The organism is Rhodoferax sp. GW822-FHT02A01 (assembly GCF_038784515.1).
GTDB lineage: Bacteria > Pseudomonadota > Gammaproteobacteria > Burkholderiales > Burkholderiaceae_C > Allorhodoferax.
The window spans coordinates 1,935,505-1,993,175 of sequence record NZ_CP152376.1 but is presented as its reverse complement, the minus strand read 5'-3'; the positions used below and the strand labels follow the sequence as shown (position 1 = coordinate 1,993,175).

Sequence of the window (57,671 nt, the reverse complement as noted above, 5' to 3'; positions counted from 1 at the left end):
GCGCCAGGCAAACTGCACCTGTGTCACCTGGTTGTTGTGATCCAGAGTGAACCACGAACCCAGCTGCAACTCCGCCGCCCAGGCCAGCATGGCTGCCGTGGGCTTGGCGCCACCGCCGGACACCACCTCTATCGCGGCGGCCTCTATCCCCAGCATCATCTCCAGACTCTCGGAATCCAGCGGCAGGTCGCCCATGACGTCATCGCTGACAAAGTCCTCGAGATTGCTCAGGCGCTGTGCCATGGCATCGATTTTGGCTTGCGGAATGGCTTGCGTCTTGGACAAGAAGGCATCTGCCAACGTGTCGCTGATCTTCTTGACATGCCGCTCCTGCTCACTCGGCGCCATCGCCAGCAAAGTCATGCCGGCACGCAAGCGCAGCAGCAGATTGGGCAACTCCTGAATCACCTTGGCACGATCCGTCCGGTTGGGCTTGGCACTGGCCGCCCACACCAACTCGGACGCGCATTTCTTGAGGGTCTGCGTATCCGCATGCTTGGCGCCCTTGCGGATGGCAGACACGGCCAGCACTTCGGACCAGACCTTGAACAGGAAATCGCGAATTTCATCGCGCACCGGCAAATCCTTGAGCATGTCCCGGATTTCAATGGTGTACTGGATTGCCAACGTTTCCTTTTGCTCCACCTGCTGCGCGACACTGACCACTTTTTGGGTGGTGCCCTTTTCGGTCAGGAACTTGGAGAGGAACTTCTGAAACTCTTCGTAGACGATCTGGTAAACCTTTTTGCCAGTCTCCGGATATTGCTCGATGACCTGAACGATGCGCTTGACCTCGGTTTCCATAGCAGCAGTTTGCACACCTGTGCCGTCAAAGCCCATGACGCAGGAACCCATGCGGTCGATCAACAGGCGCGCCGGATGATCCGTGGTGCTGAGGAATTCAGAATCCTCCAGAGCCACCCGCAAGACCGGCATCTGCAGACGCGCAAACCAGACTCGGACTCCCGGTGGAATACGCTCTTCCGCCAGTATGGCCTGGAACATCAGGGCCACGATTTCAATGGTGGCTTTTTCGCTCTTGGTTTCAGCCTTTTGCTTGAGCTCGGCCGTCTTTTCCCGCAAGTCCACGGCCACGCGGGCCACACCCGCCGGGCTAAAGTCTTCGTACAGGGTGCCGCCTGCGGCATAACGCGCGGCAACCACCTGTGGTGAGATGGCCTCGGTCAGCGCGTGGGATGGCCGGTGCAGCTCGGTGGTGGCAAAGTCATCCACTGCGTGGCTGACAAAGATACGTTTCAGCTGACTCAGAACACCTTGGGCACGGACTCTGGCACGCGCCAATGGAGTGCCGGCAGACAATATGCGCGCTTCTTCAGTTGCGGAATATCCTGCATCGGATCCCATAGGTTCCGTGGGCGCGGATTGCTTCCAGAACGGCGTACTACCAGAAAAGAATCCACCGGCACCCGAACTGCGGGGAGTCGCTCCGCCCTCGTGTCCACTGGCGGCATCACCATAACGTGGCACAACGGAATCCGAGCCGGTCACCGGCGACTGTGGCTGCGGTGGCCCTGGCGCACGGAAAGCCGGACGTTGAACACCACCACGCAGGGCACGTGGCGCCTTGACCCGGTCCTTGAGTTCAATTACTGGCAATACGCCCCTGCTGACCAACTCGTCATTGACCGCCTTGTAGGCTGCTTTCATGGCCGTTATCAGGCCACGCTGCACCACTTCGCTGACCATGCCCCAGTTATCGGATGACATCCCCGACTTGGGCCATTGCTCGACCAGCAGCAATACCAGAACTTCCGGCCTGAACAGATCGCGGTCAGCCAAGTCCTCAATATCTTCTAGGTATTTGATACGTACCCGCAAGTCGTCCAGTTCGGAGATCACCTTGTCGTTGACTGCCAGCACCAGGCGCGAAGCCACGATCTTGTTTTCCACCTCGTCGGTGCCCACCAAGGTCATGGCGGAAGTGTCCAAGCGCGTCGAATCCTTCTTGGTCTTGACCGGTTCCAGGCAGGACTTCCACTCCGCAATGGTCCGATCAACCCAAACCTGGCGCGCATCCTTGTAGGCCATCCAGGCATCGCGGCGGGGCTGCACTTCCTTGGGTGCACAGGGCTCATCCACCAACTCGGTGAGTCGCACCTGCACGGCTGCTGCAATTTCCTCCATTGCCCCGCTGACATCAGCCAGAAAGCGCTCTCGCAAGCTCCTGGCGAACTGCAAACGGGATGCTGACTTGGGTGTGGTTGCCATATCTGGCTAGATATTAAACCGTGGCACCTGCGTTGGGGTCATTCGGGTCTTCATCTTTTTTGACCGTGCCCTTGATTAGGTCTTCGCGCTTGATGCCAAGCCACATGGCAATGGCTGCCGCCACAAACACCGAGGAATAGATGCCGAACAAAATGCCGATGGTCAAGGCCAGTGCAAAGTAATGCAAAGTGGCCCCACCAAACAACAGCATGGACAGCACCATCAGCTGGGTACAGCCGTGGGTGATGATGGTGCGGCTGATGGTGGAGGTAATGGCGTTGTCGATGATCTCGACCGTGTTCATCTTGCGGTAGCGCCGGAAGTTCTCACGAATCCGGTCAAAGATCACCACCGACTCGTTCACCGAGTAACCCAGCACAGCCAGCACCGCCGCCAGAACGGGCAGCGAGAACTCCCACTGGAAGAAGGCGAAAAAGCCCAGAATGATGACCACGTCATGCAAGTTGGCGATGATGGCCGCAACCGCAAACTTCCACTCAAAGCGGATGGCCAGATAAATCATGATGCCGGCCACCACGCAGGCCAGGGCCTTGAGACCATCTGCCGCCAGTTCGTCGCCTACCTGGGGTCCGACAAACTCGGTTCGGCGCAGGGTCGCGCTGGCATCGCCCGCCTTGAGCGCGGTCAGGACCTTCTCACTTTGCTGTGCCGAGTTGCTGCCCTTTTGCACCGGCATGCGGATCAGCACGTCCTGCGCGGTACCGAAGTTTTGCACCTGCACGTCCTGGATGCCCAGCGCGTCGACGGCGGAGCGGATGGCATTCAGGTCAGCGGGCTGGGAGTAGCTCACCTCCATCAGCGTGCCACCGGTGAACTCCACCGACAGATGCAGACCGCGGGAGAACAGGAAGAAGACAGCCGCCACAAAAGTCAGGGCCGAAATCGCGTTGAACAGCAGTGCATTCCGCATGAAGGGAATGTCACGGCGGATTTTGAAAAATTCCATGTCAGTACTTCCCGTTTAGCTCTTGATGATCTGGTCGCCCGCCGTGGGCTTCCACACCGTGCCAATGGACACGGTCTTGAGCTTCTTCTGGCGGCCATACCAAACGTTGACCACGCCGCGTGAGAAGAACACGCCCGAGAACATGCTCGTCAGGATACCCAGGCAGTGCACCACGGCAAAACCACGCACCGGCCCGGAGCCGAAAGCCAGCAAGGCCAAACCCGCGATCAGGGTGGTGACGTTGGAGTCGATGATGGTGGCCCAGGCTCGGTCGTAACCGGCGTGGATGGCAGCCTGCGGCGAAGAACCGTTGCGCAGCTCTTCACGCACGCGCTCGTTGATCAGCACATTGGAGTCAATCGCCATACCCAGCACCAACGCCATGGCCGCCATGCCGGGCAGCGTCAGCGTGGCCTGCAGCATGGACAGCACCGCCACCAGCAGCAACAGATTGACCGCCAGCGCCAAGCTGGAAATCATGCCAAACAGCATGTAGTAGATACACATGAAGACGGCCACGGCACAAAAGCCCCAGGTCACGCTGTTGAAGCCCTTGGCAATGTTCTCGGCACCCAGCGACGGACCGATGGTGCGCTCTTCGATGATTTCCATGGGCGCAGCCAGGGAACCGGCGCGCAGCAGCAAGGCCGTGTCAGCGGCTTCCGTGGTCGTCATGCGACCGGAAATCTGCACCCGACCGCCGCCGATTTCGGAGCGGATCACCGGTGCGGTGACTACTTCACCCTTGCCTTTTTCAAACAGCAGGATGGCCATACGCTTGCCAATGCTCTCGCGCGTCACGTCGCGGAAGATGCGTGCGCCCTTGGCGTCCAGCGTCAGGTGGACCGCAGCCTCTTGCGTCTGGCTGTCAAAGCCGGGCTGGGCATCGGTCAGGTTGTCGCCGGTCAAGATGACCTGCTTCTTGACGATCACCGGTGCGCCACTGCGTTCCAGGTAGCGCTCGGTTCCAAAGGGTACCGGGCCGGTGCCGGCCTCGGCAGCGCGGGCTTCCGCGCTCTCTTCCACCATGCGGATTTCCAGCGTGGCAGTGCGACCCAGGATGTCCTTGGCCTTGGCGGTGTCCTGCACGCCCGGCAGTTGCACCACGATGCGGTCCAGACCCTGCTGCTGGATCACCGGCTCGGCCACGCCCAGCTCATTGATCCGGTTGTGCAGGGTGGTGATGTTCTGCTTGAGCGCCTGCTCCTGGATCTTGCGACCCGCCACCGGGTTGATGGAGGCCACCAGCTTGAATCCGGTGCCATCGGGCGACTCGGTGCTGGTCAGCTCATTGAACTGGTCCTGGATGATGCCCTTGGCCGTATCCATGGTCTGGCTATCCTGGAACTTGACTTCGATGGTCTGGCCATTGCGGTTGATACCGCTGTGGCGCACATTCTTTTCACGCAGCACCGTACGAATATCGCCGGCCAGCGATTCGGCACGCTTGCTCAAAGCGGCCTGCATGTCCACCTGCAGCATGAAGTGCACGCCGCCGCGCAAATCCAGGCCCAGGTACATGGGAGACGCATGCAGCGCACTCAGCCAGGCTGGCGAACGGCTCAGCAGGTTGAGCGCCACCACATAGGCGGGATCTGCCGGATCCGGGTTCAGCGCCTTCTGGATCGCATCCTTGGCCTTGAGCTGCGCATCGGTATTGGAAAAGCGCGCGCGGATGGAAGTTCCATCCAAAGCCACCGCGTCGGGTGCAATCCCTGCGGCCTTCAGCGCATCTTCCACCAGACCCAGCGACGCGGAATCCAGCCGCATCCCGGTCTTACCCACGGATACCTGTACCGCCGGGGCTTCACCAAAAAAATTGGGCAGGGCATAGAGCCCGCCCACCAACAGCGCGATCAGGATGATCGCGTACTTCCATACCGGGTAACGGTTCATGTTCGCGCCAGGGTTGTTTGGGGGAAATTACTTGATGGAGCCCTTGGGCAGCACTTGCACCACAGCATTGCGCTGAATCTGCACTTCCACGCCGTTGGCCACTTCCAGGCCCAGGGCGTTGTCGCTGATCTTGGTGATCTTGCCCAGAATACCGCCCACGGTGACCACTTCGTCACCCTTGGCCAGCGCATCGATCATGGCCTTGGTTTCCTTTTGCTTCTTCATCTGGGGGCGGATCATGACGAAGTACAGCACCACAAACATCAGCACCAAAGGCAGCATGCTCATCAGCGAAGACTGCATGTCTCCACCAGCGGCGGCAGGAGCGGTTTGGGCGTAGGCAGAAGAAATGAACACAGGCAAACTCCACAAAAGGGGATTAAAGACGGCTCACGCACACCGCCCGCCCCTTGTTACATGGAGTCAGGTCTGCGTGCGAGGCAACCCTGCATTGTAATTGGGCGGGGATGACGGCGTTTCAGGATGCCCAGGATTTGCAAGGGAATGCGCCAGCAGCCATGTAAAGCTGCACGGGAAGCGCTGACTGTGCTACCCGGCAAAGGTTTTTTGGAGGTGCGCGACCATCAAGCGCAGGCGCGGTGGCTGGAATCCGTGCGGGTGGTAGAGCAGGTGCAGCGGTGCCGCCTCTGTGAAGCAGCCGTCCAGCACGGTGATCAGCCGCCCGGCTTGCAGATCGTCGGACACATCCAGCAGCGACTTGTACACAAACCCCAGTCCGTTGACGGCCCAGCGCCGGAGCACCTCCCCGTCATTGCTCTCATGCTGTGGGTTTACCTTGACCGTGCGCCGGGCGCCGTTGCTGCGGTAGACCCATTCGTTCATGAGCCCGCCGGAGGTCACCAGCGCCAGGGTGGGCAGGCCGGCCAGATCCGCAGGCGCCTGCGGCACGCCCACACGGGCCAGCAAACCGGGCGACGCACACACCACCCGGCGGCTTTGTGCAAGCAGGCGGGCCACCATGCGGCTGTCCGGTGGCTGCCCGTAGCGGATGGCCAGATCGATTTCATCGCCCACCAGGTTGACCGGCGTGTCGTCCAGGGACAGCACCACACGGACATGCGGGTGCTGGGCCTGAAAACTGCCCAGGTGGGTCAGCAGGGCATTGCGCCCCAGGTCGGACGGAGCCGAGATGCGCAAGGTGCCCCGCACCTCGGTCTGCCCGGCCAGCAGCAGCTGTTCGGCCTCTGCCAACGCGTCAAGCGCCTGTTGGCCGTAATGCCGATACGCCTCGCCTTCTTCGGTCAGGCGCAGGCGCCGGGTGGTGCGCTCAAACAGCTTGACCCCCAGGGCCGCTTCCAGCCGCTGGATGCAGGCACTGGATGCAGCGGCCGACAAGCCCTGCTTGCGGCCTGCGGCAGAAAAACTGCCCAGTGCCGCAGCGTCCACAAACAGGCGCAAATCGTTGAGTCGATCCATGCCTGCAGTATCCACCAAGCGCATGTCTCCGGTGGCGCGGCCTGCACTATCGCTCGGGCACTCCCGGCATGGTGAGCGCCCATTCGGCAATGCGGTCCTTGCGCAGGAACACCACGCCCGGATGGCCCAGGGCATAGCGCAGGAAGTCACCCAGCACCTTGATGCGCGCAGGCGTGCCACCAATGCGGTCATGCAGCGAGACTGACATCATGCGCCGGCGTAGCGCGGCCTCGGCATACAGCTGGTCAAACTCATCGCGCAACTCCTGGCCGAAGGCCGCCGCGGTCAGTGGCCCCTCCGCCCCGTAGCGGGCAATGTCGTTGTTGCGCAGCGTGTAGGGCACGATGGCAAAGGGCTGGCCATTGACCGTGGTACGCAGCGGCTCGTCCGCCGACAAATCGTCGATGTGGTACCGAAAACCCAGGGACTGCAAAACCGACAAGGTGTGCGGCGTGCCACGCAGCCAGAAGGCATTGAAGCCGGTGGGCCGGGTGCCGGTGGCGCGCTCGATGGCTGCCACATTGGCCACGTAGGATGCGCGCTCTTCTTCGGGGCTGAGCGTCCAGTGCGGCGTCCAGGTGTGTCCATGGGCGGCGGCTTCGTGGCCCCGTTCCACAATCTCGCGGGCCAAAGCGGGTGTAGCCTCCACCGCACGGCCCACCATATGCGATGTCACCGGCACGCGGTAGCGGTCCCACAGGTCCAGCATGCGGGGAATGCCCTCGCGCACGCCGTAGTCAAACCAGGTGGCTGCTGGCAGATCGGGCACGGCCTCGCGCAGGGGAGGAAAAGGCGCGCCGTTGTCGCGCTCGCCTTGCGCCCCCGCTTCGAATTGCATGGACAGCGAAACAACCAGGCGTATGCCCTCGGGCCAGTGGTTTTTCATAGCAGGCCTCCGCCATCCACGTCGATGACCGCGCCGGTCATGAATCCGTTGGCCATGGCCAGCACATAGGCCTGCGCCAGCTCGTGGGGGAGACCGACACGCCCGACGGGCAGACCGGCGCCTATGCGCGCCAGCGTTGCCTCACGCGTGGAGCCGCTCCAGAGCTCGGTATCGACGACACCGGGACTCACCACATTGACGCGCCGGGGTGCCAGCTCCTTGGCCAGCTGGCGCGCCGCCGCTTCGATGGCTGCATTGACGCTGCCTTTGAGCAAGCCGCCTGCACTGGGCTTGCGCGACAGCAATCCGGAGGTCAGGGTGACCGACGCCTGCGGCGCCAGCTTTGGCAAGGCGAAACGAATGGCGCGCAAAGCGCCAAACAGCTTGACCTCGTAGGTTAACGCCAGTTCGGCGTCGGTCAGCTGCGCCAGGCTGGGCGAGCCCACGCGTGCACCAGCAGTGATCACCAGATGGTCCACCGGTCCCAGTCGTGCAAAGGCCTGGTTCACGCTGTCCGGGTCGGTCACATCGCAGGCAATCCCGCTGCCACGCCCCAGCGCTGTGACCTTGGCGCCTGCGGTCTGCGCAGCACGGACCACTGCGCGGCCAATGCCGGATGTACCGCCCACAACGACCACATGCTGGCCTTGCAAGGAAGAAGAGAAGTTCATGGTGTATTCCTTTTCTGTGGCCGGCATCAGCGGGCAACCACACCCAGTTGCTGCAGCAGGGTCAGGTTATCTTCCAGATGCCAGTTCTCGGCAATACGGCCCGCCTCCACGCGGTAGAGGTCGAACGCCCGGAAGTCGACGGCCTGGCCCTGGCCCTGCACGCCGCCGAACTGACCACTGAAGTGCCCCTGGAAATGCAGGCGCACGCTGACACGGTCACCGGCCACCACCATGTCATCGATTTCAGCCCGCAGATCGGGCACGGCCGCGCGAAAGGCCTGCGACGCTGCCAACGGACCTTGGGGGCCCTGCGGGCGGCCGGCGGGCAAGGTGCGGTCCATGAAGCTGGTGGCCAGTGCCGCTTCGGCAAAGGCGGGTAGGCCGGTATTCCAGAAGGCGGCATAGCGGCGCGCGGCCAGTGCGGCGTCCTGACCATCGGGCGCTGCAACCAGGTGATGCGGCCGCGGCAGATCGTCGGCAGGCGAGGTAGCTGCAGCAAACGTGGCAGCCGGCAAGACCACCAACAGGGCAGAAAACAGGGGCAAACGAAGCATGACGATAAGTTCCTCAAAACAGTTGTGCGCGGAATGTGCGCATGGAGGAATTCTTGGACTTTCAGCCCCGTTTGAGAATGCGTTTGCGCCTTGAAGGACTTTATTGCCGGGCTTGAGAATCAGCCCGGCATCAGGCCGCGGAGTGGGTGGTTGGTAAGCTCAGCCCACCTATGCAAGCCTTACTCGACACCATCGCCACGATGGAACCCTGCTCCGATGCCACGCGCCTCTTCCATGGCCGTGGCGGCCTCTTTCCCGGTTGTGAACACCTGGCGCTGGACAGCTACACACCGGTCTTTGTGCTGACCAGTTTTCTGCCGCTGGATGACGCCGCACTGTCCCAGGTCCACACGGCGCTGACCGCACGCTGGCAGCACATCGCTAGCGACCAGCCGCTCAACTGGGTGTACCAGTGCCGCGCGCAAGGGCACCTCGAGACGCGGCTGATGGCTGGCACCGTGCCGGACCCACATGTGGTGCAGGAAGGTGGGGCGCGTTTTCGCGTACATGTGAACAGAGGCCAGAACCATGGTCTGTTTCTGGACATGGCAGAGGGGCGGCGCTGGGTACATGACTACGTGGCAAGCCAGCCGCGATGCAAGGTGCTCAACCTGTTTGCCTATACCTGCGCTTTCTCCGTGGTGGCACTGCAGGCCGGTGCGCGGCAGGTGGTGAATGTGGACATGAGCCACGGCGCCATGCGCGACGGCCAGCACAACCACCAGCTCAACGGCATCACGGCGGGGGCCAGCTTTCTGGCGCATGACATCTTCTCAACCTGGGGAAAGATCACGCGCAGCGGCCCGTATGACCTGGTCATCATGGACCCACCCAGCTACCAGAAGGGCAGCTTTGTCGCCGCCAAGGACTATGCCCGCCTGATACGCCGCCTGCCAGACCTGCTGGATGCAGGCGGGCATGCACTGCTGTGCCTGAATGCGCCCGAGCTGGGCAGCGACTTCCTGCAGCAGCAGATGCAGGAGCTGGCGCCCGAACTGCAATATGTGCAACGCGTTGCCAACCCAACTGCGTTTGCAGACGTGTCACCCGAGCGTGCGCTCAAAGTGCTGGTCTACCGGGCAGCAGATTAGGCGGCGCGCAAGCTGCGCTCGCCATCCGGTTTGCCGGCCTGCATGCAGCGATGAATCAGCGTCGATGTCTCCTCCAGGCATTCGATATTGCGCAGGAAGGCTTCGAATTGCTCCGTCGGCATGGGACGTCCAAAGTAGTAGCCCTGGTAGACGATGCAGCCCGATTCCAGCAGGAAGTCCCGCTGCTCCTGCGTCTCCACGCCTTCGGCAATCACGGTCAGGCCCATGGTCTGGCCCAGGGCAACAATCATCTTGGCAATGGCCGCATCGTTCGCATCCGATAGCACCGTGCGGACAAAGGACTGATCGATCTTGAGCTGGTCCAGCGGCAGGCGCTTGAGGTACGAGAGCGACGAATAGCCGATGCCGAAGTCATCCAACGCAAAGCTCACGCCGTGCGAACGTAGCGTGGTCATCTTGGTGATGGTGTCTTCCACGTTGTCCAGCAGCAGGCTTTCGGTCAGCTCCAGCTTCAACCTCTTGGGGTTCGCACCAGTGCGCTGCAGGGTGGCGAGCACCTGCTCCACAAACTCGCTCTGGTGAAACTGGCGGGCACTGACGTTGACCGACAGCACGAAGTCACACAGCGTGCAACTGCGCGCCCACTGCACCAGCTGTTCGCAGGCGATTTCCAGCACCTGCAGGCCCAGTGGCACCACCATGCCCGACTCTTCTGCAACGCCAATGAATTCGCCTGGCGACAACAGCCCGCGCTGCGGATGCTGCCAACGCACCAGGGCTTCTGCACCGACGAGTTTGCCCTCGGCATTGATCTGCGGCTGGTAGTGCAGCACGAACTCGCGGCGCTGCAGGGCCTGGCGCAAGGCGGCTTCCAGATCGGCGCGCACCTTGATGGCGGTCTGCATGGCCGGGTCAAAAAATCGCAAGCCATTGCGCCCGCCAGCCTTGGCCTGGTACATCGCCAGATCGGCGTGGCGCAGCAGTTCCTGCACGGTCTCATTCGACTTGCAGAACATCACCACGCCAATGCTGGGACTGCTCAGATGGACCTGCCCGGCGAGCTCATAAGGCATATTGAGCGTCTCCAGAATGCGCTCGCCCACCTGGCGGGCCAGGTGCATGGCGGGCTCGAGCTGTGCATTCAGGTCGGTGAGGATGACCACAAATTCGTCACCCCCCAATCGGGCCACCGTATCGCCATCGCGTATGCAGGTTCCCAGCCGCTTGGCCACTTGCTGCAGCAGCAGGTCGCCCACTTCGTGCCCGGCCGTGTCATTGAGCGTCTTGAAATTGTCCAGATCGATGAAGAACAGCGCGCCGCGGTTGCCACTGCGGCGAATGCCTGTCAGCGCCTGCTGCAACCTATCCATCAGCAAGCGGCGGTTGCCCAGCTTGGTGAGCGGGTCGTAGAACACCAGCTCGCCAATCTCCTTCTCGGCCTTCTTCTGGCGGGTGATGTCGGTAGAGGTGGTCACGTAGTTGGTAATGGCTCCATTGCTTCCTCTGACACCTGTCATGGTGTACCAGACCGGGAAGAGCTCACCGTTCTTGCGCCGGGTCACCATCTCGCCACGCCAATACCCTTTTTGATCCACTTCACGCCAGAGCTCTTCATAGAACGCTGGCCCATGGCAATGGGAGCGAAACAACTGTGGCGTCTTGCCGATCACCTCTTCCGGTGTGTAGCCGCTGGACTCGGCAAATGCCCGGTTGACGCGCAGGATGACCTTGTCGGCATCGGTGATCATCATGCCCTCATGCGCCTCGAAGGCGGTGGCTGCAATGCGCAGCTCCCGTTCGATGCGTTTGCGCTCGGCCGTGCGCATGCTGCTGCCGGCATGGCGCGTGTTCTGGTGGCGACGGCTGGCTGGCAAGGCTTCGTTCATTGCGGTGGTCATCATCTGTTCAATCCTTCGCAGTTGTGCTGCACTTTTGCTGCTGAATCCCGGAGAGTCGGCCTGGTAAATCCTGAGTTTGAGGACATGCACCAGGGCTCTGCGCACCATTTCGTTGAAGCGGACATTGCTCATGACAAGTTGAATCGTTGACGGGTATTGCAGGCCCCTGCGCCGGGTGGATTGCCTGGGCCTCTCTCTGGTGGGGTCGCCAGAAAGAACGGTGTGACTGCAGGTCTGCAAGTCAGCTGATACGTACTATTGCGTCGGCCCGGTACAAATAAAAGGAGCAGATACGGCTCATTTCGCCATAGCAGATGACCGCAGCAACCCGCGCCAGACCGGATTTGCGCATTGACAGCCCTGCCGCTGCAGCGTTCAATCCCATACCATTTGTTGCAGGTCCCAGGGAAGGAATGTTGCCGATGAAGCGCTACGAAGTACTCGCCAAGGAAATCGAGGGCTCCATCCTTGCCGGCGTTTTGCGCAACGGTGACAGGCTACCCTCGGTACGCAGTACCAGCACCAGCCGTGGCCTGAGCGCTTCCACCGTGTTCCAGGCCTACTACCTGCTGGAAGCGCGCGGCATCATCCGCGCCCGGCAACGTTCGGGTTACTTCGTCAACTGGAGCTCGCGCAAGGCGCCACCCACGGTGGATGCCCCCTCGCAACCCGCCAATACGCCCATCTCCGTCGATGTGTGCGCCCGGGTATTCGCCATTCTGGAGTCCACCCGATCGCGCAACGTGGTGCCCTTTGGTTCTGCCTTTCCCAGCCCGCTGCTCTTTCCACTGGCGCGACTAGGCCGCTCCATGGCTCAAAGTGCCAAGAACTTTGAACCCTGGGATACGGTGGACTATCTGACACCGGGAAGCCCCGATCTGCGGCGCCAGATCGCGCTGCGTTATCTGGCCGACGGCATGCAGGTGCACATGGATGAGATCGTCATCACCAACGGAGCGCTGGAGGCACTCAACCTGTGCCTGCAAGCGGTCGCACGCCCGGGTGATGCTGTCATTGTGGAATGCCCGACCTTCTACGGCGCGCTGCAGGCGCTGGAAAACCATGGGCTGCGTGCCATCCAGGTACCCACCTGCCCCAAAGGCGGAATCGACCTGCCCAGCCTGGAGAAAACCATACAGCTGCACCAACCGGCTGCTTGCTGGCTGATGCCCAATTTCCAGAATCCGCTGGGCACGCTGATGGCCGAGGACAAGAAGAAGGCGCTGGTCGAGTTGCTGACACGGCATGATGTTCCCCTGATCGAGGACGACGTGTACGCCGAGCTGTACTTCGGCGACAAGCGGCCGCTACCGGCAAAGGCCTATGACACGACGGGCATCGTGATGCATTGCTCCTCGTTTTCCAAGTGCCTGGCGCCGGGCTACCGCATCGGCTGGTCCGCACCTGGCCGCTATGCGCGGCGAGTGGCGCAGAAGAAATTGATCACCACGCTGACCACTTCAGCACCGGCGCAAGGAGGTCTTGCCAACTATCTGGAACAGGGCGGCTACGACAAGCATTTGCGCAAACTGCGTCAGACCCTGGCCGAGCAGCAACGCATTTTTTCGCAGGCGGTAGGTCACTACTTTCCCGCCGGCACACGCGCCACCCGACCGGAAGGCGGCTATTTCCTGTGGGTCGAACTGCCCGAAGGGGTGGACGCCATGCATGTGCACGAGCGTGCACTTGCGATGGATATCAGCGTGGCACCGGGCCCGATTTTTTCGGCGTCACATGCCTTCAAGAACTGCATCCGCCTGAATTTTGGTCACGCCTGGAACGACGCCAGCGAACGGGCCATGGCGGCGCTGGGCAAGATTGTTGCCAGCAGCGCACCCATCACCGTAGGAGCTGTTGCGCGTTAGGCGCGCTTGGCCTCTGGCGCGTGGGCCTTCTGCAGCAGCGTGTCCCATTGCAGGCGTGCCGCCTGCAGATGCCGCTCCTTCACATGGCCAAAGCCGCGTATCTGCTCGGGCACACGGGCAAAGGCGGCAGCAGCGTCGCGGTTGCCCAGGGTGAGCGTGGGCAGCAAGCCTTCCATGGCGCTGCGGTACTCGGCAATGAGTGCACGCTCGGTGCGGCGCTCTTCGCTGCGCCCGAAGACATCCAGCGCCGTACCGCGCAGGAACTTCATGCCCGCCAGCAGCTTCATGGCCGTTCCCATCCAGGCGCCAAAGCGCATCTTCTGCAGTTCACCCTTGTCGTTCCTGCGCGCAAACAGGGGCGGAGCGAGGTGGTAGTTGAGCTGGTAGTCGCCTTCAAACTGGGCCTGGACCTTGGCCGCAAACGCCGCCTCGCTGTGCAGGCGTGCCACTTCGTACTCGTCCTTGTAGGCCATGAGCTTGAACAGGTAGCGCGCCACTGCCTCGGTCAAGGGCATGGCGTCTGACGTGCCAAGCGCCGACTCGGCTGCGCGCACCCGCTCCACAAAGGCGCGGTACTGCTCGGCATAGGCAGCATTCTGGTAGCCGGTGAGATATTCCACACGGAACTGGATGGCCGCATCCAGGCCGTCTTTGCCGGTCTTGCGGCGCGGCGTGAAGGCGATGACCTGTGCGGGCTGCAGCATGCGCTGCACCGCAGCCGGGTCCACCGCCGCGCGGCGGCCCCACTCGAAGGCGGTACGGTTGTTTTCCACCGCTACAGCATTGAGTTCAATGGCGCGCATCAGGGACTCCAGGCGCAGCGGGATCCAGCCCTTTTGCCAAGCGTAGCCCAGCATCATGGGGTTGGTGTAGATGCTGTCACCCAGCACCTGCACCGCCAGCGCGTCAGCGTCGAACGTAGACAGGCGCTCGCCCACGATGCGACCGATATCGGCAATGCACTGCTCGCCCGGATTGATCCAGTTGGCATTGGTCACAAACCCTGCGGTGGGCGTGCTGTTGCTGTTGAGGGCCACATGGGTGCGGCCCGGTCGCATGCGCACCAGCGTCTCCTTGCCGGCCACCACAATGGGGTCGCAACCGATGATGAGGTCGGCCGAGGCCGTGCCCACGCGGGTGGTTCGGATGTCATCCTGCGTGGCGCCAATGAGCACATGGCTCCAGGTCGCGCCGCCCTTTTGCGCCAGGCCACCGGCGTCCTGGGTGACGATGCCTTTGCCCTCCAGGTGTGCGGCCATGCCCAGCAACTGGCCTATGGTGATCACGCCGGTGCCGCCCACGCCCGCCACCACGATGCCCCAGACCGCGCCGGGCGTGCCTTGCAGATCGGGGACGTTCGGCAACGGCAGCGCGGGCAGTGCCTGGGCCTTGTCCACCGCGGGCTTGGGTTTCTTGAGCTTGCCGCCTTCGATGGTGACGAAACTGGGGCAGAAGCCCTTGAGGCAGGACATGTCCTTGTTGCAGGTGCTCTGGTTGATCTGGCGTTTGCGGCCCAGCTCGGTTTCCAGCGGCTCCACGCTGATGCAGTTGCTCTGCACGCTGCAGTCGCCGCAGCCCTCGCACACGGCTTCGTTGATGACCACGCGGCGGGCCGGGTCCACCAGCGTGCCGCGCTTGCGGCGGCGGCGCTTTTCGGTAGCGCAGGTCTGGTCGTAGATGATGACGGTGGTGCCTTTGATTTCACGGAACTCGCGCTGCACCGCATCCAGCGTATCGCGGTGCTGGATGGCAATGCCCGCGGGCAGGCCCTGCACGCTGTCGTATTTTTCAGGCTCGTCGGTGACGATAGTGATCTTCACCGCGCCTTCTGCGCGCATGCTCTGCGCGATCTGCACCACGCTGTGCCCCTCGGGGCGCTCACCCACCTGCTGGCCGCCGGTCATGGCTACGGCGTCGTTGTACAGAATCTTGTAAGTGATGTTCACACCCGCCGCGATGCTCTGGCGCACCGCCAACAGGCCGCTATGGAAGTACGTGCCATCGCCCAGGTTGGCAAACATGTGCTGGTCTTTGCTGAAGGGCTGCTGGCCAACCCAGGGCACGCCCTCACCGCCCATCTGGGTGAAGCCCACGGTGTCGCGGTCCATCCAGATGGTCATGAAGTGGCAGCCAATACCGGCCATGGCGCGTGAACCCTCGGGCACGCGCGTGGAGGTGTTGTGCGGACAACCCGAGCAGAACCAGGGCTGGCGTTGCGGGCCCTGGCCGCTGGAGAGCTCGATGGCATGCATGGCTTGCTCCTTGGCCTGCAGGATGGCGAGCTGCGCGTCGATGCGCGCGGCGGTGTCTGCATCCAGCCCCAGTTTCTTGATGCGCTGGGCAATGGCACGGGCGATCAGTGCGGGATTGAGATCGGCATTGGCCCGCAGCAAGGTGTTGGCCGTGGGATTGGGCATGGACCATTCGCCGCCTGCGCCATAGTGGTCCGGCGTTTCCACTTCATTGAACTTGCCCAGCACCGTGGGGCGCACGTCGGCACGCCAGTTGTACAGCTCTTCCTTGAGCTGGTATTCGATGACCTGGCGCTTCTCTTCCACCACCAGGATCTCCTGCAGGCCGGTGGCGAATTCACGCGTGAGCTGGGCTTCCAGCGGCCACACCACGCCCACCTTGTGCAGGCGTATGCCCAGACGCTGGCAGGTGGCGTTGTCCAGCCCCAAGTCCAGCAGCGCCTGGCGCGTGTCGTTGAAAGCCTTGCCGCTGGCGATGATGCCGAAGCGGTCATTCGGCCCCTCAATCACGTTGTAGTTGAGCCGGTTGGCGCGGATGTAGGCCAAGGCCGCGTACCACTTGTAGTCAAACAGACGCGCCTCCTGCTCCAGCGCGTGGTCGGGCCAGCGGATGTGCAGGCCGCCTGGGGGCAGTACGAAGTCGGTGGGTGTCTGGATCTGCACCCGGTTGGGGTCCACCATCACGGTGGCGCTGGACTCGACGATTTCCTGAATGGTTTTCAGACCCGCCCACACGCCGGAGAAGCGGCTCATGGCAAAGGCATGCAGCCCCAAGTCCAGGATCTCCTGCACATTGGCCGGGAAGAACACCGGAAAACCGCAGGCCTTGAAGATGTGGTCGCTCTGGTGGGCGGCGGTGCTGCTCTTGGAAATGTGGTCGTCACCGGCCACTGCGATCACACCGCCCCAGGGGGTGGTACCAGCCATATTGGCGTGCTTGAACACATCGGAGCAGCGGTCTACGCCGGGGCCCTTGCCGTACCAGATGCCGAACACGCCGTCGAACTTGTTGGTGCCGGGCGGTGCAAAGCCCAGTTGCTGCGTTCCCCATAGTGCGGTGGCGGCCAGTTCCTCGTTCACGCCGGGCTGGAACACGATGTGGTTCGCCGCCAGATGCTTTTGCGCCTTGACCAGCGCCTGGTCATAACCGCCCAGCGGCGAGCCGCGGTAACCGCTGATGAAACCCGCGGTGTTCTTGCCCAGCTGTGCATCGCGCACACGCTGCAACATGGGCAGGCGAACCAAGGCCTGCACGCCGCTCATGAAGGCCGGGCCATGGTCAATAGCGTATTTGTCGTCCAGGGTGACCGTTTCCAGTGCCTTGCGGATGTGCTCTGGCAGGTCGCGATTGAGGGGTGCGTTCATGGCTTTGTCTCCGGCGTTTTGTGCGGAAAGTGTATGCCTGCAAGCCAGATAAGTGTTTGCTTTGTTTGCTTGAATTTAGAATAATGTGGCAATAGTCTTTCTTATATTGGCATATTTTGGAAACACTTGATCAGTTCGACGTAGCCATCCTGAATGAGCTGCAAAACGATGGCCGCCTGACCAATGCCGAACTGGCCCAGCGCGTCGGCCTGAGCGCGGCGCCGTGCTGGCGGCGCGTGAAGGCGCTGGAGGAAAGCGGCTACATCAGCGGTTACCGCGCCGAGATCAATCGTCACAAGATCGGGCTGGGTGTGTTGGCCTTTGTGCGGCTGGATGCGGACCGCAACAGCGGGGATGTGCTGCAGGCGCTGGAGGAAGGCATACGCTCCATTCCCGAGATCATCAGCTGCCACTACATCAGCGGCACCGGCACCTTCGAGCTGCAGGTAGTGAGTCGCGACCTGGAGAGTTTCAGCCAGTTTGCCCGCAATGTGCTGATCAATCTGCCCAACGTCAAGGACGTGCACACCAGCTTTTCCCTGGGCGAGATCAAGGCCAGCAGCGCCTTGCCGCTCAGCCACCTGCGACGCAATCAGAAGCAGGTGTGAATGGCGCCGCAAACGCGGTAGTCGTCTTCCACCACCGCCATCCAGCGCCACTTGTCAAAGGTGGTGCAGGGATGCGAAATGCCCAGCACCACGCGGTCACCCACGGCGGGTGCATTGCCAGCCGGATCAAACTGCAAATAGGCGTGCTGGTCGTTGAGTGCGGTAATGCGCCAGTCGGGCGGCGTGGGCTGCATGCCATCCACCGAACGCACACCGGCACGGGCCACACGCTGCGGCATGGGCAGCTCAATGTCATGGGAAATATCGCGCCGCCCACAGCTCAGAAAGGCCTGGCCGGGCTCGGGCACCGATTGCACCAGCGCCCACACTTCCAGCGCCGGTTGCAGGGATTCCTGCAAGCCTTCGCGTTGCTCCATCAGGTGCAGGTAGCGGGTGTAATGTCCGTGGTCGTGGGTGATGTAGCAGCCTGAGCGCAGCACGCCGTCCACGGGCCGTGACAAGTCGCCGGTGGTGAGCAGCGGCAGCACCAGGTCGAACACCGCCGAGCCGCCGGCGCTGAGCAGGATGCGTTCATCGGCGAAAAGCCCTTGTGCATCACAGGCCCGCACCACCTGCACCACGCGGCGCACCAGGTCCGAGACGGCGCGCACATCGTGATCGTTGTCGCATTGTGCGGCGATGCCTTCGTAGCACTCCACGCCGCACAGGCGCACTGCGGGCGAGGAAGCGAGTGCCTGCGCCAGCTCCCATGCTTCCTCCTGCGTGCGGCAACCGGTGCGCTTGCCCGCAACGCCCATTTCCAGCAGCACGTCAAAGGGCTGGTAGACGGCTTGCGCGACCGCCCATTGCTCGATCAGCCGCAGTTGCGCCAGCGAGTCCACCAAAAACCAGACCCGCAGATCGGCATGCGTCTGCAGCAGGCTGCGCAATCCCGCCAGGTCAGCTGCGGCCAACACCTGGTTGGCAATGATGGCGCGGCGCACGCCAGCATGTACCCCCACAGCCAGCTGAAACACGGTGGCAAAGGTCAGGCCCCAGGCGCCAGCATCCAGCTGCATGCGAAACAGCTCGGGCGACATGGTGGTCTTGCCGTGCGGCGCCAGATGCACGCCCTTGCGCGCGGCATAGGCCTGCATCCAGGCCAGGTTGTGGTTCAGCGCGGAGCGCTTGAGCACGGCCAGCGGATAAGCCAAGTCATCGGCCAGCAGATTCCACTGAAGTGCGGCAAGTTCCTCTGACTCCAGACTTCCAGCAGCCAGAGGGAAACTCTTGCAGGCCGCGTCCAGCAACAAATCAGCGCTCCAGCACCTTGCGGATGGTTGCACCCAGTTCTTCGGCCACAAACTTGGCCACATAGGCGTCTGCGCCCACGCTCTTGACGTGGCTCTCGTTGGTGGTCCCTGTGAGAGAAGAGTGGATGACCACCGGGATGCCGGAAAAACGCGAATCCTGCTTGATGTTGCGGGTGAGCGTGAAGCCATCCATCTCCGGCATTTCCAGGTCGGTCAGCACCAGCGCGACCAGGTCCTTGATGGACTTGCCCTGTCGAGCGGCGTCGGCCTGCATGGAGCCCAGCTTTTCCCAGGCTTCCTTGCCGGTCTTGGTCATGATGTAGGGGATGTTCATGGCCTTGAGGCCCTGCTCGATCATCATGCGGGCCACAGCGGAATCGTCCGCCGCCAGCACCACGGAACCGGGTGGAATAGCAGCAGTCGCCAGCTTGTCACCGTCCAGCACGCCCTTGTGCTGTTCGGGGAATACATCGCGCAGGATCTGCTCCACATCCAGCACCTGGGCCAGGCGGGTGTTTTCCGAATTGCCGTCCAGCCGCGCGATGCTGGTCACCAGTCCGCCACCCGTGCCTTCGGCGGACAGCACCTGCTTCCATTCCAGACGTACGATTTCGTTGACCTCTTCCACGGCAAAAGCCTGGGTGGTACGGGCAAATTCAGTCACCAGCAAAATGCCCAGCCCCTTGGTCGGGTTGCAACCGGCAATCAGGGGAAGGTTGATCACGGGAATCATCTGCCCGCGGATGTTGGCCACACCCATCACCGTATCCGGCGCATTCACCATGGCGGTGATTTCGGGCATGACCATGATCTCGCGCACCTTGAACACGTTGATGCCGAACAGCTCGCGCTTTTGCGTGTTCTTGGCCTCACCCAATCGGAACAGCAGCAGCTCGAACATGCTGTTTCCGGTGAGGTTGGTGCGCTCATCAATGTCGCGCATGGCCGAATTGCTGCTCATGGTGTTCTCCAATATGAATATGAGGATTTGTAGTTAAAAGCCCCTGCAAGGGGCATGGTAACTGCAACTGGGCTACTTCGGCCAAATAACCCACATCTGCAACGGCTGGCGCAATCGCCCGGCCAGTTCCATGGCATCAGGCCCCCAGCCGGCGAAGTAATCGGCTCGCACCGCACCGGTGATGGCGCTACCGGTGTCCTGTGCCAGCACCATGCGCTGCAGCCGCGTCTGTGCGCCGCTGGAGACCAGCCACACCGGGGTACCGTAGGGGATGCTCTCGGGGTCCACTGCAATCGAGCGCCCGGGTGTCAGTGCCACGCCTTGCGCGCCTTTGGGGCCAAACACGGCGTCCAGCTCGGACAGGGGCTCTTCCTTGAAGAACACCACGCGCGGGTTACTCCAGAGCGCTTCCTGCTGGCGCTGCGGATTCTGTGCCAGCCAGGCCTTGATGCCCGGCCAGGAAGCGTCCTTGATCAGTCCCTGGTCCAGCAGCCAGCGGCCCACGCTGCGATAGGGCTGGTCGTTGGTTCCGGCATAGGCCACCCGAATCAGCTTGCTGCTGCCGTCCGGCTGGGCAATGCGCAGGCGCCCCGAGCCCTGGATCTGCAGCACCAGTGCATCCACCGGATCGGCCACATAGGCTATGACGCGATCACGTAACGCGGCCTGGGCTTCGGGCAGGGTGTCGATGTCGTGGCGGTTGTACCAGGGCTTGCGCTGATTGAGGTTGCGCGGCGGCTGGTACACCGGAATGCTGAAGGCCGCCGTCTGCACACGACTGGCGTCCAACTGCGGTTCAAAGTAGCCCGTCAACAGCCCGTTGGGATCTCCCTGCGCACTTTCCACACGCTGGGGTTGGAAGTGCTGGCGCATCCAGTCGCGCTGCATTTCCGGTGTCGCAATGCTCAGGCGCCGCACATCGGCGCAGTAGCTGGCAAAGGCCGCGCCCGGGCGCTCGCAGCTCTTGATCCAGGCATTCCAGGCTTCAAACAGGTTGTCTTCCTCAAAGCCCGGCAGATCCGACCACGCCACGGTGGTCCAGCGGTTCTTGGCGCGTTGCGTGCTGGTGCCAGAGATGACCGCCCCGGGCGCAGGTGCGCGTGCCGGAGTGGCCGAGACTGGCGCAGTGGCCACAGGACTCATCGGGGCACTGCCACAGGCGGCCAGCATTCCTACAATCAGGGCCACACACCACCAAGCCAAAGCCATCTTCATGACACTGCTGTTACTGGAAGCCCTGGGGGCCGGACTACTATTCATCGGAATCATCTGGTGGACCATGTTTTCGGGCCGCCCGGATGGCGACCCGCCTTCTTCGACGGAGCAGGACAAGGACAAGCCCGCGTCATAGTATGCGGTGCTGCAGCGAGGGCAACTGGCTGCGCCACTGCTGCATCGCCTGCGCGTCCAGCTCAGCAATCACTACGCCCGGATCCTGAGCCTGCTGGGCCAGCACATGGCCCCAGGGGTCAATCAGAATGGACTGTCCCCAGGTCTGTCGGCCATTGGGGTGTGTGCCGCCCTGAGCCGCCGCCGCCACAAAGGCCAGGTTTTCAATGGCGCGGGCGCGCAACAGCACTTCCCAATGCGCCTTGCCGGTGGTGTGGGTAAAAGCCGCGGGTACCAGCAACAGGTCCACCCCTTCGGTCGCATAGCTCCTATAGAGCTCGGAAAAGCGCAGGTCGTAGCACACGCTCATGCCGATCTGCCAGGTGTGGCCGTCCCTGGAAGGCAGGGCAAAACGCACTGGCGTGTTGCCACGGTCCAGCACCCGCGATTCGTCGTATTGCTCGCGGCCATTGTCAAAGCGAAACAGGTGGATCTTGTCGTAGCGCGCCACACACATCCCCTGCGGATTGAACACCAGCGAGCTGTTGAACACCTTGTCCGGCGCCGAAGCGCTCAGTGGCAGCGTCCCCGCCACGATCCACAGGCCCAGTGTGCGCGCAGTTTCCGAAAGAAAGTCCTGGATGGGGCCCTTGCCAAAGGCCTCCTGGATTGCCAGCTTGTCGGCATCGCGTTGGCCGATCAGGCAGAAATACTCCGGCAGCACCGCCAGTTCGGCTCCTCGCTGTGCGGCCTGCTCCAGCAGGGTTCGAGCCTGATTCAGGTTTTCCTGCACGACGCCGGTGGAGATCATCTGAATGGCTGCGACTTTCATGGTGGGGTTCCTCTCTAGGGGTGCCTATTTTGCGGGTGTCGACGTAGAAGACGGGTTTGAGGGGGTTTCCAGTTTGTGCTCCAGCTTGGTCACACGGGGGTCCACCCAGGTGCCGTCGATCATGAACTCCTGCGTATTGGCTTCGATCAACGGGCGGCGCAGAATCACATTGGCCAGGAAGGTGGTGAGCCCCACCACCGGATTGATGGCCGAGTACAGCAAGGAGGCACTGCCCAGGTTGATTTCAGGAATCACCAGCACCTTGAGCATCTGGGTTTCCTTGGCAATATCGGCCTGGCCTTCCATCATCACGGCCGCGTTCACACCTTTCATCTGCAGGTTGCTGGTGTGCGCAATGCCCTGCTCGATGGTGACATCACCGCGCACGAAGTCGAAGGCGAATCCGTCGCTGAACACGTCGCGGAAGTCCAGCGTCAGCCGCCGTGGCAGCGACTGCAGACTGAGCACCCCCAGCAGCTTGGCAATGCCGGGCTCGGCCTTGAGGAACTGGCCAGACTCCATGTTCATGTTGAAGCCGCCAGCCATGCTGGGGTAGTCCGGCGAAAACGGCGAACCCAGCCAGGACACCTGGCCCTCCACCTTGCCACGTCCCTTCGCAATCACGCCCGGCATGCCCATGCGCTTGAGCAGGTCGCCGGAATCGACCACATCCAGCTTGAAGTTCAACACGGTACGCCTGCGCTCGCGCACGCCGCGCGCTGCAGCGCCAGGTGTTTGTGCGTTCACGTTGACCCAGTTGCCGGAGGCGGTCAGCGTGGCTTCGGGCGTATTGATGTTGAAACGGTTCAGACGCCACTCCCGCGCCGTATCCCGACCGGGAACGCCGCCCAGGTTGATGGCCTGCACGTCCAGCCGCCCCAGCTTCTTGCCGCGCAGCTCGAAGTCATCCACTACGACGTCCAGCGCCGGAATGCTGGCGGGCTGCTGGTCCAGAATGTTCTCTACATCCTGTGCCACCGTCTGACCTATGACCAGGCGTGACAGGCGTGCGTACACCCGGCCCGCAGCGGCACTGGTGCTCTGGCGGTATTCCACGTAGCCATTGAGTTCGGACGCATCCACATTGCCGCGCCAGACCAGCCCGTCGCGCGCACCGCCCACCAGGATCTGGTTGAACTTGCGCCCGTCGGCCAGCAGCTCCTTGGCACGCAATGCGACCGTGGTAGGCAGGTAGCTGCTGTCATTGCCGCTGAGCGGCGTGCCGGTTCCTGCAACGCCCATCAGGCGCGACACCACCGCGGACCAGGCGTCCACGTCAATGCGGTTGAGGTTGAGGTTGGCCGCAACGCCTTCGCTGGGCATGGGCGCGGACTCCTCCGCGGTCAGTCCCACCCCGATGGCACCCCGCACCACCCGCGGCTCGGCGCCCGAAATATCGCGCACATAGGTCACATTGGCCAGCTTGCCGACATCCACCTGCCATTGGTCCTGCAGACGGGCACCTGCTTGTTGCGAGGCACGCACGACCGTGCTCTCCAGACGCAGTGGCAACGGTGCTTCGGGCGACTTGCCAAAGGGCTCCGGCAGGTTGATGGCCATGCCGATCAGGCTGCTGGTGACCAGCAGCTCCGGCACCCCGCCGTGCAAGGTCAGATTGGCGCTGTAGGCGGCACTCCCGGTGCTGAACTGCGCCAGCCGGGCCGCCAGTCCCAGCTCGGAAGCCTGGCGCAGACCTTCGGACGTAGCCACCCCCTGAAAACGCAGACTACCCGGCCCATTGCGCGCCGAGGCCGCGCTGCCAAAGACCATGCCCCCTTCCACACGCACGTCACCGCCCAGAATGCGTGCCTGCACGCCACTCAGGGAAAAACCGGTGTCGGTAAAGTTCACCAGCCCCTTGATGCGATTCAGACGCGGCACGCCGGGCACCAGCTGGAAGTCGCTGTTGGCCAAAGCAACACTGCCCTGTGCGGTGGACTTCTCGGCATGGTCCACCGGAATGTTGAGCTTGATCTTGTAGTCGGCAATACCGGTCACCGTGCTGCGCGCCAGGGCATTGCCGATCCAGCCGCCCACCGGCGAGGCATTCACAAACGCCAACGCCTCGGTCAGGGGCCCGCGTGCCTCCGCCGCGACTGCCACCTGGGGCCCGGAATACAGCTTGGAAACCGTCACATCGGTCTTGCTGAACTGCAGGCCGGTACCGGTGGACAGCAGCCCCTTGGCGCCCTTGACCTGCAGCAGGTCATGGTCCAGCACGAACTCACCGGCAACCTGCGTCAGCAAGGGCCAGGCCGGACTGTCCTTGGGCATGACCAGGGGCGGGGCATAGGCATAGCCGACGTTGCGCACATCGGCCGAAATCCGGAACTCACCCTGCTTGGCCGAGTCAAATGGAAATTTGTCCAGATCGCCCTTGAGCTTGAACTTGACGCCGCTGCCCTCGCCCGCCACCAACGCCTGCTCCAGGTACTCGCGTGCCTCTTTGTTCATCACCCGCGGCAGGTAGCGCGGCACGGCAGCCACATTGGCGCGGCTGAGCGTGCCCTGCAGATCCAGCACACCGGGGAAGCGCAGGTCGGGCGCGCCCGCACGCGGCACGGCACCGGTCTGCCACTTGATTTGCGCCTCGCCCTGTGCATCGGTGTTGGCGAAGCGCACCTTGCTGGCGTCCACGCTGATGCGTTGCCCGTCCACCTTCCACTGCACGTCACCGCTGAGGGAATCGAATGGCACCACCGGGTTGTCAAAGATGCCGGGTAACTCCACCGCACCACCTTGCATCTGCAGGCTGGCCTTGCCGCCCCCCTGGTTGATCTCGAAATCCGCGCTGGCCCCGCGCAGGCCGGGGATGCCGTTGTGGCCGGATGGCTGCGCCGCCAAGGTCAGTTGCGAGACGCGGCCGGTCAAAGCGTAGCTGGTGGGGTTGGACGCTTCGCCCTGCCAGTTGAACTGCAGTTTCTCCACCAGGCCCTTGGGGGCCACACGCTGCACCATGGCATGCAATGTGTCATCCAGCGGCAGTCGGCTGGCCACCTCCGCCAGTGCCGCCAGATCCAACCGGTCTGCCACCAACGTGCCATGGGCACCTTGTTTGGGTTTGGGTGCAAATACGCCGAGCTGCAGATTGCCGCCGGGCCAATTCAGTCCGTCGCGGGTATCGAATGTCAGCGCCTGGGCCGACAACTCATAGCCGCCATCGAGCCGACGCGCGCCCAGACGCCCGGAGACGCGCTCCAGATCCAATGCCTCCAGATCGGCGGCCACCTTGACCGTCACCGCCTGCAGTGCCAAATCGGCCGTGGCGCCCTTGGCCTGGGCATGGTCCACATCCACCCAGGCGCGCAGGGAACCGGCCCCACGGCTCAGGTCCACGCCCAGATCACAATAGTTGCGCAACTGCGCCAGATCGACCTGGTCGGCCTGTGCATAGAGCTGCCCGACCCAATTGCGCCAATCCCCGTTGCGGCGCGAAAACAGGGTTTGCTGGAAGATGCCGCGCAAGGACAAACGGGAACCCCACCCCGCAGGCGGGTCGGCATCCACCCGCACCGAGTGGGCCAGATGCTTGTTGCGGATGACCACGTCCACATCATCCAGCTCCAGCGTGGGAAGGCCGCGCAGCTCATCGGTCCAGCGCACCTTGCCATGGCGCACCACCAGTTCCTTTTGGGAAAACACCCAATCACTGGCACTGCTGTCTTGGGTGTGGGTATCGGGCAGGGCAAAGCCGGCAATCCAGAAGCGTCCGTCGGCACTGCGACGCACGGCCAGCTCGGGCGCCTCGATATACAACTGCTCAAAACCCAGGCCAAAGGCCGAGCGGGGCGACAGCGCCGCCAGCACCGAAGGCAGGCGCAGGGACTCGCGACCACCCGCGTCCAGGAAGCGCACGTCGAGCAATTCCACCGATGGAATCAGCCCGTTGGAGCGCGCCACGATGTCACCCACCCGCACGGTAATCCCCATACGCTGACTGGCTTGCTGTTCCAGCCACGGACGGAAATCTCCGATTCGCGGCACAATCAAAAAATGCAAGGCACCCCAAGCCAGGCCCAAGGTAATCCAGGCGACCAGCAAAATCCATAGTGCCCAGTGCGCTGCCGCGGCGGAACCTCTGAGCCACAGTGAGGGAGTTGCGTGCACCTGCGCCATTAGAAAATGATCACCATGTCAGGAATTATGACCCGCAACCCAGAAGCATCCAGTGCGCTCAGCCGGTCAGCTTACCCACGCTTGGGACAACGCGTCCGTCGGCGCTACGAGACGCAGATGGCCCTGCTGCCCCCCGGGCTCCCCATGCGGGCATCCATGCAGTCCGTCTATGACCACTTGCGTGGGGACGGAATGGACGTCTCCGCCGCGTTGCGGGTAACCCGCCAACTGGTGATGGAGCGGTTGCTGACCCTGGACTGCGAAGACGCCTGCAGCCTGGGCGAGGTGACGGCAAGCATGACCGCGCTGGGGGAATTTGCGCTGGACATAGCCTTTGACGCGAGCAGCCTGGCCTTGCAGGAAACCCACGGCGCACCATTGGGGCCGCTGGGTGAACCGGCACAACTGTGCATCGTGGGCATGGGCAAGTTCGGTGCGCGCGAGCTCAATGTGTCCAGCGACATCGACCTGATCTACATCTACGACCAGGACGGCGAGACCAGTGGCAGTGCCGAGGGGCGGGGCCGGATTTCCAATCAGGAGTACTTTGCCAAGCAGGTGCGGGCCATCTATGCCCTGGTTGGCGACACCACCGAGCACGGATTTGTGTTCCGGGTCGACCTGGCGCTGCGCCCCAACGGCAACTCGGGGCCGGCCGCCGTTTCTCTGGCGGCGCTCGAAGAGTACCTCCAGGTGCAGGGACGTGAATGGGAGCGCTTTGCCTGGCTCAAGAGCCGGGTGGTGGCGCCCCGCGCCGCGATAGGCTCTTCTTGCGCCCAGGGTTTGCGCTCGGTGGTGGTGCCCTTCGTGTTCCGCCGCTACCTGGACTACAACGTCTTTGACGCCCTGCGCGTGCTGCACCGCCAGATCCGCGACCACGCCACCAAGCGCAGCGCCGGACACCCGGAGCGCGGCAACGACGTCAAGCTCTCGCGCGGAGGCATCCGCGAAATCGAGTTCACCGTGCAGCTGCTGCAGGTGGTGCGCGGCGGCCAATTTCCGGAGATGCGCACCCGCCCCACTCTGAGTGCGCTGCAGCGTGTCTCCAAGTCCGGACTGATGCCACAGGCCACCGCCGACCGGCTGGCCGCGGCGTACGTGTTCCTGCGGCAGGTGGAGCATCGCATCCAGTTTCTGGACGATCAGCAAACCCATGTGCTGCCCACCAACGACGCCGACCTGCACTGGGTCGCACAGACCATGGGCTTTGCCCAATCCTGCGACTTTCTGGGCGCTCTGGATACCCACCGCGAGTTTGTGGCGCAGGAATTCGACGCACTGTTGGGGGGTGCCCAACCGCCATGCAAGGGCGGCTGCAACAAGGCCTCGGCACCCAACGTCAGCGACTTCGAGGTCCTGCTCACCCACACCCAGGGCAAGTTCCGCGAACGCCTGACCAGTTGGCAGGCGCACCCGCGCATCCTCGCCCTGCGCGAAGAGTCACGTGCCCGCCTGGGACGCCTGATACTGCGCACCGCCCAATGGGTGGCCGAGGGCAAGGTGAGTGAAGACGCTGCCGTCAGGCTGTCGGACTGGATCGAGCCGCTGCTGCGCCGCGAGAGCTACCTGGCTTTGCTGCTGGAACGGCCCAACGTCCACGAGCGCCTGCTGCATATGCTGGGCGCCGCCAAATGGCCCGCGCGCTATCTTCTGCAACACCCTGGTGTGATTGACGAGCTTGCCGGCAGTGCCATGCTGGAGGAGCGCTTTGATGCCGCAGCGTTCGAGGCCGAGTTGGAGAGCCGCCGCACGGCACTGGCAGCCAGCGGCGAGGACGACGACGAAGCCCTGCTCAACCTGCTGCGTCGCGCCCACCATGCCGAGGTATTCCGTACCTTGGCGCGCGATGTGGAGGGACGCATCACCGTTGAACAGGTGGCTGACGACCTCAGTGCGCTGGCTGACTGCATGCTGCGCACCACCACCCGCTGGTGCTGGCAGCGTCTGAAGAATCGCCACCGCGATGAGCACCACTTTGCCATCATTGCCTACGGCAAGCTGGGCGGCAAGGAGCTGGGCTACGGCAGCGATCTCGACATCGTGTTCGTTTACGACGACGAGGACGAGCGGGCTACCGAGGTGTATGGGGCCCTGGTGCGCAAGCTGATCAACTGGCTCACCGTCAAGACCGGCGAGGGCGACCTCTACGAGATCGACACCGCGCTGCGGCCCAACGGCAACTCGGGCATGCTGGTGACCAGCTTCACCTCCTACGCCAACTACCAGCAACAGCGCGGCAGCAATACCGCCTGGACCTGGGAACACCAGGCCATGACCCGGGCGCGCTGCGTGCTGGGTGAACCAGGGCTGCACCAGCGCTTTGATGCGGTGCGTGAGGCCGTCATCAGCACCCCGCGTGAGGATGCCGGGCTGCGCAAGGAGATCATGGACATGCGTGCCAAGGTGCGGTCTGCCCATCCGGTGCGCGGCCACCAGTTCGATGTCAAACACAGCCCCGGCGGCATGGTGGACATCGAATTCGTGGTGCAGTACCTGGTGCTGTCCCAGAGCGCACACCACCCGGAGCTGCGCGCCAATGTGGGCAACATCGCCCTGCTGCAGCGCGCCCAGACCTGCGGACTGCTGCCCGGCCATACCGGCGACAACGCGGCACAGGCTTACCGTGCATTGCGCCAGATCCAGCACCGGGCTCGCCTCAACGAAGAACCTACCCAGGTCGACGAAGACCAGGTGCGAACCGAGCGCGAAGCCGGACTGGCGCTGTGGGCGGCAGTATTCGGCTGAAGGCCTAGCCGGCGCGTATCCGGTTGACCAGCTTGGTGGTGGAGTAACCCTGCACAAATGGCAGGGCCAGTGCCTGTCCGCCCCAGCTTTGCACCAGGGCAGTCTCCGGCAGTTTGGCCATGTCGTAGTCCCCGCCTTTGACCAGGATGTCCGGGCGGATCTCGGCAATGATTTCCTGCGGCGTGTCTTCGTCAAACCAGGTCACCAAGCTGACCGACTCCTGCGAGGCCATCACGATGGCGCGGTCTTCGTCCTTGTTCAGGGGGCGGTCATCGCCTTTGCCCAGGCGCTTGACCGATGCATCGGTATTGAGCGCCACAATCAGGCTGCCACCGAGCGCACGGGCCTGCGCCAGATAGACCACATGGCCACGGTGCAACACGTCGAATACCCCGTTGGTGAATACCCAGGGTCTGGGCAAAGCCCTCAAGGCCGCGGCCAGATCGCCGCGGTGGTGGATCTTCTGCAGGAAAGCGGGGGGGGTGTCTTGAGCTTGCATGCACGCAATGCTAGCAGGGCTTCAGGCGGGTATTTGCCCGGTATTTTGATAGTTGAAACAGGGGCGAGAGGGCATAATCTTTGCACTCTATGAACCTGATTCCCGTTGAAATCGACTCCATCCGCATTGGGCAACCATTGCCTTGTGATCTCGTGGACAGCAACGGCATTCTGCTGGCACGCAAGGCGTTTGTAGTGGCCTCCCGGGCCGATCTGGAAATGTTCTACAACCGCAGTGGCGGCCTGTTCATTGATGGTGTGGATGCTGAAGCCTTGCGCAAGGCCTACATCGACCAGTTGCAAACGCTCATGCGCAAGGAAAAGTCGATTGGCGAAATCGCCGAGTCCAAACTGATGGTGGACAAGGCGACCAAGCGCGAAGTCGTCACCACGGACCGCGTGGACTGGCGCGATCTGCAGGTGGAAGCCCACATCCTGCTGCGCGACCCCAACCGCGAACATTTCAAATGGCGGCTGGAGCATGTGTTCCGCACCCTGCAACGCGAGTCGCATCGCAACCCCAATGGAGTGCTGTTTGCACTGATCCAGCTATCGGCCTCGGAGACCTCCATGTACAGCGCGACCCACGCCATGCTGGTGAGCGTGATGTGCGGTCTGGCCGCACGCGAGGTGCTGGCCTGGCCGGAGCATGTGGAGATGCTGCTGTGCAAGGCGGCATTGACCATGAACGTCTCCATGACCGAATTGCAGGACAAGCTGACCTCGCAAAAGCGCCCGCCGGACGACACCCAACTGGCCCAGATCGACAGCCATGCGCAGCGCTCGGTGGATATCCTCAAGTCCGTCGGCATCGAAGACCCGACCTGGCTGCAGGCTGTGGCCGAACACCATGCACAGGCGCCGGGTGACCTGCGCAGCAAGACACCGGCGCAGCGGCTGGCACGCATGATCCAGCGCGCCGACATGTTTGCGGCCCGCCTCTCGCCACGCCTGTCTCGTCCGCCGGTGCCTCCGGCGGTAGCCATGCAGGCCTGCTATTTTGATGAGAACAAGCAAGTGGACGAAGCCGGCGCGGCGTTGATCAAGGCGGTCGGCATTTACCAACCGGGCTCCTATGTACGACTGGCCTCCGACGAAGTGGCCGTGGTGGTTCGGCGTGGTACCAACACCAGCACCCCACGCGTGGCGGTGGTGCTCAACCGCAGCGGCATGCCCACGGCCGAACATGCCGTGCGCGACACCAGCCAGAAGGACTACAAGGTGGTGGCCAGCGTTGCGCACAGCGAGGTCAAGGTGCAGATCCATCTGGACCGTCTGCTACCGCTTACCCAAACCACTGGCAATGACCGGGTCTGGTAAGGCTGTCCAGTGAACGACAGCTGGCTGGCCAATCTCCAGTGGACCCGCAATCACGAAGGCTTCATGCGGGGCGCGCAGGCGCTGCTTGCGCTGAGCACGGTGCTGGCCGTGGGTTGGGCATACGACTGGCAGGACGAGCTGATGACCGTGCTGCTCGGCGTTCTGGCCAGTGCCTTTACCGAGACCGATGACAACTGGGGCAAGCGGCTTCGAACCCAGCTGATTTCGCTGTGTGTGTTCAGCCTGGTCATGGGCGCGGTCTGGGCCACGCTGGTATCGCCCGTGCTGCTGGCCCTGGCGCTGGCGGCTTCAGCCTTCTTTCTCACCATGCTGGGCGCTGTGGGCGAGCGCTACCGAGCCATCGCGTTCGGTGCACTGGTGCTGTTCATCTACACCGCACTGTCGGCACAGGGCGACCGCGCACAGGCGGTTCTGGTGGCTCCGTATCTGCTGGGCGGAGCGGCCTGGTATGGCCTGGTCTCCCTGCTGTGGGCTGCCGCCTGGCCCATGCCCACGGTACGCCACCGGCTCTCCACGCTGTACTCGTTGTTGGGCGAATACCTGCGCCTGAAGGCACAGCTGTTTGAGCCCGTGGGGGACATCGACATGAGTCGGCGCAGGCTGGACCTGGCGCTGCACAACGGCCGGGTGGTCGATGCGCTCAACGCCGCCAAGGAGTCCCTGTTCACCCGCCTGGGAAGCGGCACACCATCCGCACGGCTGCAGCAATCCATTCACCAGTACCTGGCCGCGCAGGACATTCATGAGCGGGTGAGCTCTTCCCATGAGAGCTATGTGCTGCTGGCCAAGGTGTTTGCGCGCTCAGATGCGCTCTACCGCTGTGAGCGCGTGCTCTGCGTGCTGGGCGAGCAGGCGCACAAATATGCATTGGCGATACGCGAGGACACCAGCCCCCGCCACACCGGGACGACCGCACGCGCCATCGAGGAGATGCAAGCGGGTATCCGCCATCTGGATCCGAATTCCTCTCTGGCCGACCGGCCCTTGCGGGCCCTGCGTGCGCTGGGTGACAACCTGACCGCTCTGGCCAGTGTGTTTGCCGGCGCCATGAGCGGGCCGGTGGACGCACCCACCCTGGCGCTGCTGGATCGCCAGCCCCAGACCCTGGGCGAAGCCTGGTCGCGCATCCGCGCGCAGCTCAACCTGCGTTCGGCCCTGATGCGCCACGCGGTGCGCCTGGCGCTGTCGCTGTTGGTGGCATTCGGTGTGATGCGCCGGACCCAGGACCCACATGGTTTCTGGATCCTGCTCACCGTCGTGTTCGTAAGCCAGCCGCAGTACAGCGCCACGCTCCAGCGCCTGGGCCAGCGTGCGCTGGGCACGGTGGTGGGTTTGGGCGTGGGTTGGGCCTTGATACGGCTGTTTCCGGGGGCGCTTCTGCAGGCGGCCTGTACCGTGCTGGCAGGCACCCTGTTCATCGGCACACGGCAGACCGACCCGCGCGTCAGCAGCGCGGCGGTCACCACGCTGGTGCTGCTGAGCTTCCACCAGATGGGCATGTCCCAGGGAGTCATCCCGGCGCGGTTGCTGGACACGGCGCTGGGCAGTGCCATCGCCGCCTTGGCCGCCTGGCTGATCCTGCCCAACTGGCAGGCCCGCCACTGGCCCCGGCTGGCAGCGCAAACCCTGAAAAGCCAGGCTGGCTATCTGCGTGAAATCCTTCTGCAATACCAGCAAGGCAAGCAGGACCACCTGGCCTACCGCGTGGCCCGGCGCGACGCACACAATGCCGATGCGGCCCTGTCCAATGCCTACAGCGCCATGGCCAACGAGCCTGCGCATGCGCAGCTGGACATGGTTGCCTGCGGCCGCTTCCTGCTGCAGTCCCACATGCTGCTGAGCTACCTGTCGGCCTTGGGTGCGCACCGCGGCGAGGCGCAGGCCGAAGCTCTGGACAGCACCACCTTGCAGGCTGCGCAGGAGCTACTGCAAGGCCTGGAGGGACTGGCGCAGGCCCTTGATGCGGGGGGGCCGATTGCCGCACCTGAGGCGGCAGGGGACTCTGCCGCCAGTACGACCACGCCTGAATCCCGTCAGGTGCAAAACCTCCTGCTGGTGCAGCTGCAGCTGGCCAACCGGCTGTTGCCTGTGCTGCGGCAACAGGCTGCGCTGCTGCGGCCGGCCCCTCTTACAACCCACCCCTGAGAACGGATCGCTCCCTGCCATGGACGCCCACGAGGCGGAAGGTTGCGTGCCCGGCATCGCCAATACCCTATGCGCGTCGAGGTCTTTGAACTAATCAATTCGCTTTATTACCAATCAGTCACAAAATGACCAAAAGGTAATAAATCCATGAAAATAGCCATCATCGGTTCGGGAATCGCAGGTCTGGCCGCAGCGCACCGCCTGCACGGGCAGGCCAACGTCACGCTGTTTGAAGCAGGCAGCTACTTTGGCGGCCACACGCATACAGTGGACGTGACCCTGGAAGGCGCGCAAGGGCCGGTCACACACGGCGTGGACACCGGCTTTCTGGTGTTCAACGAGCGCACCTATCCCAAGCTGATCGCTCTGTTTGCGGAACTGGACATTGCCACTGCCAAGTCCGACATGTCGTTCTCGGTGCAGGTTCCGCAGCCACACGGGGCGGCGCTGGAGTGGAGCGGCTCTTCGCTGGGCACGGTGTTCGCGCAACGCCGCAACCTGCTAAGGCCGCGTTTCTGGAGGATGCTGCGCGAGGTCCTGCGCTTCAACGCACTGGCTACCCGCATTGCGCAAAGCGGCCCGGAAATCGAGCTGGTGCAGCCGCTGGGTGACTTCCTGCGCCAACACGGCTTTTCCGCAGAATTCCGGGACTGGTATTTCCTGCCCATGCTGGGCTGCATCTGGAGCTGCCCCACCGACCAGATGCTGCAGTTTCCAGTGGCCACCATGATCCGCTTCTGCCACAACCACGGACTGATCCAGGTGACCAACCGCCCCCAGTGGTGGACCGTTCAAGGCGGCGCGCGTCATTACGTGGACAAGATCGTGGCCGGTATCAGCGACAAGCGTCTGAACACCCGCGTGGACAGCGTACGCCGCGATGCACAAGGTGTCTGGATCAGTGCCAACGGCCAGACCGAGCACTACGACCAGCTTGTGCTGGCCTGTCACTCGGACCAGGCGTTGCGTCTGCTGGCCGATGCCAGCCCCGCCGAGCGAAGCATCCTGGGCGCCATCCGCTATCAGCCCAACCGTGCGGTGCTGCACACCGACAACTCGGTGCTGCCCCGCACCCGACGCGCCTGGGCGGCCTGGAACTACGAGCGTGCGACGGACAAGGTGCAAGAGAGCGCACGCGTGTGCCTGCACTACCTGCTCAACCAGTTGCAACCGCTGCCTTTCAATACCAGCGTGGTGGTCTCCCTCAATCCGGTGCGCGCGATTGCCGATCGCCATGTGCTGGGCAGCTATGCATACGATCACCCTGTGTTTGACCTGGCTGCCATCCAGGCACAAAAGCAGGTTCCCACCTTGCAAGGCAAGCAACACACTTATTTCTGCGGCGCCTGGACTGGCTATGGGTTTCACGAGGACGGTCTGGCATCGGGACTGGATGTGGCGCGCCGCATCCAGAATTCGCTGGCCGTCACAGAGCGCCTTGCTGCATGACCACGCGCAGCAAAGGCCAGGCGCTGGCACACATCGGTTTTGGCCAGGTGCGGCACAGCAGGCTGCGCCCGGCGCGCAATGCCTTTGTGTATGGCACCTACTTTCTCATGCTGCCCATGCGCAGCCTGCAGGCCAATGGGCCGGGTGCGCTGGCCCGCAACCGCTTGGCGGCGCTGTCCTTCTTCGACAAGGACCACGGCGACGGGCGCGGCCCCGAGCAGGGCGGCGCCCTGGCCTGGCTGGACGAACTGCTGCGGACACAAGGCATTGACGATGCCAGCGGCGAGGTCTGGCTGCACTGCTATCCGCGCGTGCTGGGCTTTACCTTCAAGCCGGTGAGCTTCTGGTATTGCCATGCTGCCGACGGCAAGCTGCGGGCCATCGTGGTGGAAGTGAACAACACCTTTGGCGAACGGCACTGCTATCTGCTGGACCGCCCGGCATTTGGCGTGGAGCTGCGCGCCACCAAGGTCTTCCATGTGTCGCCATTCTGTCCAGTGGAGGGAGGCTATCGCTTTCGCTTCATGGTCACGCCGGATCTGCAACGCACAGTGGCACGCATCGACTATGACGATGCGCAGGGGCCGCTGATCGAGACCAGTGTGAGCGGCACGCTGCAACCGCTCACATCTGCAGCGGTGCGCCATGCGCTGTGGCGCTACCCGGCCATGACCTGGGGCGTGGTGGCACGCATCCATTGGCAGGCGCTCAAGCTGTTTATCAAACGCACGCCCTTCTTTGGCAAGCCGCCGCTGCCCGCCACGTTCACCAGCCGCTAGTGCGATGAACGTTCAAGACCTCACCCGACTTTCATTGGAGCCCTGTCTTTCATGAACAGCAAAACCATAGGCACGACACTGGGCGATCGCTTTGCATTGCCTCCAGACACACCGGCTTCTGCACGCACGGTTTTCAAGCTGCTCAGCCGGCTGCACCACGGTAGCCTGACGGTGCAGCTCCCGGACGGGAGCATGCAGCGCTTTGGCGGCGAGTCACTGCCGCATGCCACCCTTGCCCTGCACAACTGGAACGTCTGCAGCGCGGCGCTGAAGTCCGGCGACATCGGGTTTGCCGAAAGCTATATTGCCGGCGACTGGAGCACGCCCAACCTGACCGACCTGCTGCGCGTGCTCATCAAGAACCGCGCCGAGGTGGAAGATGTGATCTACGGCAGCTGGGCCGGCCGTCTGATCTACCGCATCAAGCATCTGCTCAACCGCAACACGCGCGCCAACAGCCAGAAGAACATCCATGCCCACTACGACCTGGGCAATGCGTTCTATGGCCTGTGGCTGGATGAGACCATGAACTACTCCAGCGCGCTGTTCCAGGGGGACCTGACCCAGCCCATGGCCGATGCCCAGCGCACCAAGGTGCGGCGTGCACTCACCGAGGCGGCGGTGAAGCCGGGCGACCGCGTGCTGGAGATCGGCTGCGGCTGGGGAGCCTTGGCCGAGATGGCGACCACCGACATGCAGGCCCACATCACCGGCGTGACACTGAGCACCGAACAGTTGGCCTATGCCCGCGCACGCATGCAGCGCCTGGGTACGGAGCAGCGCGCCGACCTGCGGCTGCAGGACTACCGCGACATTGATGATGCGCCGTTCGATGCCATCTGCTCGATCGAGATGGTGGAGGCAGTGGGCCGTGAATACTGGCCGACCTACTTTGCCACGGTGGCGCGCCTGCTCAAACCGGGCGGACGGGCGTGCATCCAGAGCATCGTGATCGATGACGCCTTTTACGAGCGTTACATCCATTCCACCGACTTCATCCAGCAGTACATCTTTCCTGGAGGGTGCCTGCCCAGCCCGCGCGTATTCAGGGAACAAGCCCGGGCGGCAGGGCTGGAGGTAGAACGCGAACTGGCGTTTGGCCCGGACTATGCCGAGACCCTGCGACGCTGGCGCGATGCCTTCCTGGCACAACGCAGCGCGGTCATGGCCAACGGCTTTGATGACCGCTTTGTGCGCATCTGGGAGTTCTATCTGGCCTACTGCGAAGCGGCGTTCGACGAGCGCAATACCGACGTGGTGCAGTTCACCCTGCGCAAGCCGCTGGCCCGCGCATGAACCACTCCCGGCGTACCGCCTTGATGCGCGCCACCGTCGCCGCATGGTTTGCCGTCAGCGGATTGGCAACCGCTTTTGCAGCACGGGCCCAAGGCACAAGCGCTCTGCCAACAGAACTGGACAGCGAATTGCCGGGCCTGCAAAAGCTGGGCTCCGCCCGCATGCGCTTCTTCGGTTTTGATATCTACGAAGCCCGGTTATGGGTGGGCAGTAGCTTCAAGCCGGAGGCCTATGCAGCCACGCCCTTTGCGCTCGAACTGAACTACTTGCGCAGCCTGAACGGCAAGGCGATTGCCGAGCGCTCCCTCAAGGAGATGCAGCGCCAGGGAGGCTTTGGCGCCGAGCAGGAAAAGGCCTGGCTTGCGGCCATGGTGCGCACTTTTCCCGATGTGAAGGCGGGGGACCGCATCGTCGGTGCGCACTTTCCTGGTACCGGCGCGCGCTTCTGGTTCAACGGCCAGTCCCTGCCCGCCATCCGGGATGCGGACTTCAGCCGCGTCTTCTTCGGCATCTGGCTGGCGGACGCCAGCAGCGAGCCACAACTGCGTGCCAGCCTGCTGGGGCGCAGCGCGTCATGACCGACGTAATTGCGCCAGCGATGGTTACGTCACCTGCAGGCGCTTCGACAACCGCTGTAGACAAGACGGTGTTCACCGGTTGGCAGGCCGGTCTGCGCTATGGCTGGATGGGTTTTCCCCTGGCGTTTGTGGCCCTGCCGTTGTACGTGGTGCTGCCCCACCACTATGCGACCACGCTGCATGTGCCACTGGCAGCACTGGGCGCGCTCATGCTGGGTGCACGTCTGCTCGATGCCGTGATTGACCCGTTGCTGGGGCGCTGGAGCGACCACCTGTATGCCCAGTCCAATCCCCTCGTCCTGCGCTGGGGCGGTGTGGCGGCCTTGGCACTGGCTCTGGGATTTGCACTACTGTTCTTCCCGCCAGTGAACACGCCAACCGCGCTGCTGGTGTGGGCTGGGCTGGCACTGCTGCTGACCTACACGGCCTTCAGTGCGCTGTCGATACTGCACCAGTCCTGGGGTGCCCGGCTCGGTGGAGATGAAACACAGCGCAGCCGCATCGTGGCCTGGCGCGAAGGCTGGGGTCTGTTGGGGGTGGTGCTGGCCTCGGTTGCTCCGTTCACCCTGGGCATGGAGGCCACGACCGTGCTGTTTGCATTGGCGCTGGCAGGCGGCTGGTGGGCCTGGAGACAGGCCGTGCAGCCTCCGTCCGTGGCCCGCGTGCACGCTGTACGAGCCCCGGAGCCCCTGTGGCTGCCCTTCTCTCGCCCTGCGTTCCGCGCCCTGCTGGCGGTCTTCATGGCCAACGGCATCGCCAGTGCAGTACCTGCCACATTGATTCTCTTCTTCGTTCAGGACCGCCTGCAGGCGCCGGCCCATCTACAACCCTTCTTTCTCGGCAGCTATTTCCTGTGCGCTGCGCTATCCATGCCCTTGTGGCTGTGTCTAGTGCCGAGGCTGGGGCTGGCGCGCACCTGGGGACTGGGCATGCTGATGGCGATCGCCGTGTTTGCATTTGCCGCCCAGCTGGGCGCGGGGGACTCCGCTGCCTTCATGGTGGTGTGCGCACTATCCGGCGTGGCACTGGGTACCGACCTGGCCCTGCCCGCTGCGCTGCTGGCCGGGACCATAGCCGCCTCTGGCGACAGAGGGCAGGCAGAGGGCGCCTACTTCGGCTGGTGGAACTTCGCTACCAAGCTCAACCTGGCGCTGGCTGCCGGCGTCGCCCTGCCGCTGCTGGGCCTGTCAGGCTACACACCGGGTGCGCAGGATGCAACCGCATTGCGCACCCTCACCTTTGCTTACTGCCTGGTGCCCTGCGCACTCAAGCTGCTCGCAGCCACGCTGCTCTACAACCTCATCATCCGCAAACCACCATGCAACGACGCCTCCTGACCACCTTTCTCGCCACCTCCGCCGCCCTGGTTCTGGGCGGCTGCAGCGGCGTGCAGATTGACCGCTATACCAATGAAAAACCAATGCTGGACCTGCGGCAGTATTTCAACGGCACCCTCGACGCCTATGGTGTCTTCACCGACCGGTCGGGTGCCGTCGTCAAGCGCTTCAGCGTAGTCATGGTGTGCAGTTGGCAGGGAAATGAAGGCACACTGGACGAAGACTTCAGCTATTCGGATGGCAGCAAGCAAAAGCGCGTCTGGCACCTGACGCGGCAAGCCGATGGCCGGTATGTGGGGCGCGCCGATGATGTGGTGGGACTGGCCCAGGGCGAGAGCCGGGGCAATGCATTTCACTGGAACTACACACTGAATCTGCCAGTGGACGGGTCGGTATACGAGGTGCAGTTTGACGACTGGATGTACCTCATGAACGACAAGGTGATGCTCAACAAGGCCACCATGAGCAAGTTCGGCGTGCGCCTGGGTGAGGTCACCCTTTCTTTTTCCAAACGCTGAAGACGGTCACACCATGGCTTTTTTCACGCGCACCAACCGACCCCTGAGCGACTGGCAGGGCAAGCGCGTCTGGATCGTGGGCGCAAGCTCCGGCATCGGCGAGGCCACGGCCAGTGCGCTGCATGCGCAGGGCGCCCGCGTGATCGTCTCGGCCCGAAACCTGCAAGCCTTGCAGAACTTTGTGGACAGACACGCCGGAGCCCAGGCGCTGGCGCTGGACGCCACCGACCGGCATGCGGTGCGATCGGCAGCAGACAGCGTGCTGGCACTGGGTGCGCTGGACTGCGTGGTGTACTGCGCGGGCTACTACAACCCGATGCGGGCGCAAACCCTGCAGTTGCAAGACGCCCTGCGCCACATGGAGGTGAACTACACCGGGGCCCTGTACCTGCTGGATGCCCTGTTGCCGCAACTGGTAGCACAAGGGAACAGCCACATCAGCCTGGTGGGCAGCGTAGCCGGGTATCGGGGGTTGCCCAACAGCCTGGCCTACGGCCCGAGCAAGGCCGCCCTCATCCACCTGGCCGAAACGCTGTATTTGGATTTGAAGACCTCCGGCGTGGGCGTGTCCATCATCAACCCCGGCTTTGTGGAAACACCGCTCACGGCCAAGAATGACTTTGCCATGCCAGCGTTGATGACACCGCCACAGGCGGCGCAGGCGATTCTGAAAGGCTGGGCCAGCGGTGCATTCGAAATCCACTTCCCCAAGCGCTTCACCTGGTGGCTCAAGCTGCTGCGCGTGTTACCGTACCGCGCCTACTTCGCATTGGTTGCACGCGCCACATCATGAACGCATCCACTTCATCCGACACGGAATGCACTGCCGCAGCCGCACGCCTGGCCGCGTATTTCGAAACGCTCAGCCCGCGCAGCGTGGCGGAAGTCGCGAAGTATTACGCCAGTGACGCGCGCTTCAAGGACCCTTTCAATGACGTACGCGGCACTGCCGAGATACGCGCAATCTTCGAGCACATGTTCGAGACGCTGGACCAGCCGCGTTTTGTGGTGACCCAGCAGGTGATCCAGGGCGCGCACTGCTTCATGACCTGGGAATTCCGCTTTGGCTTCAAGCGCTTCAAGCAGGGCCAACCCCAGGTGATTCTGGGCGCCACCCATCTGGAGTTTTCAGGCCAAGGCCTAGTGACCCTGCACCGCGACTATTGGGATGCAGCAGAAGAGCTGTATGAAAAACTTCCGCTGCTGGGGGGCCTGATGCGCTGGCTCAAGCGCAAGGCCAACAGCTAGCGGCCCGCAGGCCGCATCAGACTGGAACCGTGTCAGCGAAGCTGGGGCGCTGCATCAGCTTGTCGTGCAGCTTGACCAGATTGGGATACTCACTGCGCCAGCTCAAGTCGGGGAAACGGAAGTCCAAATAACCCAGGGCACAACCCACGGCAATGTCGGCAAGGGTGAGATGGATGCCGGAGCAGAACGCCTTGTCCCCCAGCCCCAGGCTCATGGCCTTGAGGGCGTCGTTGACTTTGTGGATCTGCCGGTCTATCCAGGCCTGGCTGCGCTGTACTTCGGTGCGACCGGCCCAGGTGGACTCCAGGCGCGCCAGGATGGAGGCATCGAGCACACCATCGGCCAGTGCCTCCCAGGTCTTGATTTCGGCGCGCTCACGGCCCACGGTGGGAATGAGCTTGCCCACTGGCGACAGGGTGTCCAGGTATTCCACGATCACGCGCGAGTCGAATAGCGCTTCAGCACCTTCCATGATCAGGCAAGGCACCTTGCCCAGCGGGTTGGAGCCGGAAATGGTCGTGCCTTCGGCCCAGACGTCCTCCTGGACGAATGCGTATTCGAGCTTCTTTTCCGCCATCACTACGCGCACCTTGCGTACGTAGGGACTAGTGGTGGATCCGATTAATTTCATGGGTGATCTGAAAATAGGTATGGCTTTCATTCTATCCATTGGGCGCCACAATGATGCGTATCGGCACGGGGGTGGTACACAACCTACAATTCAGAGATGACTTTCTCCGCCATTTCCGCCCTTTCGCCCCTGGACGGCCGCTACGCTGCCAAACTCTCCACCCTGCGCCCGCTGACCAGCGAGCTCGGCTACATGCACCGGCGCGTGCAGGTCGAAGTCGCCTGGTTCATCGCACTGAGTGACGCAGGCTTTGACGAATTCAAGCCGCTCAGTGCCGGAGCGCGCACTTACTTGTTGGGCCTGGTGAAGAACTTTTCGGAAGCCGACGGCGAAGCCATCAAGGCCATCGAAAAGACCACCAACCACGATGTGAAGGCGGTGGAGTACTGGATCAAGTCCAAGTTCGAAGCCCGTCCCGAACTGGAAAAGGCCGGCGAATTCGTGCACTTCGCCTGCACCAGTGAAGACATCAACAACACCAGCCACGCGCTGCAGCTTCGCGCTTCCCGTGACGTGGTGGTGCTTCCGCTGCTCGACAAGATCGTGCTCAAGCTACGCGACATGGCCCACGCCTATGCCGACGTGCCCATGCTCAGCCGCACCCACGGACAGACTGCCAGCCCCACCACCGTGGGCAAGGAAATCGCCAATGTGGTGGTGCGCCTGCAGGCCGCATGCGACCGCATTGCGGCCGTCAAGATCCTGGCCAAGATGAACGGCGCCGTGGGCAACTACAACGCCCATCTGTCGGCCTGGCCCGACTTCGACTGGGAAGCCTTCAGCAAAAAAGTGGTGGAAACACCCGAGCCCCTGGGTCTGGGCCTGAACTTCCAGCCTTACAGCATTCAGATCGAGCCGCACGACTACATGGCCGAACTGTTTGACGCGGTCGCCCGTGCCAACACCATTCTGGTGGACCTCTCGCGCGACATCTGGGGCTATGTGTCACTGGGCTACTTCAAGCAGAAGCTGCGCGATGGCGAAGTAGGTTCCAGCACCATGCCGCACAAGGTGAACCCGATTGACTTTGAAAATGCCGAGGGCAATCTGGGCCTGGCCAACGCCGTGCTGCGCCACCTGGCAGAGAAACTGCCCGTGTCGCGCTGGCAGCGCGACCTGACCGACTCCACCGTGCTGCGCAACATCGGCGTGGCCCTGGGCTATGCAGCACTGTCCTACCAGTCGCTCATGACCGGTCTGAACAAGCTGGAAATCAATACCGCCGCCATCGCGGAGGACCTGGATTCGTCTTGGGAAGTGCTGGCCGAACCGATCCAGACCGTGATGCGCCGCTTTGGTCTGCCGCAGCCTTATGAGCAGCTCAAGAAGTTCACCCGCGGCGAGGCCATGACCAAGGAGCTGATGCGCGGATTCATCGCCGGTCTGGATATTCCGCAGGCTGAGAAAGACCGCTTGTTGGCCATGACCCCTGCGACCTATACCGGTAAGGCGGCGGAGCTCGCGAAAAGGGTTTAACACCCCCGTGCGGCTGGCGCCGCCTCCCCCTTGCAGGGGGCAATGCCTGCGGCCCGGCGAAGCCGGTTCCGCGGCATTTCTGAACAACTCCCCTCCTATCGCGGACCATGGCACTCAAATCAACCATCTACAAGGCCAATCTGCAGATCGCAGACATTGACAACAGCTACTACGCGGACCATGCGTTGACCTTGGCGCGCCACCCCAGCGAAACCGATGAACGCATGATGGTGCGCCTGGTGGCGCTGGCCTTGCAAGCGCACAAGCTGCAAAGCGTGTGTGGGGGTGACGGCACGCTGGCGTTTGGCGCAGGACTGTCAGATCCGGATGAGCCTGATGCCTGGCTGCGCGACTTCACCGGGCAGACGCGGCTCTGGATCGAAGTGGGCCAGCCCGAAGACAAGCCCTTGATCAAGGCCTGCGGCAAGGCAGATGAAGTGGTACTGTATTGCTTCAACCATGCGGCCGAAGTCTGGTGGAGGGGCATGGAAAGCAAGCTGAGTCGTCCCAAGAACTTGTCCGTGCTGCGAATTCCGACCGCTGCCAGCCAGGCACTGATTCCGCTGGCCCAGCGCAGCATGCAGCTGCAGGCCACGATTCAGGAAGGTGTGCTGACGTTGGGGGACAGTGCACACACTGTCGACATCGAACCCATTCGCTGGAAATAGCGCCGCCGGTTAGGCCGTTCGGCTGGCGCGGAATTCTCAGCGCCGGATCACCAATGCTTCGGAGTCGGCTGGGCCCCCCCCCTCTGCAGCGCGCTCTGCGTATTTGTTGAAGCGCCAGGCAGTGCCTTCAGCAGTGATGCGGCGCCAGGTGGAGCGTTTTTGCGTGGCCGTCATTTCGGTCCAGAGTTGCACCTCTTCAAAGGTACGACCACAGCCCTTGCACAAGGCATCGCCCTGGCTGGTGGAGCAGATCGCGATGCACGGCGTGTCCGGCGTGGAGTGGTACCAGTCCAGCCAGGCATCCCGTGCCTTGGGCGGCATGGACGCCTCGTCCGCTTCGCTCTCGTGGTAGTACACCATCAAGGCATACACCTCGGCCAGCGCGCGCGTGGGCGCAGGCAAAGCCACGCCATCCGGCGAGGGTTCGCGCGCGCGCCAGTAATTGATGGCCGCCTCGATGTCGGTAATGTGTATGCCTGCCAAGATCAGAATTGCGCGTTCGCAGCGCTCGTTGTCCAAGTGAGGGGAGGCGCATCATATCCCGCACGCAAGGAGCTTGCCCGCCCCCGATTCAGTACCCACCCAGCCCTAATTTGTTCGGGGCTTAACGCGCTTGCCTAGAATTTCCGGCAAAGGTGATTCATATGGAACTGTTTTCTGTGCACTGGTGGTCTTCGCTGTTGTCCATCGTGCTGATCGATCTGGTGCTGGCAGGTGATAACGCCATTGTCATTGCGCTGGCGGCGCGCAATCTGCCGCTCCACCTGAAATCCAAGGCGATTCTGTGGGGCACCGTGGGTGCCATTTCTGTGCGCGCACTGATGACGATAGGCGTGGTCTGGCTGCTGCGCATTCCGGGCCTGATGGCCCTGGGCGGTCTGTGTCTGCTGTGGATTGCCTACCAACTGCTGGCGGACGAAGGCGGCGAAGCGCACGACGATCCCCAGGCGACTTCTTTCATGGGTGCCATGAAGACCATCATCGTGGCCGATGCGCTCATGGGCGTGGACAACGTACTGGGTGTGGCAGGAGCGGCGCATGGCGCTTTTGATCTGGTGATCATCGGCCTGCTGGTCAGCGTACCCATCGTCGTCTACGGCAGTACGGTGGTGCTCCATTTGGTCGAGCGTTTCCCCGTGATCATCCAGTTGGGAGCGGCTGTGCTGGCCTTCACTGCTGCCAAGATGGTGGTGAGCGAACCTTTGTTGGCGGACTTTTTCGGTGCGGCCCACACACCTTCGGAGCCGCTGCAAACCGGCGCACGCTGGGCCGCATACGCGCTGGCCGTTGCCGGCGTCCTGGGTGCTGGCTGGTGGGTCAAGCACAGGAAGGTCCATTGAGTCTGAGGGGCCGTTTTGCCTGGGGTGGCTCCCGGTGCTATGCTGACCGCATGAAACTTCTCATCAAATGGCTTTTGAGTGCCGCCGCCTTGTTGGCCGTGGCGCATCTGTACTCCGGCGTGGTGGTGCAGAGCTTTTCATCTGCCTTGGTGGCAGCGCTGGTCATCGGTCTTTTCAATGCCGTGCTGCGGCCCGTGCTGATTGTGCTGACCCTGCCGGTAACGGTGCTCACGCTGGGCCTGTTCCTGTTCGTCATCAACGCGCTGATGTTTTACTGGGCCGCGGCACTGCTGGACGGCTTCCAGGTACAGGGCTTCACGGCCGCACTGATCGGTTCGCTGCTCTACACCCTGATCGGGTTGGTGATCAACTCAGCGCTCGAGAGCCTGTTCTTTAAGCAGTGATTCCATCTGGCGGGCACGCACGTCCACGATGGACGCTTCGATAAGGTCTGCCTGCGTACCGCTCTTGCGTGCCATGTCCTGCGCCGCCTTGAAGCGGGTAAGCGCCGCCGCATAGTCCATTTGCGCCACATTGACTTCTGCCTCGGCGCGCACGGCGGCTACCAGGCGGGCGCTAGCGCTGTCTGCCGCTGCCAGCAATTGCCAAGCAGTGGCGTCACGCGGATGGTTGGACACCCAGGTTTGCAGGTTCTGCGCCGCAACCGGCGCGCGACCCGCCAGCGTGTCGACATGTGCGCGCGTCAATACGGAAGCGCGACTGGCGTCCGCTAACTCTTTGGCTACCGTGTCTGCCAGTGCAATGTTGCCTTGGGCCAGCGCCGCATCAATGGCCAGCAACCGAGTTAGGCGGCTGGCGGCTGGATCGTTCTGGGTACGTTCTTTCAGGCGGGTTAACAGGGCCTGCGCCTGGGGAAAATCCCGCAACTTGAGCGCGGCCAGGGTAGCACCATACAAAGTGCCGACCTGCGCGGCGGCAGGTTGCTTGAGCAAATGCGCTGGCTGTACCTCCTGCTCCCACAGACGCAAGGCGTCAACGGCGCCGTTGGCAAGCAGTCTTGCTCGGGCTGCGACCATGGTGTGCTCCATGCTGCTTGCAGGCTGAAGCGTTGCCTTGTCGGACTGGCGCACCCGGGACTGCATGTCGGCAATACGTTCGGTGGTCAACGGATGGGTGCGCAGATAGGGGTACCCACCGTTGTCATTGAGGCGATTGGACTGTTGCAGTTTTTCAAACATGCTGACAAAGCCCTGGGGAGCAAATCCCGCCTGGGTCTGCACCCCAAAGCCGATGCGGTCTGCTTCGCGCTCCATGTCACGCGAATAGTTGAGCTGGTTCTGCGCTGCGGCAGCCTGGCTGCCCACTATGGTGGCCTGGGCTGCGCTGGCATCCTTGCTGGCCGCCAGCATACCGAGGATCAGCGCCCCCATCACCCATGGCGCCTGGGCTGACTGGCGTGCCATGGAACGGGAGATGTGGCGCTGCGTCACGTGGCTGAGCTCGTGCGCCAGAACCGAAGCCAGCTCGTCCCGGCTGGTGACGATACCGACCAGTCCCAGATGCAGGCCAAAGTAGCCGCCGGGCAGCGCAAACGCATTTACCGTGCGGTCCCGCCCCATCAGGATTTCCCAGGCAAACGCTTCGTCAATCTGCCCCGTCAACTCCCCCCGCTGACGCGCTGCGGCGAGCAAGGGTTGCCAGATGTCCTGCACATAATCGGTGATGACGAGGTCATCCAGATAGTCCGGGTCCCGGTACAGCTCGCGCGCTATGCGGTCGCCGATACGACGCTCCGCTGCCGGGGACAGGTCACTGCTGTCACCCAGGTTGGGAAGGGCAGCTGGTGCATTTTGCTGGGCCAAGGAGGGGACTCCGCCGAGCGGTGCCAGCAGGGCAGCAAGCACCAGTGTCGAAAGGAGCGATCGGGCAGTTCTGCTTAGGGGCGTGGTAGGCACAGGGTTTCTCAAAATGAATCCAGCGGCATGGTCGCAATTACTTCAGCGGTGACAGGGTCAAGGAATGCGGTCCAGAATTTGTCGCGCCCGATCAATGGCAAATAATTGGCAGACAGTCCATTCCTGCCAACTTTAGACAATACGGCCTCAATGTTCGAAGCACGTTTGGGAAACCGTGCCGTGAGCTCACTGACCGGTTTTGATGCTTTGAGTACCTGACTAACACTTGCCGAATAAGGTTGCCAGAGGTCCGGTCGAAAGGCCAGTTGTACCCCCTGTATGGCAGCCATGGTGTACTGCATCTTCTCATTCTGGTCCCTGAATTCCCGCAGACCCAGCATGGTTGGCCCTGTCAGCGGGAGTGCATTAATGCCTTGAGGAACTTGTTGCAGCAGATCCGTCGAAATATCCACCGCGTGCACAACACGAAAGCGATCACCTTCAAACACCAGATGCACAGGCCGCGCCTCGTATACCGTCCACAATCCGTAAGTTAGAGCCAGCAACTGCAATATGGCGACAATGGTTAGATCGACTCGAAGTTCCAAAGACTTCTTTTTGGGATTGAATAGCGTCAGCGTAATGAGAGGGCCCATGATCACATCAACAGTCACCACCAAGAAGAAGAGTTCCCGCCCGCCAGAAATTTCCCGATAGGGATAGGGATACCAAATGCCAAATACCAGTGCTGCTGCCAAGGCGGCAATGCCAAGACTGATCAATAGATGTATAGCTGCCGCTTTGATGCGGGATACGCGGCGATCGTTCAGTCCAGTGGGCAGTCGCGCAAGTTCCATATCCGTATGATGTGTGCAATAAACCGCGATTGTATGAACGACAGGTAAATCCATTTTTTCTACCCATGAGCACCCTCACCCATTTTGACAACCAAGGCCAAGCCCACATGGTGGACGTAAGTGATAAGGCACTGACGCACCGTATTGCGGTCGCGCAAGGCCGTATAGAAATGCTGCCCACCACCCTGGCGTTGATCGAGTCTGGCAACTCGAAGAAGGGCGACGTGCTGGGCATCGCCCGTATTGCAGGCATTCAGGGCTCCAAACGCACCAGCGACCTGATTCCCCTTTGTCACCCCATCGCACTGACGCGGGTCGCGTTGGAATTTGAAACGGTGGCCGAAGGCACGGGTGTGTCTGCATGCGTCATGTGCACGGCTACCGCCGAAACGGTAGGGCCAACGGGCGTTGAAATGGAGGCATTGACTGCAGTGCAGGTGGCGCTCCTGACGATCTATGACATGTGCAAGGCAGTCGACCGCGGCATGACCATCAATGGCGTTCGTCTACTAGAAAAACATGGGGGTAAGTCAGGGAGTTTTGTGGCGAGCTGCTGATTCTTGCTCAAGCCAGCTTGAAAACTCACTCGGATAAGCGGCCTTGTATCTTTCCAAGAGGTATTTCTCTTCTGTCTTGAGGCCCAGAATGCGGTCACTCTCAATCAACTTCTCGACCACCATATTTTCTGGAGAAAAGTGCAGCATTTCCAATGCCAGCGCATGTATTTGGATCGCATTTTCATGTGTCAAAGGCGTAACACTCAGAGCGGCAAACTTGACCTGATCTTGGAACATCCAGGAGTAGCTGATCTTTTCCAATGTTTCGTCCCTGTACGCTGGCGCCCGCTGCGTAACTGGTAGGTATATCTGACTGACGCGCCAGTAGTCCCATGCGACATAGCTTAAGGCTAGCAACAGGCTGATTGCAATGCCCCAAGACCATGCTGACCGGTGGTGCGGCTCTTTCCTTCTGGACCGCGTACTCCACAGTATCCAGATAGCGATTACCGCAGCCAGTTGGAAGGGACCATACCAAAGTGGATATTCCAACAAACTATGTATGCCGATGACTGCCAGCACACTCCAGGCCGTTTGTCTTGACGCGCGTCTTTCCAGCCAGGGTTGTGCACGCCACAGCAGAAAGGCGAAGGCTCCGCATGCGAGTACCGCAAAGGGCACACCCAAGGTCACCGCGAGATGCAACGGGAGATTGTGTGCGTTTCCCATTATTTCGCAGAAGCGATTGCCGGGATACAAGGTTATGAAGTGGGCATAGCCTAACTCCCCCCAACCCCACCCTGTCCACGGCTTTTGCCCAATTAGATGCAACACATTGGTCCACAATGTAAGTCGACTCGCGCAGATGGGTGTGGATTCGCTGAATCGTCTCAAAATGCCGCTGCCCTGAGGATCCAAACCGGCCAACTGAGGTAGAACGATTGCCGCCAATGTGTAGGTCAGCAGCACTCCGGTGACCTCTACACGCCTTCTTTTCCAGAGCAGTGCCAGTAGCAGCAATAGTAGGAGTTGCACCAACCCTGTTCTTGAGCCGGAGGCTGCATCTGCGGTGACCAACATGATTACCCCGCATCCCCATGCTGCTCTTTGCGAAGTAGCGCCGAACGCTGCTCCAGGCACCAGTTTGGCGTCTGACCATAGCAATGACGACAATCCAATTGCCAGCAGTGTGGCAAGTTGATTGCGTTGCCTGAGGTTGGCATACGCCTGACCGGCCTCCAGGTAATTCACCCAAGGGCTCAAGCCATCCGACAAGCCGAAATACTGAAATAGCCCCAAAGCCGCGCTGGCCACGCCTGCCAAGAGCCATGCCGTCGAAATTAGCCGAACACGCAACGATTGATCGATAGGCGAAAGTCCGCACAGCATCCAGGACAGCACCGCTGCAAGCCAGACCACGAGTCCCTGAGCCACTGGAGGCGTTGGGCCAAAACTGAAGGGGTTCAGCCACGGGAGCGCCAACAGAAATGTAATCAATACGCTTGCGTATTGAGCGGCCTCACTTATCAGAGCGGTGATGATTCGTCCTTTCAGTACTTTGCCCGGAAGGAACTACTCAAGCATGAACACATTGCATGTTGCCCATTTGCAATTGCCACCGAACCTCATTGATTAGGCTCTCATGCGCCCAATGCCAACACTGTCCTATTTTAGTTCACGTTGCCATTAGCTACGTAGGCATGCATCGCAATGGGCATCCATGATGGTTAGCTATAAATTCTGTGCAACACAACGGCATTTGAGGCTGTTACACCCTCCCTGCTGTATTATCATGACATATCAGATAAAGAGAATACCAGTCATGTCGGAGTTTGACGAAAACCTTCTAGATACGAATGAATTTGGGGTGCTGCGCATTCCAGGCCGTTTGTGGATCGGAATTATATTTTCATTTCGTTATGCAGCATTTTTCGCGACATGCCTTTTTATTACACCTCTATTTTCATACTTCGAAGATATTTCAGAACACTTACCTTATTTGCTTATATTATTATTTGAGGCCCCCGCTATTTTACTTTTCGTCGCCGCAGGCTTCAGAACTCCGAATGGGATGAAGTTTTTTCAATTCATTTGGAAAAATGGACGCTTATTTTTAGCTCTGGCTTCATTTCTGAACATCACATACACCATACTGTTCTTATTTAAAAGTAACTATTGGCAAAGATGGCCAGAACTTTTTATGGCTTCTTGCGCCCTCATTGATCTCATTATACTGAGAACTTCAATGACTTCCCCTCATATCATTCAAGTGTTCTCTGAGGTCCCCAAGGCCGATTCTTGATACATATTGGAATTTTCGATATTAGCGTGATTCAATTTGCACACATTCGAATATGTCATACTACAACAACATAAATCAGACCATTCTCGATTTAATTTCTCCGTTCGCATCTAGCGTGTGCGAGTTCGGTTGTGGGGCTGGTGCGCTTGCCCGTGCTGCGAAATCCAGAAATCCTGATCTCTATTATGTTGGAGTTGAGATAGCCGAAGATCAGTTATCTTTAGCTCGCGATGTATTGGATGTCGGCTTAACCAGAAATCTGGATATTTTGGGAAAATGGTCTGATGACGCCGAACTGTCCAAAAGACTTCCTCATGGTTTTTTTGACCATATTATTTTTGGCGATGTTCTTGAGCATTTATACGACCCCAAAAGGTCTCTGATTGAAGCTGTCAAATGCCTCAAACCAGCCGGAACAGCATTGATCTGCATACCCAATGTCCAGCATTGGTCAGTATTTGCAAATCTTGTTTCAGGCACTTGGCCGCAGGACGATGCTGGTATATTCGACAGAACCCACATTCGCTGGTTTACTCTCGACGACATGATCCGATTGCTGACTTCGTCTGGCCTCGACGTTGTGTCCATTCACCCTCGCATATTTCATGATGAGAGGGGTCTTTCGATCCTTGAGGATTTGGAGGCTGTAGCCAGGAATATTGGAGCACAACCAGAGAGGTTGCTGGAACGAGGACAGGTTCTCCAATATGTGCTGGTTGGTCGCAAATCTACCTCAACACAATCCGCACAATGATCCATCCTTACCTCTGGTGCCGCAATGTCATCCGCTCGACTCTAAGAGGCTCCATTTTAGGCAACCTCATTCGGCAATTGAGTGCCAAGCCCGCAAAGGGAGTCGTTCATATCGTAAGTGCCACGCGCTTGTCTGAGGCTGAGTTCTGGTCGAAGTCCGCTTTGGGTAAATCCCTGTTGGATTATCGATCACGTCCGGATTTGAAAATCTACATCCAGTTCTCAAATGCCGAAGGTCTTTCGATTATCTATAACCGCTATATCGATGCCACGAACGATTCTGATATTCTTGTTTTCGTACATGATGATGTATGGCTGGAGTCGCATCAGGATTTGAATTGGCTGGATAGCATCAGAATTGGTGTGAACTATTTCGATGTTATTGGCGTTGCCGGCAATGTCCGACTTGGTCCGACACAGCCGGCCTGGTTGTTTCGATCCCTCGAAAATAGCCAGTTCGTCTGGGATCACGGATATTTGACGGGCTCCGTTGGGCATGGCAAAAAACCGACGCTCGACAAGGATTCATATGGGCCTGTCCCCATGGAGTGCAAGGCACTGGACGGTGTTTTGCTTGCCATGCGCGGTATTAATTTAAAAAGATCTAGGCTGCATTTCGATGCCCGCTTCAAATTCCACTTCTACGATCTGGATTTCTGCCGCGAAGCCACCAAACGCGGTCTGGTGATGGGAACATGGATGATTCCCTTGACCCATGAAAGTGGCGGTTCCTTTGGAACGACATCTTGGTCTGAAGGATTCAACAGCTACTTGGAGAAATGGTCCAAGGCTTAAGGATATTAATATCCGAGCTGATGCTCATGAAGTACTGAAACAATCTGGTTCAAGGTATGGATAAGAAAAAATTGCCCATTCATGTCATCAGCGCGACGCGTCTCAGTGAGACTGTCTTCTGGTCTGAGTCCGCACTCGGGAGAAGCTTGAAGTACTTCCTGTCAAAAGGCGGCATACAGGCATCCATTCACTACACCAACAAGGATGGTCTTCCAGATATCTATAACCGGCATATCGAATCGTCAACGACTGATGAGATTCTGGTATTCGTTCATGACGATGTTTGGCTGGAGTCATTGGGGGATCTGGATTGGGATGAGTGCGTTCATTCAGCAATGGACGTTTTCGATGTTGTTGGCGTAGTCGGAAATACCCGGCTGGTTGCTTCCCAACCCGGGTGGTGCTTCAGAGCCATAGAAAACAATTCGCTCATCCCGGATGTGGGTCACTTGTCCGGCTTTATTGGTCATGGAGATAATCCAACATCAATGAAAGATGATTTTGGCCCCACTCCAATGGAGTGCAAAGTCCTGGATGGAGTCTTTTTCGCAGTGAAGTCGTCTGTTATCACTCCGTCACCCGTCAGGTTTGACGGGATATTCGATTTTGATTTTTATGATCTTGATTTCTGCAGAACCGCAGTGAAATACGGACTCCGATTGGGCACTTATCCAATCTCGCTCACGCACCAATCCAATACAAATGGATACGGCAGTACTGCGTGGATGTTATCCTATTCCAGATATTTGGGCAAATGGGGCTCGTAATCTATCCACAGAGCATCGGCAGTAATTTATCGTTCTCTTGTCCAAATTCAGGAGAAATGAACTACCCAAATATCTCTTAGGCTAGCTATATATCGCAGACCAATCTGATCCTTCCATTCACGAATCAAAAAATGCGTCTGCGATTTCAACGGCATGTGCGGGCGTATCGGCCGGCGTGGTTGCGATTGTAAAATCACGTACAGGCAGTGCAAAGGGATCAAATTGAAGCCTCTCAATAATGATCTTCTTGCCTTGTGTACTGTTCGCGGTATAGGCGTCTATGGATTGCCCGACAAACAATCCCACATTCCTGTGAATACAAACGCCCAAGCCAGCCATATGCACTCGGTTGCTCCATTCTTCTTCAGCCAGTGATTGCGAATCCGCCAGCTCTTCATTGAACGCGATCTTCTGCACCAACGATGGTTTGAACGCCAGGAATTTTCCGTCCAATACCACTGCACCATGAATCAGCTTATTTCCATTGCGTCCCGCGAAATGCACTTCACATTTGCCCGGATCATTGCGCAAGGGACGTATAAGTCCCCATGACTTGAATTCAGGCAAATCCAAGCTCCATTCCTTTTGCCGCCACTGTGTTGCCCCCGCACAGCCCATAAGGGCGGCACTATCCAATGTCTCTGCGATTTCCAAAAAGAATCGCGGATTATGGACCTGCAAATTCTTCTGCAAGATGACCAGAATATCTACGTCAGCGGCGGTGATCGCTTCGTTGTAGTTGGATAATCGGTACTTTTGATGGCACTGCGTATACCGCACATTCCAACCTTGAGGTATTTCGCATACGGCGCGAATCTGCTGCGCAATAAGATCCAATTCGGCTTCGGTTTCGCACGGAACTAAAATTTCGAAGTTTCGGACCTGCGCATCCATCTGTGCACCCTTTGGAGCTTTTGTAGTCACCAAAAGGCGTGCTTGGAATAGCTTGTATTGAATCTTTACTTCTTCTGGGCTCTGCGCCAGATCACTGATTGCTTTCAGCGCCTTTTGTGCGGCTTCGTACTGTTCTGTCAGGATATAGAGATGCACACGCTGAATCGCAAGTTGCGTAGGCAATTCGGCGCTTACCGATTGCTGATAGCTTTGAATGGTATCCAGAGCTTCCTGAAATCTTCCGAAATGAATGAGTTCCTTTACCTTGAATAAGGAAGCTCCTACATGATTTGGATAGCTCTCCAAGCACAGTTTAATAACTCTCTGTGCTGCATCAAAATTCCCGTAGTACCAAACCGTCTGAGCTCGATCAATAAGCGTTTCAACCGGCAATGGCGGAATTTGCGGATGGTTCTCCAGAATACCCTTTTCCATTCGGCTCAATAGTTCGACACAGGCCGCTTCAAAATCTCGCGCAAACATCCTGCCGTTACCCAGGCTGGTGTTCTTGAATCTTTCAGGTGCATTCGTCCGGAAGTCCTGCAGAAAATCGATGTCATTGCCAAACAGCAATGCCCGCTTCACATAGTCTTCATAGCTATCAGAGACCAAATCCGGATATCCCAGATTGCACATGATGGAGCGCCCGACACGACTGATCAGCGATTGACCGGAAAGCGTCAATATAGGCACCCCGGCATACGCGGCGAAACAGGAAGTGGTTCCACCGTTGAATGGATAGGTATCCAGTATCAAATCAACTTCTTTGTATACGGCCCAGAATGACTCACCGTAGGTTGGCCCCCGCAATTCAGTCTGCTCAGGATTGATGCCCGCCGATTCCAGGCGCTCACGAAACGAAAGGACTGTGTTGGGATCGACTAACGCCGTGGATTGAATCAGAAGCTTGTCTTTGGCATTCGACTGCAAAATGTCTCGCCAGCATTCCAGTATTTTTGGCGTTATCTTCGCGATATTGCCAAAACATGCATATGTGGTAAACCCGTTAACCAATCTGGGCGGATTCTCTGAACGTGGAATGGGTTCCAAGGGGTCGAAGCACCAGAGTGAATGCGGCAGCACCATTGGGCTTTCCGCATAAAAATTTTGAGCCTGTGGAGTCCAGATGTGAGGATCCATCATTTTCACATCGATGGATTTCAATCCAGTGGTGGGAGGGTAAGCCAGCCCTGTTACTTGCACTTTCGCCAATTTTTGCTGGAACAGGTGCAACCGGTTGGCAGATGTATGCCCTGTAATATCTACCAGAATATCAAGTTCATGCGACTCAATGAGTTCAACCACCTGGTCATCATTCAGCTCAAAAACATCAAAATAGTTGTTTGTAATTGCTCTATATGCCTTTGTTTGCGCATCATCTGGCAGATGCAGGAAGTTCTCACTGTAGATGAACACCTCAAAGCGCGTCTGGTCATGATTTTCCAACAATGGGCGCGCGAAGTAACGCACCGAATGGTCCCGAAAATCACTACCCCAATATCCTATTCTGATGATGCCTTCCTTCTTAGGGGAAATTTCAGTTTTTACGAGGTTGCCTAAAATTTTTACATTCGCGTCGGATGCGATCTGAACGGCCTTATTATTGGGCTTTAACGTCTCGGCCCAGAACCAATGTTCTTGGGCAACAATTATCTCTTTACTGTCGTTATAGGCGAGTCGAAAGAGATAGCAATTGGCGTTACGTAAATTATCAAAATCGCTCATCCATGAGGCGAGTTGAAATTCTTTGGCCCTGTAGGCATCTCCCCTGTCCATGCAAATGGCAGAAAGCAAAGAATCCACTGCCTCCGCCAGAATCGTATCGTCTTTAATAAGCGCGAGTAAAGGCAACGCCTCCTCGCTTTCATGAGAGTCAATAAGCATTCTTGCCCAATGGTATATAGCAGGAACATAGGTGTCATCTATTGTGTACGCCAGTCTAAAATACTCTTTGGACTCAGCCTTCTTGCCCATTAACTCATAACAGTTGGCAATGAAAAGAATGATGTGTATGTTGTGAGGTTCTCTTTTTAAGTATTTTTGTGCCTCTGCAATGGCTTCTGCATACTTTTTTTCATGAAAATACTTATCCGCCTTATCTAAGCTCACCCCCATGGATTTTATAAATCGAACAAGCTTACTTAAGCTTTTTTGGATTTTTTGCAGGAAAAAATACAGCATATCACTATCAATTTAAAAAAACAGACAATCTATTTCTTTCCTTCAGTCTTCTTCATCAACTCCACAATCAATCCTTCTGTGACCATGGCACAGAAGTCTTCAGGGTAGTTCTGACTCCTCAACTCCCAACGAAATGTATTTGCAAATACCGTCCGCCTAAGAAACCCCATGGAATTTTCTTCCTGATATTTCTTAACTTGAAGATAGGTTTTTTCAAGCAACCGAGTGATCTTGTTAACCGACATTGATCTCCTCTTCAGTTGCATCTGATCTGCCGATATGTCCTTCGCCAGTTGTTTAACCAATTCGGCAGCAAACTTCTTTTCTTTCTGAAATCCGAACGCGCTTAATAGACCCATTTTTCACCCCAAATAAAAAAACCCCTCTAAGAGGGGTTTTTTAAAGTCGTTTGGTTTAGCCGCGGCAAGTGGCCGGGAAATATTTTGGAACGCTACCGGAGCACACCCATTGCAATGGAGCAGAGGCGGCTGCAGAAACAGCAGTAATGTTATTAGAGAAAACTGCAGATATGCCAGTCACGCCAACTCCAGCTGAATTGCCTGCCATTGTAATGCCCGATACATCAACCACCCCACCAGATATTTTTGCGCTCGAAGCAACAGCTCCGCTACATGAGGAACTTACAAATGCAATATTTGCAGGATCAGCAGAATAGACTTCAGTAACACAGGTCTTGGCACTGTCGGCACCAACAATCAGTTCAGACACCTTTGCGCGGATTGTGTAGTCCTGGTACGCAGGCAAAGCCACCGCAGCCAAAATACCGATAATCGCTACCACGATCATCAATTCGATCAGGGTGAAACCCTTTTGCATAGAACGCTTCATATTCAGCTCCTTGGTTGAAAGTACAGGAGCCTACGTACCAGCAGGTTCCATGCCACACATTCTAGCTACGGTTTGATGTCATTTGTCTAAACATTTTGACCAAACGGGTCAGGATTCCCCCTGATGTGTGACAAAAACCAAACGCAGTCGACATTTTTGTCACATACCCCAGTTCACTTGATACAGACCTGTCGGACCATCTTTAGATCGGTCAGACCCATCATGACTTTCTCCATGCCGTCCATCTTGAGGGTGCGCATGCCGCCCTCCACCGAGGCTGCAAACAGCTCCGCAACGCGGGCTCTTTCCTGGATCAGCTTCTTGACACCATCGTCAGCCACCAGAAGTTCGTGCAGCCCCACACGCCCTTTGTAACCCGTGTTGTTGCACTTATCGCATCCTACGGCCCGGTACAGCTTGATGCTGCCGTTCTCTCCGTATGTTTGCTGCCATTGGTCAACCATCTTCTTGCTTTCGCCGGCATAGTCCAAGGTCCAGGCTTTGGAGTGACGCAACTCTTCGGCATATTCCGCTGCAAACAGGCGCATCTCCTCGGCGTCGGGTACGTAGGCCTGCTTGCAGTCACACAATCGCTTGGCCAGGCGCTGGGCCAGAATACCGAGCAAGGCATCAGCGAAGTTGAATGGATCCATGCCCATGTCCATCAGACGGGTGATGGATTCCGGTGCAGAGTTGGTGTGCAGGGTGGAGAACACCAGGTGGCCGGTCAGTGAGGCCTCTACGCCCATGGAAACCGTTTCCTTGTCCCGTGACTCGCCCACCATGATGATGTCCGGATCGGCGCGCAAAAAGGCCCGCATGATGAGCGCGAAATCAATGCCCGCTTTCTTGTTGATCTGCACCTGGCGCAACCCCTTTTGCGTGATTTCCACCGGGTCCTCCGCCGTCCATATCTTGGTATCGGGCGTATTGAGAAACTTCAGTATGGAGTGCAGCGTCGTCGTCTTGCCGGAGCCGGTAGGTCCGCAGACATAAAACAGTCCATAGGGTTTGCTGACCGTGGCTTCCAGCCGCGCCTTGTTGTGCGGGGTGAGGCCCAGCTTGTCCAGCGGAATCGGCTCACCTGCCGCCAGGATACGCATGACCACATCCTCGACACCCCCGGCAGAAGGGATGGTGGCAACGCGCAACTCGATGTCCAGAGGTCCGTATTTCTTGAACTTGATCTTGCCGTCTTGCGGTTTGCGGCGCTCGGAGATGTCCAGCTCGCACATGATCTTCAACCGGGTCACCATGGCCTGGCGGAAATGCGCTGGAACCTCGATGTAGGGAATCAGGCTGCCGTCAATACGAAAGCGGATACCGGTCTTGAGTTTGCCCGGCATAGGCTCGATGTGGATGTCCGATGCCTTCTGGTTATAGGCATCCACAATGACCTTGTTTACGAACTTGACCAGCTCGTTGTCTGCCGCAGCGGACTCCAGGGAATCTTCGTTGAGTCCGTCGTCTATCGGGCCACCGTCCATATCGGCCAGCAATTGGTCGATGGACGTACTGTCAATGGCGGCACCAAATAACTGGGCCAGCGTCTGGTCAAAATCAAAATGGGTGGTGACGCGATAGGCAAACTTGGTGATGCGCGGAAACACCTGCGGCACCACCCTGGAGCCTCGCACGGCCTCAGGGTCACGGCACATGATGACCAACCCTTCGGGCGACTCTTCCAGCGGTATCCAGCC

49 protein-coding genes (2 of these 49 only partly in view) are annotated in these 57,671 nt (G+C 60.2%); 24 read left to right on the top strand and 25 right to left on the bottom strand.

All coding sequences use genetic code 11. From position 1 onward, the window contains the following. The 8 genes from AAGF34_RS09375 to AAGF34_RS09340 all read right to left on the bottom strand — a co-directional run. Positions 1–2,229, bottom strand: partial view of a DUF1631 family protein gene (locus AAGF34_RS09375; RefSeq protein ID WP_342620348.1) — the 5' portion only. It extends 189 nt beyond the left edge of the window; only the first 2,229 of its 2,418 coding nucleotides appear in the window; its start codon is at positions 2,227–2,229; the stop codon falls past the left edge of the window. 13 nt (positions 2,230–2,242) lie between these two features. Further along, positions 2,243–3,196 (bottom strand): protein translocase subunit SecF, encoded by a 954-nt coding sequence (gene secF, locus AAGF34_RS09370; protein WP_342620347.1) that lies wholly within the window; start codon positions 3,194–3,196, stop codon positions 2,243–2,245. Positions 3,197–3,211: 15 nt separating this feature from the next. Beyond that, the gene (gene secD / locus AAGF34_RS09365) at positions 3,212–5,092 is read right to left on the bottom strand and encodes a protein translocase subunit SecD (protein ID WP_342620346.1); all 1,881 of its coding nucleotides are present in this window, start codon (positions 5,090–5,092) and stop codon (positions 3,212–3,214) included. Positions 5,093–5,119: 27 nt separating this feature from the next. Beyond that, positions 5,120–5,449, bottom strand: coding sequence for a preprotein translocase subunit YajC (gene yajC / locus AAGF34_RS09360; protein WP_342620345.1), 330 nt, complete (start codon positions 5,447–5,449; stop codon positions 5,120–5,122). A 192-nt stretch (positions 5,450–5,641) separates the two neighbouring features. Beyond that, positions 5,642–6,529 (bottom strand): LysR substrate-binding domain-containing protein, encoded by an 888-nt coding sequence (locus AAGF34_RS09355; protein WP_342620344.1) that lies wholly within the window; start codon positions 6,527–6,529, stop codon positions 5,642–5,644. 46 nt (positions 6,530–6,575) lie between these two features. Continuing rightward, on the bottom strand, positions 6,576–7,415 hold the full coding sequence (locus AAGF34_RS09350) for a polysaccharide deacetylase family protein (RefSeq protein ID WP_342620343.1): 840 nt from the start codon (positions 7,413–7,415) through the stop codon (positions 6,576–6,578). Continuing rightward, entirely contained in the window at positions 7,412–8,086 is a 675-nt protein-coding gene (locus tag AAGF34_RS09345; protein ID WP_342620342.1) for an SDR family oxidoreductase, read from the bottom strand. Before AAGF34_RS09345 ends, AAGF34_RS09350 begins: the two co-directional genes overlap by 4 nt. Before the next feature lie 26 nt (positions 8,087–8,112). Continuing rightward, positions 8,113–8,640 carry an ester cyclase gene (locus AAGF34_RS09340; protein WP_342620341.1) on the bottom strand — a complete coding sequence of 176 codons (528 nt, stop codon included), beginning with the start codon at positions 8,638–8,640 and terminating at the stop codon, positions 8,113–8,115. A 170-nt stretch (positions 8,641–8,810) separates the two neighbouring features. On the opposite strand from AAGF34_RS09340, the gene AAGF34_RS09335 reads away from it, so the two are divergent. Further along, entirely contained in the window at positions 8,811–9,731 is a 921-nt protein-coding gene (locus AAGF34_RS09335) for a class I SAM-dependent methyltransferase (protein WP_342620340.1), read from the top strand. Here the strand turns inward: AAGF34_RS09335 and AAGF34_RS09330 are convergent. After that, complete coding sequence (locus tag AAGF34_RS09330) at positions 9,728–11,593, bottom strand: EAL domain-containing protein (protein ID WP_342620339.1); 1,866 nt, start codon at positions 11,591–11,593, stop codon at positions 9,728–9,730. The genes AAGF34_RS09335 and AAGF34_RS09330 overlap by 4 nt on opposite strands. 419 nt (positions 11,594–12,012) lie before the next feature. Between AAGF34_RS09330 and AAGF34_RS09325 the strand changes: the two genes are divergently transcribed. Then, positions 12,013–13,455, top strand: a complete 1,443-nt coding sequence (locus AAGF34_RS09325; RefSeq protein WP_342620338.1) for a PLP-dependent aminotransferase family protein — start codon at positions 12,013–12,015, stop codon at positions 13,453–13,455. Here AAGF34_RS09325 and AAGF34_RS09320 read toward each other — a convergent pair. Further along, positions 13,452–17,072, bottom strand: coding sequence for an indolepyruvate ferredoxin oxidoreductase family protein (locus AAGF34_RS09320; protein WP_342620337.1), 3,621 nt, complete (start codon positions 17,070–17,072; stop codon positions 13,452–13,454). The genes AAGF34_RS09325 and AAGF34_RS09320 overlap by 4 nt on opposite strands. Positions 17,073–17,188: 116 nt before the next feature. Here AAGF34_RS09320 and AAGF34_RS09315 point away from each other — a divergent pair, with 116 nt between their 5' ends. Beyond that, entirely contained in the window at positions 17,189–17,680 is a 492-nt protein-coding gene (locus AAGF34_RS09315; protein WP_342620336.1) for an Lrp/AsnC family transcriptional regulator, read from the top strand. Here AAGF34_RS09315 and AAGF34_RS09310 read toward each other — a convergent pair. The 3 genes from AAGF34_RS09310 to AAGF34_RS09300 form a co-directional block, all read right to left on the bottom strand. After that, the gene (locus AAGF34_RS09310; protein WP_342620335.1) at positions 17,665–18,933 is read right to left on the bottom strand and encodes an amino acid deaminase; all 1,269 of its coding nucleotides are present in this window, start codon (positions 18,931–18,933) and stop codon (positions 17,665–17,667) included. The genes AAGF34_RS09315 and AAGF34_RS09310 overlap by 16 nt on opposite strands. Position 18,934: 1 nt before the next feature. Then, complete coding sequence (locus AAGF34_RS09305; RefSeq protein ID WP_342620334.1) at positions 18,935–19,894, bottom strand: chemotaxis protein; 960 nt, start codon at positions 19,892–19,894, stop codon at positions 18,935–18,937. 72 nt (positions 19,895–19,966) lie between these two features. After that, positions 19,967–21,163, bottom strand: a complete 1,197-nt coding sequence (locus tag AAGF34_RS09300; RefSeq protein WP_342620333.1) for an MltA domain-containing protein — start codon at positions 21,161–21,163, stop codon at positions 19,967–19,969. On the opposite strand from AAGF34_RS09300, the gene AAGF34_RS09295 reads away from it, so the two are divergent. Then, positions 21,108–21,245: a hypothetical protein gene (locus tag AAGF34_RS09295; protein WP_342620332.1), complete on the top strand. Its 138-nt coding sequence runs from the start codon at positions 21,108–21,110 to the stop codon at positions 21,243–21,245. The genes AAGF34_RS09300 and AAGF34_RS09295 overlap by 56 nt on opposite strands. On the opposite strand, the gene AAGF34_RS09290 is transcribed toward AAGF34_RS09295, so the two are convergent. Together AAGF34_RS09290 and AAGF34_RS09285 are read right to left on the bottom strand one after the other, a co-directional pair. Beyond that, complete coding sequence (locus AAGF34_RS09290) at positions 21,240–22,055, bottom strand: carbon-nitrogen hydrolase family protein (RefSeq protein WP_342620331.1); 816 nt, start codon at positions 22,053–22,055, stop codon at positions 21,240–21,242. The genes AAGF34_RS09295 and AAGF34_RS09290 overlap by 6 nt on opposite strands. A 24-nt stretch (positions 22,056–22,079) precedes the next feature. Next, a complete protein-coding gene (locus AAGF34_RS09285; protein WP_342620330.1) occupies positions 22,080–26,171 on the bottom strand; it encodes a YhdP family protein in 4,092 nt (1,363 codons plus the stop codon). Positions 26,172–26,198: 27 nt separating this feature from the next. Between AAGF34_RS09285 and glnE the strand changes: the two genes are divergently transcribed. Continuing rightward, positions 26,199–28,916 (top strand): bifunctional [glutamate--ammonia ligase]-adenylyl-L-tyrosine phosphorylase/[glutamate--ammonia-ligase] adenylyltransferase, encoded by a 2,718-nt coding sequence (gene glnE, locus AAGF34_RS09280; RefSeq protein WP_342621067.1) that lies wholly within the window; start codon positions 26,199–26,201, stop codon positions 28,914–28,916. Between the two features lie 4 nt (positions 28,917–28,920). Here glnE and rfaE2 read toward each other — a convergent pair whose 3' ends face one another. Next, complete coding sequence (gene rfaE2, locus AAGF34_RS09275) at positions 28,921–29,415, bottom strand: D-glycero-beta-D-manno-heptose 1-phosphate adenylyltransferase (RefSeq protein WP_342620329.1); 495 nt, start codon at positions 29,413–29,415, stop codon at positions 28,921–28,923. Between the two features lie 89 nt (positions 29,416–29,504). Here rfaE2 and AAGF34_RS09270 point away from each other — a divergent pair, with 89 nt between their 5' ends. From AAGF34_RS09270 to AAGF34_RS09225, 10 genes are all read left to right on the top strand, one after another. Continuing rightward, on the top strand, positions 29,505–30,734 hold the full coding sequence (locus AAGF34_RS09270) for a phosphohydrolase (RefSeq protein ID WP_342620328.1): 1,230 nt from the start codon (positions 29,505–29,507) through the stop codon (positions 30,732–30,734). 9 nt (positions 30,735–30,743) lie between these two features. Continuing rightward, on the top strand, positions 30,744–32,900 hold the full coding sequence (gene yccS, locus AAGF34_RS09265) for a YccS family putative transporter (protein WP_342620327.1): 2,157 nt from the start codon (positions 30,744–30,746) through the stop codon (positions 32,898–32,900). Positions 32,901–33,047: 147 nt separating this feature from the next. Further along, positions 33,048–34,349 (top strand): FAD-dependent oxidoreductase, encoded by a 1,302-nt coding sequence (locus AAGF34_RS09260; protein ID WP_342620326.1) that lies wholly within the window; start codon positions 33,048–33,050, stop codon positions 34,347–34,349. Next, positions 34,346–35,128, top strand: a complete 783-nt coding sequence (locus AAGF34_RS09255) for a DUF1365 domain-containing protein (RefSeq protein WP_342620325.1) — start codon at positions 34,346–34,348, stop codon at positions 35,126–35,128. Before AAGF34_RS09260 ends, AAGF34_RS09255 begins: the two co-directional genes overlap by 4 nt. Positions 35,129–35,179: 51 nt before the next feature. Next, positions 35,180–36,424: a cyclopropane-fatty-acyl-phospholipid synthase family protein gene (locus AAGF34_RS09250; RefSeq protein ID WP_342620324.1), complete on the top strand. Its 1,245-nt coding sequence runs from the start codon at positions 35,180–35,182 to the stop codon at positions 36,422–36,424. Continuing rightward, on the top strand, positions 36,421–37,002 hold the full coding sequence (locus AAGF34_RS09245; protein ID WP_342620323.1) for a chalcone isomerase family protein: 582 nt from the start codon (positions 36,421–36,423) through the stop codon (positions 37,000–37,002). The genes AAGF34_RS09250 and AAGF34_RS09245 overlap by 4 nt, the downstream gene beginning before the upstream one ends. Before the next feature lie 107 nt (positions 37,003–37,109). Next, positions 37,110–38,339, top strand: a complete 1,230-nt coding sequence (locus AAGF34_RS09240) for an MFS transporter (RefSeq protein ID WP_342621066.1) — start codon at positions 37,110–37,112, stop codon at positions 38,337–38,339. Continuing rightward, positions 38,321–38,857: a DUF3833 domain-containing protein gene (locus AAGF34_RS09235; RefSeq protein WP_342620322.1), complete on the top strand. Its 537-nt coding sequence runs from the start codon at positions 38,321–38,323 to the stop codon at positions 38,855–38,857. Before AAGF34_RS09240 ends, AAGF34_RS09235 begins: the two co-directional genes overlap by 19 nt. 13 nt (positions 38,858–38,870) lie before the next feature. Beyond that, positions 38,871–39,650, top strand: a complete 780-nt coding sequence (locus AAGF34_RS09230; protein ID WP_342620321.1) for an SDR family NAD(P)-dependent oxidoreductase — start codon at positions 38,871–38,873, stop codon at positions 39,648–39,650. Beyond that, positions 39,647–40,105 (top strand): nuclear transport factor 2 family protein, encoded by a 459-nt coding sequence (locus AAGF34_RS09225; RefSeq protein WP_342620320.1) that lies wholly within the window; start codon positions 39,647–39,649, stop codon positions 40,103–40,105. Before AAGF34_RS09230 ends, AAGF34_RS09225 begins: the two co-directional genes overlap by 4 nt. A gap of 16 nt (positions 40,106–40,121) precedes the next feature. Here AAGF34_RS09225 and AAGF34_RS09220 read toward each other — a convergent pair whose 3' ends face one another. Further along, entirely contained in the window at positions 40,122–40,736 is a 615-nt protein-coding gene (locus tag AAGF34_RS09220) for a glutathione S-transferase N-terminal domain-containing protein (RefSeq protein WP_342620319.1), read from the bottom strand. A gap of 96 nt (positions 40,737–40,832) precedes the next feature. Here AAGF34_RS09220 and purB point away from each other — a divergent pair, with 96 nt between their 5' ends. After that, positions 40,833–42,212, top strand: coding sequence for an adenylosuccinate lyase (gene purB, locus AAGF34_RS09215; RefSeq protein WP_342620318.1), 1,380 nt, complete (start codon positions 40,833–40,835; stop codon positions 42,210–42,212). Positions 42,213–42,319: 107 nt separating this feature from the next. After that, complete coding sequence (locus tag AAGF34_RS09210) at positions 42,320–42,880, top strand: YaeQ family protein (protein ID WP_342620317.1); 561 nt, start codon at positions 42,320–42,322, stop codon at positions 42,878–42,880. A gap of 36 nt (positions 42,881–42,916) precedes the next feature. Here the strand turns inward: AAGF34_RS09210 and AAGF34_RS09205 are convergent, their stop codons facing one another. Then, the gene (locus AAGF34_RS09205) at positions 42,917–43,363 is read right to left on the bottom strand and encodes a DUF3717 domain-containing protein (RefSeq protein ID WP_342620316.1); all 447 of its coding nucleotides are present in this window, start codon (positions 43,361–43,363) and stop codon (positions 42,917–42,919) included. A 161-nt stretch (positions 43,364–43,524) separates the two neighbouring features. On the opposite strand from AAGF34_RS09205, the gene AAGF34_RS09200 reads away from it, so the two are divergent. Together AAGF34_RS09200 and AAGF34_RS09195 are read left to right on the top strand one after the other, a co-directional pair. Beyond that, positions 43,525–44,220, top strand: a complete 696-nt coding sequence (locus tag AAGF34_RS09200) for a TerC family protein (protein ID WP_342620315.1) — start codon at positions 43,525–43,527, stop codon at positions 44,218–44,220. A gap of 50 nt (positions 44,221–44,270) precedes the next feature. After that, entirely contained in the window at positions 44,271–44,624 is a 354-nt protein-coding gene (locus AAGF34_RS09195; RefSeq protein ID WP_342620314.1) for a phage holin family protein, read from the top strand. Here the strand turns inward: AAGF34_RS09195 and AAGF34_RS09190 are convergent. Both AAGF34_RS09190 and tfpZ read right to left on the bottom strand, forming a co-directional pair. Further along, on the bottom strand, positions 44,592–46,043 hold the full coding sequence (locus AAGF34_RS09190; RefSeq protein WP_342620313.1) for a M48 family metalloprotease: 1,452 nt from the start codon (positions 46,041–46,043) through the stop codon (positions 44,592–44,594). The genes AAGF34_RS09195 and AAGF34_RS09190 overlap by 33 nt on opposite strands. 101 nt (positions 46,044–46,144) lie before the next feature. After that, entirely contained in the window at positions 46,145–46,987 is an 843-nt protein-coding gene (tfpZ, locus tag AAGF34_RS09185; protein WP_342620312.1) for a TfpX/TfpZ family type IV pilin accessory protein, read from the bottom strand. Between the two features lie 11 nt (positions 46,988–46,998). Here tfpZ and moaC point away from each other — a divergent pair, with 11 nt between their 5' ends. Beyond that, the gene (moaC, locus tag AAGF34_RS09180) at positions 46,999–47,490 is read left to right on the top strand and encodes a cyclic pyranopterin monophosphate synthase MoaC (protein ID WP_342620311.1); all 492 of its coding nucleotides are present in this window, start codon (positions 46,999–47,001) and stop codon (positions 47,488–47,490) included. Here moaC and AAGF34_RS09175 read toward each other — a convergent pair. Next, on the bottom strand, positions 47,464–48,927 hold the full coding sequence (locus AAGF34_RS09175; protein WP_342620310.1) for a Wzy polymerase domain-containing protein: 1,464 nt from the start codon (positions 48,925–48,927) through the stop codon (positions 47,464–47,466). The genes moaC and AAGF34_RS09175 overlap by 27 nt on opposite strands. 325 nt (positions 48,928–49,252) lie before the next feature. Between AAGF34_RS09175 and AAGF34_RS09170 the strand changes: the two genes are divergently transcribed. The 4 genes from AAGF34_RS09170 to AAGF34_RS09155 are packed head-to-tail and all read left to right on the top strand — an operon-like array spanning position 49,253 to position 52,047. Continuing rightward, positions 49,253–49,732 carry a hypothetical protein gene (locus tag AAGF34_RS09170; RefSeq protein ID WP_342620309.1) on the top strand — a complete coding sequence of 160 codons (480 nt, stop codon included), beginning with the start codon at positions 49,253–49,255 and terminating at the stop codon, positions 49,730–49,732. Between the two features lie 52 nt (positions 49,733–49,784). After that, complete coding sequence (locus tag AAGF34_RS09165) at positions 49,785–50,486, top strand: class I SAM-dependent methyltransferase (protein WP_342620308.1); 702 nt, start codon at positions 49,785–49,787, stop codon at positions 50,484–50,486. After that, on the top strand, positions 50,483–51,280 hold the full coding sequence (locus AAGF34_RS09160) for a glycosyltransferase (RefSeq protein ID WP_342620307.1): 798 nt from the start codon (positions 50,483–50,485) through the stop codon (positions 51,278–51,280). The genes AAGF34_RS09165 and AAGF34_RS09160 overlap by 4 nt, the downstream gene beginning before the upstream one ends. A gap of 56 nt (positions 51,281–51,336) precedes the next feature. Next, entirely contained in the window at positions 51,337–52,047 is a 711-nt protein-coding gene (locus tag AAGF34_RS09155; protein ID WP_342620306.1) for a glycosyltransferase, read from the top strand. A gap of 117 nt (positions 52,048–52,164) precedes the next feature. Here the strand turns inward: AAGF34_RS09155 and AAGF34_RS09150 are convergent, their stop codons facing one another. The 4 genes from AAGF34_RS09150 to AAGF34_RS09135 form a co-directional block, all read right to left on the bottom strand. Continuing rightward, the gene (locus AAGF34_RS09150) at positions 52,165–55,122 is read right to left on the bottom strand and encodes a hypothetical protein (RefSeq protein WP_342620305.1); all 2,958 of its coding nucleotides are present in this window, start codon (positions 55,120–55,122) and stop codon (positions 52,165–52,167) included. Between the two features lie 29 nt (positions 55,123–55,151). Next, positions 55,152–55,481, bottom strand: coding sequence for a hypothetical protein (locus AAGF34_RS09145; RefSeq protein WP_342620304.1), 330 nt, complete (start codon positions 55,479–55,481; stop codon positions 55,152–55,154). Between the two features lie 55 nt (positions 55,482–55,536). Next, positions 55,537–55,971, bottom strand: coding sequence for a pilin (locus AAGF34_RS09140; protein WP_342620303.1), 435 nt, complete (start codon positions 55,969–55,971; stop codon positions 55,537–55,539). A gap of 173 nt (positions 55,972–56,144) precedes the next feature. Next, positions 56,145–57,671: the 3' portion of an ATPase, T2SS/T4P/T4SS family gene (locus AAGF34_RS09135; RefSeq protein WP_342620302.1), read on the bottom strand. It continues 894 nt past the right edge of the window; the window shows 1,527 of its 2,421 coding nt (coding positions 895–2,421); the start codon falls outside the window, past its right edge; its stop codon occupies positions 56,145–56,147.

Coding starts and splice junctions, on each gene's coding strand:
- AAGF34_RS09165 (WP_342620308.1), top strand. CDS start 49,785: ATGTCATACTACAACAACATAAATCAGACCATTCTCGATTTAATTTCT.
- purB (WP_342620318.1), top strand. CDS start 40,833: ATGACTTTCTCCGCCATTTCCGCCCTTTCGCCCCTGGACGGCCGCTAC.
- AAGF34_RS09150 (WP_342620305.1), bottom strand. CDS start 55,122: ATGCTGTATTTTTTCCTGCAAAAAATCCAAAAAAGCTTAAGTAAGCTT.
- secF (WP_342620347.1), bottom strand. CDS start 3,196: ATGGAATTTTTCAAAATCCGCCGTGACATTCCCTTCATGCGGAATGCA.
- tfpZ (WP_342620312.1), bottom strand. CDS start 46,987: ATGGATTTACCTGTCGTTCATACAATCGCGGTTTATTGCACACATCAT.
- AAGF34_RS09325 (WP_342620338.1), top strand. CDS start 12,013: ATGAAGCGCTACGAAGTACTCGCCAAGGAAATCGAGGGCTCCATCCTT.
- AAGF34_RS09290 (WP_342620331.1), bottom strand. CDS start 22,055: ATGAAAGTCGCAGCCATTCAGATGATCTCCACCGGCGTCGTGCAGGAA.
- moaC (WP_342620311.1), top strand. CDS start 46,999: ATGAGCACCCTCACCCATTTTGACAACCAAGGCCAAGCCCACATGGTG.
- AAGF34_RS09240 (WP_342621066.1), top strand. CDS start 37,110: ATGGGTTTTCCCCTGGCGTTTGTGGCCCTGCCGTTGTACGTGGTGCTG.
- AAGF34_RS09355 (WP_342620344.1), bottom strand. CDS start 6,529: ATGGATCGACTCAACGATTTGCGCCTGTTTGTGGACGCTGCGGCACTG.
- AAGF34_RS09155 (WP_342620306.1), top strand. CDS start 51,337: ATGGATAAGAAAAAATTGCCCATTCATGTCATCAGCGCGACGCGTCTC.
- AAGF34_RS09295 (WP_342620332.1), top strand. CDS start 21,108: ATGACACTGCTGTTACTGGAAGCCCTGGGGGCCGGACTACTATTCATC.
- AAGF34_RS09250 (WP_342620324.1), top strand. CDS start 35,180: ATGAACAGCAAAACCATAGGCACGACACTGGGCGATCGCTTTGCATTG.
- AAGF34_RS09200 (WP_342620315.1), top strand. CDS start 43,525: ATGGAACTGTTTTCTGTGCACTGGTGGTCTTCGCTGTTGTCCATCGTG.
- AAGF34_RS09145 (WP_342620304.1), bottom strand. CDS start 55,481: ATGGGTCTATTAAGCGCGTTCGGATTTCAGAAAGAAAAGAAGTTTGCT.
- AAGF34_RS09230 (WP_342620321.1), top strand. CDS start 38,871: ATGGCTTTTTTCACGCGCACCAACCGACCCCTGAGCGACTGGCAGGGC.
- AAGF34_RS09270 (WP_342620328.1), top strand. CDS start 29,505: ATGAACCTGATTCCCGTTGAAATCGACTCCATCCGCATTGGGCAACCA.
- AAGF34_RS09335 (WP_342620340.1), top strand. CDS start 8,811: ATGCAAGCCTTACTCGACACCATCGCCACGATGGAACCCTGCTCCGAT.
- AAGF34_RS09345 (WP_342620342.1), bottom strand. CDS start 8,086: ATGAACTTCTCTTCTTCCTTGCAAGGCCAGCATGTGGTCGTTGTGGGC.
- glnE (WP_342621067.1), top strand. CDS start 26,199: ATGACCCGCAACCCAGAAGCATCCAGTGCGCTCAGCCGGTCAGCTTAC.
- AAGF34_RS09260 (WP_342620326.1), top strand. CDS start 33,048: ATGAAAATAGCCATCATCGGTTCGGGAATCGCAGGTCTGGCCGCAGCG.
- AAGF34_RS09160 (WP_342620307.1), top strand. CDS start 50,483: ATGATCCATCCTTACCTCTGGTGCCGCAATGTCATCCGCTCGACTCTA.
- AAGF34_RS09170 (WP_342620309.1), top strand. CDS start 49,253: ATGTCGGAGTTTGACGAAAACCTTCTAGATACGAATGAATTTGGGGTG.
- AAGF34_RS09210 (WP_342620317.1), top strand. CDS start 42,320: ATGGCACTCAAATCAACCATCTACAAGGCCAATCTGCAGATCGCAGAC.
- AAGF34_RS09320 (WP_342620337.1), bottom strand. CDS start 17,072: ATGAACGCACCCCTCAATCGCGACCTGCCAGAGCACATCCGCAAGGCA.
- AAGF34_RS09235 (WP_342620322.1), top strand. CDS start 38,321: ATGCAACGACGCCTCCTGACCACCTTTCTCGCCACCTCCGCCGCCCTG.
- AAGF34_RS09255 (WP_342620325.1), top strand. CDS start 34,346: ATGACCACGCGCAGCAAAGGCCAGGCGCTGGCACACATCGGTTTTGGC.
- AAGF34_RS09220 (WP_342620319.1), bottom strand. CDS start 40,736: ATGAAATTAATCGGATCCACCACTAGTCCCTACGTACGCAAGGTGCGC.
- secD (WP_342620346.1), bottom strand. CDS start 5,092: ATGAACCGTTACCCGGTATGGAAGTACGCGATCATCCTGATCGCGCTG.
- AAGF34_RS09245 (WP_342620323.1), top strand. CDS start 36,421: ATGAACCACTCCCGGCGTACCGCCTTGATGCGCGCCACCGTCGCCGCA.
- AAGF34_RS09300 (WP_342620333.1), bottom strand. CDS start 21,163: ATGATTCCGATGAATAGTAGTCCGGCCCCCAGGGCTTCCAGTAACAGC.
- AAGF34_RS09340 (WP_342620341.1), bottom strand. CDS start 8,640: ATGCTTCGTTTGCCCCTGTTTTCTGCCCTGTTGGTGGTCTTGCCGGCT.
- AAGF34_RS09330 (WP_342620339.1), bottom strand. CDS start 11,593: ATGATGACCACCGCAATGAACGAAGCCTTGCCAGCCAGCCGTCGCCAC.
- AAGF34_RS09350 (WP_342620343.1), bottom strand. CDS start 7,415: ATGAAAAACCACTGGCCCGAGGGCATACGCCTGGTTGTTTCGCTGTCC.
- AAGF34_RS09225 (WP_342620320.1), top strand. CDS start 39,647: ATGAACGCATCCACTTCATCCGACACGGAATGCACTGCCGCAGCCGCA.
- rfaE2 (WP_342620329.1), bottom strand. CDS start 29,415: ATGCAAGCTCAAGACACCCCCCCCGCTTTCCTGCAGAAGATCCACCAC.
- AAGF34_RS09305 (WP_342620334.1), bottom strand. CDS start 19,894: ATGAGCAGCAATTCGGCCATGCGCGACATTGATGAGCGCACCAACCTC.
- AAGF34_RS09140 (WP_342620303.1), bottom strand. CDS start 55,971: ATGAAGCGTTCTATGCAAAAGGGTTTCACCCTGATCGAATTGATGATC.
- AAGF34_RS09285 (WP_342620330.1), bottom strand. CDS start 26,171: ATGGCGCAGGTGCACGCAACTCCCTCACTGTGGCTCAGAGGTTCCGCC.
- AAGF34_RS09195 (WP_342620314.1), top strand. CDS start 44,271: ATGAAACTTCTCATCAAATGGCTTTTGAGTGCCGCCGCCTTGTTGGCC.